Origin of the sequence: Limosilactobacillus viscerum, assembly GCF_947387525.1 — a bacterium.
In the GTDB taxonomy this organism is placed as follows: domain Bacteria; phylum Bacillota; class Bacilli; order Lactobacillales; family Lactobacillaceae; genus Limosilactobacillus; species Limosilactobacillus viscerum.
Genome location: NZ_CANDNW010000002.1, coordinates 1 through 57,671 on the forward strand (window position 1 = coordinate 1; position 57,671 = coordinate 57,671).

The 57,671-nt window shown below is 44.6% G+C and carries 43 protein-coding genes and 1 pseudogene; 32 read left to right on the plus strand and 12 right to left on the minus strand.

The annotated features are described in order from the left end of the window. The first annotated feature begins 252 nt into the window (after positions 1-252). The 5 genes from guaA (at position 253) to QOS07_RS00820 (ending at position 5,179) form a co-directional block, all read left to right on the plus strand. Positions 253-1,806, plus strand: a complete 1,554-nt coding sequence (gene guaA / locus QOS07_RS00800) for a glutamine-hydrolyzing GMP synthase (protein ID WP_283587126.1) — start codon at positions 253-255, stop codon at positions 1,804-1,806. A 744-nt stretch (positions 1,807-2,550) separates the two neighbouring features. After that, on the plus strand, positions 2,551-3,138 hold the full coding sequence (gene mobC / locus QOS07_RS00805; RefSeq protein ID WP_098045429.1) for a plasmid mobilization relaxosome protein MobC: 588 nt from the start codon (positions 2,551-2,553) through the stop codon (positions 3,136-3,138). A 148-nt stretch (positions 3,139-3,286) separates the two neighbouring features. Beyond that, positions 3,287-4,294: a relaxase/mobilization nuclease domain-containing protein gene (locus QOS07_RS00810; RefSeq protein WP_390893934.1), complete on the plus strand. Its 1,008-nt coding sequence runs from the start codon at positions 3,287-3,289 to the stop codon at positions 4,292-4,294. A 1-nt stretch (position 4,295) separates the two neighbouring features. Continuing rightward, positions 4,296-4,889: a hypothetical protein gene (locus QOS07_RS00815; RefSeq protein ID WP_283587127.1), complete on the plus strand. Its 594-nt coding sequence runs from the start codon at positions 4,296-4,298 to the stop codon at positions 4,887-4,889. Between the two features lie 32 nt (positions 4,890-4,921). Further along, the gene (locus tag QOS07_RS00820; RefSeq protein WP_098045426.1) at positions 4,922-5,179 is read left to right on the plus strand and encodes a hypothetical protein; all 258 of its coding nucleotides are present in this window, start codon (positions 4,922-4,924) and stop codon (positions 5,177-5,179) included. A gap of 801 nt (positions 5,180-5,980) precedes the next feature. Here QOS07_RS00820 and QOS07_RS00825 read toward each other — a convergent pair. Continuing rightward, positions 5,981-7,012, minus strand: a complete 1,032-nt coding sequence (locus tag QOS07_RS00825; RefSeq protein ID WP_035160040.1) for a YeiH family protein — start codon at positions 7,010-7,012, stop codon at positions 5,981-5,983. A gap of 127 nt (positions 7,013-7,139) precedes the next feature. On the opposite strand from QOS07_RS00825, the gene QOS07_RS00830 reads away from it, so the two are divergent. The 11 genes and pseudogenes from QOS07_RS00830 (at position 7,140) to QOS07_RS00875 (ending at position 20,938) form a co-directional block, all read left to right on the plus strand. Beyond that, positions 7,140-8,015, plus strand: coding sequence for a LysR family transcriptional regulator (locus tag QOS07_RS00830; RefSeq protein ID WP_283587128.1), 876 nt, complete (start codon positions 7,140-7,142; stop codon positions 8,013-8,015). A 74-nt stretch (positions 8,016-8,089) separates the two neighbouring features. Next, positions 8,090-8,539: pseudogene (locus tag QOS07_RS00835) on the plus strand (IS30 family transposase); the annotation flags it as partial. Positions 8,540-9,011: 472 nt separating this feature from the next. Further along, positions 9,012-9,878 carry a TrmH family RNA methyltransferase gene (locus QOS07_RS00840; RefSeq protein WP_283587129.1) on the plus strand — a complete coding sequence of 289 codons (867 nt, stop codon included), beginning with the start codon at positions 9,012-9,014 and terminating at the stop codon, positions 9,876-9,878. Between the two features lie 110 nt (positions 9,879-9,988). Next, a complete protein-coding gene (locus QOS07_RS00845) occupies positions 9,989-11,002 on the plus strand; it encodes a LacI family DNA-binding transcriptional regulator (RefSeq protein WP_283587130.1) in 1,014 nt (337 codons plus the stop codon). Positions 11,003-11,167: 165 nt separating this feature from the next. Beyond that, positions 11,168-13,093, plus strand: a complete 1,926-nt coding sequence (locus QOS07_RS00850) for a PTS sugar transporter subunit IIA (RefSeq protein ID WP_283587131.1) — start codon at positions 11,168-11,170, stop codon at positions 13,091-13,093. Positions 13,094-13,109: 16 nt separating this feature from the next. Further along, positions 13,110-15,119 (plus strand): beta-galactosidase, encoded by a 2,010-nt coding sequence (locus QOS07_RS00855; RefSeq protein WP_283587132.1) that lies wholly within the window; start codon positions 13,110-13,112, stop codon positions 15,117-15,119. Positions 15,120-15,560: 441 nt separating this feature from the next. Next, entirely contained in the window at positions 15,561-15,932 is a 372-nt protein-coding gene (locus QOS07_RS00860; RefSeq protein ID WP_283587133.1) for a hypothetical protein, read from the plus strand. Positions 15,933-16,059: 127 nt separating this feature from the next. Further along, a complete protein-coding gene (locus QOS07_RS00865) occupies positions 16,060-16,548 on the plus strand; it encodes a hypothetical protein (protein ID WP_283587134.1) in 489 nt (162 codons plus the stop codon). A gap of 433 nt (positions 16,549-16,981) precedes the next feature. Then, a complete protein-coding gene (locus tag QOS07_RS09585; RefSeq protein WP_408613242.1) occupies positions 16,982-17,029 on the plus strand; it encodes a KxYKxGKxW signal peptide domain-containing protein in 48 nt (15 codons plus the stop codon). Beyond that, on the plus strand, positions 17,030-18,100 hold the full coding sequence (locus tag QOS07_RS00870; protein WP_283587135.1) for a hypothetical protein: 1,071 nt from the start codon (positions 17,030-17,032) through the stop codon (positions 18,098-18,100). 21 nt (positions 18,101-18,121) lie between these two features. Beyond that, positions 18,122-20,938: a mucin-binding protein gene (locus QOS07_RS00875; RefSeq protein WP_283587136.1), complete on the plus strand. Its 2,817-nt coding sequence runs from the start codon at positions 18,122-18,124 to the stop codon at positions 20,936-20,938. 110 nt (positions 20,939-21,048) lie between these two features. On the opposite strand, the gene QOS07_RS00880 is transcribed toward QOS07_RS00875, so the two are convergent. Then, on the minus strand, positions 21,049-22,908 hold the full coding sequence (locus tag QOS07_RS00880; protein WP_283587137.1) for a collagen binding domain-containing protein: 1,860 nt from the start codon (positions 22,906-22,908) through the stop codon (positions 21,049-21,051). Positions 22,909-23,612: 704 nt separating this feature from the next. On the opposite strand from QOS07_RS00880, the gene QOS07_RS00885 reads away from it, so the two are divergent. The 4 genes from QOS07_RS00885 (at position 23,613) to QOS07_RS00900 (ending at position 27,730) form a co-directional block, all read left to right on the plus strand. Next, positions 23,613-25,022, plus strand: a complete 1,410-nt coding sequence (locus QOS07_RS00885) for a glycoside hydrolase family 32 protein (protein WP_283587138.1) — start codon at positions 23,613-23,615, stop codon at positions 25,020-25,022. A 16-nt stretch (positions 25,023-25,038) separates the two neighbouring features. After that, positions 25,039-26,313, plus strand: coding sequence for an oligosaccharide MFS transporter (locus tag QOS07_RS00890; RefSeq protein WP_283587139.1), 1,275 nt, complete (start codon positions 25,039-25,041; stop codon positions 26,311-26,313). A 112-nt stretch (positions 26,314-26,425) separates the two neighbouring features. Further along, on the plus strand, positions 26,426-26,611 hold the full coding sequence (locus QOS07_RS00895) for a hypothetical protein (RefSeq protein WP_283587140.1): 186 nt from the start codon (positions 26,426-26,428) through the stop codon (positions 26,609-26,611). A gap of 120 nt (positions 26,612-26,731) precedes the next feature. After that, positions 26,732-27,730: a LacI family DNA-binding transcriptional regulator gene (locus QOS07_RS00900; RefSeq protein ID WP_283587141.1), complete on the plus strand. Its 999-nt coding sequence runs from the start codon at positions 26,732-26,734 to the stop codon at positions 27,728-27,730. A gap of 78 nt (positions 27,731-27,808) precedes the next feature. Here the strand turns inward: QOS07_RS00900 and QOS07_RS00905 are convergent, their stop codons facing one another. The 3 genes from QOS07_RS00905 to QOS07_RS00915 form a co-directional block, all read right to left on the minus strand. Beyond that, a complete protein-coding gene (locus QOS07_RS00905) occupies positions 27,809-29,200 on the minus strand; it encodes a DHA2 family efflux MFS transporter permease subunit (RefSeq protein WP_283587142.1) in 1,392 nt (463 codons plus the stop codon). A gap of 190 nt (positions 29,201-29,390) precedes the next feature. Continuing rightward, entirely contained in the window at positions 29,391-30,920 is a 1,530-nt protein-coding gene (locus QOS07_RS00910) for an FGGY-family carbohydrate kinase (protein ID WP_283587143.1), read from the minus strand. A 34-nt stretch (positions 30,921-30,954) separates the two neighbouring features. After that, the gene (locus QOS07_RS00915) at positions 30,955-31,731 is read right to left on the minus strand and encodes an SDR family oxidoreductase (RefSeq protein ID WP_283587144.1); all 777 of its coding nucleotides are present in this window, start codon (positions 31,729-31,731) and stop codon (positions 30,955-30,957) included. Positions 31,732-31,964: 233 nt separating this feature from the next. On the opposite strand from QOS07_RS00915, the gene QOS07_RS00920 reads away from it, so the two are divergent. Continuing rightward, complete coding sequence (locus QOS07_RS00920) at positions 31,965-33,083, plus strand: ROK family transcriptional regulator (protein WP_283587145.1); 1,119 nt, start codon at positions 31,965-31,967, stop codon at positions 33,081-33,083. A 110-nt stretch (positions 33,084-33,193) separates the two neighbouring features. Here QOS07_RS00920 and QOS07_RS00925 read toward each other — a convergent pair whose 3' ends face one another. Next, entirely contained in the window at positions 33,194-34,609 is a 1,416-nt protein-coding gene (locus QOS07_RS00925) for a glycoside-pentoside-hexuronide (GPH):cation symporter (RefSeq protein ID WP_283587146.1), read from the minus strand. Between the two features lie 475 nt (positions 34,610-35,084). Here QOS07_RS00925 and QOS07_RS00930 point away from each other — a divergent pair, with 475 nt between their 5' ends. From QOS07_RS00930 to efp, 3 genes are all read left to right on the plus strand, one after another. Beyond that, positions 35,085-36,170 carry an Ldh family oxidoreductase gene (locus QOS07_RS00930; protein WP_283587147.1) on the plus strand — a complete coding sequence of 362 codons (1,086 nt, stop codon included), beginning with the start codon at positions 35,085-35,087 and terminating at the stop codon, positions 36,168-36,170. Between the two features lie 97 nt (positions 36,171-36,267). Beyond that, a complete protein-coding gene (locus QOS07_RS00935) occupies positions 36,268-37,308 on the plus strand; it encodes a zinc-dependent alcohol dehydrogenase family protein (protein WP_283587148.1) in 1,041 nt (346 codons plus the stop codon). Between the two features lie 220 nt (positions 37,309-37,528). Beyond that, positions 37,529-38,086, plus strand: a complete 558-nt coding sequence (efp, locus tag QOS07_RS00940; RefSeq protein ID WP_283587149.1) for an elongation factor P — start codon at positions 37,529-37,531, stop codon at positions 38,084-38,086. 185 nt (positions 38,087-38,271) lie between these two features. Here the strand turns inward: efp and QOS07_RS00945 are convergent, their stop codons facing one another. Then, positions 38,272-39,609: a gluconate:H+ symporter gene (locus tag QOS07_RS00945; protein ID WP_078009079.1), complete on the minus strand. Its 1,338-nt coding sequence runs from the start codon at positions 39,607-39,609 to the stop codon at positions 38,272-38,274. Between the two features lie 259 nt (positions 39,610-39,868). On the opposite strand from QOS07_RS00945, the gene QOS07_RS00950 reads away from it, so the two are divergent. From QOS07_RS00950 to QOS07_RS00960, 3 genes are all read left to right on the plus strand, one after another. Beyond that, positions 39,869-41,395, plus strand: a complete 1,527-nt coding sequence (locus QOS07_RS00950; protein WP_078009078.1) for a UxaA family hydrolase — start codon at positions 39,869-39,871, stop codon at positions 41,393-41,395. Positions 41,396-41,633: 238 nt separating this feature from the next. Then, positions 41,634-42,857: a mandelate racemase/muconate lactonizing enzyme family protein gene (locus tag QOS07_RS00955; protein WP_283587150.1), complete on the plus strand. Its 1,224-nt coding sequence runs from the start codon at positions 41,634-41,636 to the stop codon at positions 42,855-42,857. A gap of 23 nt (positions 42,858-42,880) precedes the next feature. Beyond that, positions 42,881-44,029: a lactonase family protein gene (locus tag QOS07_RS00960; protein WP_180374486.1), complete on the plus strand. Its 1,149-nt coding sequence runs from the start codon at positions 42,881-42,883 to the stop codon at positions 44,027-44,029. Between the two features lie 83 nt (positions 44,030-44,112). Here QOS07_RS00960 and QOS07_RS00965 read toward each other — a convergent pair whose 3' ends face one another. Both QOS07_RS00965 and QOS07_RS00970 read right to left on the minus strand, forming a co-directional pair. Further along, positions 44,113-45,141, minus strand: coding sequence for an AEC family transporter (locus tag QOS07_RS00965; protein WP_283587151.1), 1,029 nt, complete (start codon positions 45,139-45,141; stop codon positions 44,113-44,115). 249 nt (positions 45,142-45,390) lie between these two features. Further along, positions 45,391-46,719, minus strand: a complete 1,329-nt coding sequence (locus tag QOS07_RS00970) for an enolase C-terminal domain-like protein (RefSeq protein ID WP_283587152.1) — start codon at positions 46,717-46,719, stop codon at positions 45,391-45,393. Positions 46,720-46,894: 175 nt separating this feature from the next. Here QOS07_RS00970 and QOS07_RS00975 point away from each other — a divergent pair, with 175 nt between their 5' ends. The 3 genes from QOS07_RS00975 (at position 46,895) to QOS07_RS00985 (ending at position 50,443) form a co-directional block, all read left to right on the plus strand. Beyond that, positions 46,895-47,800, plus strand: a complete 906-nt coding sequence (locus QOS07_RS00975) for a LysR family transcriptional regulator (protein WP_283587153.1) — start codon at positions 46,895-46,897, stop codon at positions 47,798-47,800. Positions 47,801-48,049: 249 nt separating this feature from the next. Continuing rightward, a complete protein-coding gene (locus QOS07_RS00980) occupies positions 48,050-49,030 on the plus strand; it encodes a hydroxyacid dehydrogenase (RefSeq protein WP_078009072.1) in 981 nt (326 codons plus the stop codon). Positions 49,031-49,045: 15 nt separating this feature from the next. Next, the gene (locus tag QOS07_RS00985; RefSeq protein WP_078009071.1) at positions 49,046-50,443 is read left to right on the plus strand and encodes an SLC13 family permease; all 1,398 of its coding nucleotides are present in this window, start codon (positions 49,046-49,048) and stop codon (positions 50,441-50,443) included. 44 nt (positions 50,444-50,487) lie between these two features. Here the strand turns inward: QOS07_RS00985 and QOS07_RS00990 are convergent, their stop codons facing one another. Then, complete coding sequence (locus tag QOS07_RS00990; protein WP_283587154.1) at positions 50,488-52,572, minus strand: hypothetical protein; 2,085 nt, start codon at positions 52,570-52,572, stop codon at positions 50,488-50,490. A 130-nt stretch (positions 52,573-52,702) separates the two neighbouring features. Here QOS07_RS00990 and QOS07_RS00995 point away from each other — a divergent pair, with 130 nt between their 5' ends. Beyond that, on the plus strand, positions 52,703-53,755 hold the full coding sequence (locus QOS07_RS00995; protein ID WP_283587155.1) for a hypothetical protein: 1,053 nt from the start codon (positions 52,703-52,705) through the stop codon (positions 53,753-53,755). 87 nt (positions 53,756-53,842) lie between these two features. Here QOS07_RS00995 and QOS07_RS01000 read toward each other — a convergent pair whose 3' ends face one another. Both QOS07_RS01000 and QOS07_RS01005 read right to left on the minus strand, forming a co-directional pair. Next, entirely contained in the window at positions 53,843-55,360 is a 1,518-nt protein-coding gene (locus tag QOS07_RS01000; RefSeq protein WP_283587156.1) for an ABC transporter substrate-binding protein/permease, read from the minus strand. 166 nt (positions 55,361-55,526) lie between these two features. After that, positions 55,527-56,057, minus strand: coding sequence for a GNAT family N-acetyltransferase (locus tag QOS07_RS01005; RefSeq protein ID WP_078009067.1), 531 nt, complete (start codon positions 56,055-56,057; stop codon positions 55,527-55,529). A 123-nt stretch (positions 56,058-56,180) separates the two neighbouring features. Between QOS07_RS01005 and QOS07_RS01010 the strand changes: the two genes are divergently transcribed. Continuing rightward, positions 56,181-57,344: an ATP-binding protein gene (locus QOS07_RS01010; RefSeq protein WP_408613240.1), complete on the plus strand. Its 1,164-nt coding sequence runs from the start codon at positions 56,181-56,183 to the stop codon at positions 57,342-57,344. Positions 57,345-57,671 lie beyond the last annotated feature (327 nt).

Sequence of the window (57,671 nt, forward strand, 5' to 3'; positions counted from 1 at the left end):
ATTGGCGAACACCAATTGAGATCTTTTTGCGTAATCTGCGTTACTAAATTTGTTCAAGTTATTTCTTGCAATCTGCCATTCTAATAAATATTCCATCTGAAGAGGGTGGGCAGTGAAGTTTATTCGTTGATTCACTGCCCACCCTTTATGGTAAAAAAGAAACAATTAATCATCAGCAGTGGTTGACCGTCCGTCTTTTAGCCTGTAAACTTAGGCTAATAAATGAATAAAATCAATGAAGGAAGTGGCAACGTGGCAAACGTCAATTTAGATGCATTTGACAAGATTATTGTTCTTGATTTTGGTAGTCAGTACAACCAGCTGATTACCCGCCGCCTTCGTGACTTCGGGGTTTACTCTGAACTCCTTTCTCACAAAATTACGGCGGACGAAATCAAGAAGATTAACCCAAAGGGAATTGTGTTCTCTGGTGGCCCGAACAGTGTTTATGATGAGGGCGCTTTTAAGGTTGACCCCGCAATTTTTAAGTTAGGGATTCCAATTTTGGGGATCTGTTATGGGATGCAGTTAATGTCATATGACCTTGGCGGTAAGGTTGAAAAAGCTGATAATTCCGAATATGGTCGTGCCGACATTGAAGTATTAGACGAGGATGCCAAGCTCTTTAAGGGATTACCAAAGAAGCAATATGTCTGGATGAGCCATGGTGACTTAGTAACGAAGGCACCAGCGGGCTTTAAGGTCGTAGCTACAAGTAAGAACTGCCCAATTTCGGCAATTGCGGATGATGAGCGGAAATTCTACGGAATTCAATTCCACGCTGAAGTTCGGAATTCAGAATATGGGTTAGATATTTTACGGCGCTTTGCCTTTGATGTTTGTGGCGCAAAGGACAACTGGACGATGGACGACTTTATCGACTTGCAAGTTGACCATATTCGAAAAGAAGTTGGCGATAAGAAGGTAATTCTTGGTTTGTCTGGTGGTGTAGACTCAAGTGTTACTGCTGTGCTGATCCACAAGGCGATTGGTGACCAATTGACATGTATCTTTGTTGACCACGGTCTGTTACGGAAAAATGAAGCCGACCAGGTAATGAATGCGCTGAACCGTGACCTTGGTGTTAACATCGTTAAGGTCGATGCTTCAGAACGCTTCCTGGGCAAGCTAAAGGGCGTTACGGACCCTGAAAAAAAGCGGAAGATCATTGGTAAGGAATTTATCGAAGTCTTCAATGAAGAAGCAAAGAAGATTCCGGATGCCGACTTCCTAGCTCAAGGGACGTTGTACACGGACGTAATTGAATCTGGGACCGATACAGCCCAGACGATTAAGTCGCACCATAATGTTGGTGGCCTGCCAAAGAAGCTCGGCTTTAAGCTGATTGAACCGCTACGGAAGCTCTTCAAGGATGAAACCCGTGAACTAGGTGAAAAACTGGGGATTCCGCATGAATTAGTATGGCGGCAACCATTCCCTGGCCCTGGTCTAGGGATCCGGGTGATTGGCGAAATCACACCGGAAAAGCTGGAAATTGTCCGGGAAAGTGACGCCATTCTCCGGGATGAAATCAAGAAGGCTGGTCTGGACGAAAAGATTTGGCAATACTTCACTGTCCTGCCAGGAATTCGTTCTGTAGGGGTCATGGGTGATGGCCGGACTTATGACTACGCAGTCTGCATCCGGGCGGTTACCTCAATTGATGGGATGACCGCAGACTTTGCTAAGATCCCATGGGATGTCTTACAAAAGATTTCCGTCCGGATCGTAAATGAAGTCGACCACGTTAACCGGATCCTTTATGATGTCACGAGTAAGCCGCCTTCGACCATCGAATACGAATAATTCAGCTTTTGCGCTAGGATAAGGAATCCCGGTATAACGGCTTTTAGCGGGACTGCACCAATTCAAAAATAAGCAAAAACTGGGTTGTTCCCTACCAAAAACCCTACCAAAAATTAGCGATTGTAATCATTAAATTGGCAGGTCTATTTAAGATAAACATTGGGATTAGATAGGATAACTTGAACGATAGTTATTCTATTTTTTTATGCCGTTACCTACCAAATTTATTATTTTTGTAATATTTGCTTGTTTTGGTCAAAGTAAGCAACTGTTGGCTACCTTATCGTTGATTGATAAGGTAGTCATTTTTGTTTCTTTTTGATGATGCAAAAAGAAATTGCTGGTCCAGCTGGCAAGTTCAGCTGGTCGGTGTTGTTACTTATGTCGAACACATAAGTAAATCAGATATAGAATCTCGAAATGACCTTGAATGCAATCTCAAGGTACTCATTTTCGAATGTAATATCTGATTGCTCGACAGGGTGAAGGGGAGCTAGCAAGGCGCCCCTCCAAGCATTAGTTATGTATTACAAACTCGTTTGGTATTACTAACTTAATTGCTTGCGAGTCGTATATGATCAGAGATATAATATATTTGAAGAATTTGGTACCTACCAATTAATTATTGGTGGGTACCAAAATATACGACCCGACGATTACGGAAATTTAGTCAGTCGTTGTCGCGAGCACGCGAAGACTGAAAATTTCTTTTGCTGTTAGGCAAAACTAAGGAGGTTATTGAGAATGAAGCCATTAAAGAATAAGTTAATTCAGGCTCGTTTAAGTGAGGATGAGTTGGCGGATTTTGATGAAGTGAAGCATGAATTGGGGCTTACTGGTAACTCAAAGGCAATGCGCCAAATGATTCGTGATGAGAAATTATTAATGCAAGCAACTGATGAGTGTCACAATGACAACTATGATGCAGTTACAATTTTAGTTCAGCAATTAAATAATCAGGGTAGGTTGCCGTTAGTTGAAGCATTGTGTGGGTTAACAAATTCCAAGTCATTAAGCGAGTTAAAGATAGTTCGGGACCAGTACGCTGATATTCAGCAGCAACTTGAAGGTATTATGTACGTGGCGACCAAATCAGGAACCAATTTAAATCAAATCGCTCATGTTTTGAATACCGCAAAAGGGCAAGCAGAACAAGAGAACGCTGATTTAACCGATAGTGATTTATGGAATTGGGTAGCTAACCAACTTGTTCAGAATAATCGGATTTTAGCAGAGTTACACTCTAAAATTGACGAGTTTCAAATTAAGGTAGGACTTCTCAAGAAAGCGAATGATAGATATGACAGTTCTCGAAACGCACTCGTGTCGTAGTAGTTACGGACGGTTGCAATATCTATTTCAGGAACCACCCCATAGCTATCAAAAGACATCGCGGCGAGTATTAGCGTGTAGCGGGTTCAATATTAAGCTACTGCATGACCAACATGGACATATCGCAAACACACAAAATGGTGCGTATTTGGAAAAGCAATTTAAAGCTAATCTGCAGAAGGCCCATAATCCTAAACGTAAATACCAAGCACAAACATTAATTATCTCTTTTTCACCCGATGAATTTGATACTACTGACCTGAGTGAACAGGCAAACCAAGCTTTAATGCTTGTCAAACATTATGTTCATCAACATTTTGCCGATGCACAATCAGTAATCGCCATTCAGGCTGATGGGGACGGCGGTAAGCTACATGCTCATATTGTATTTAATACCGTAAGACCTAATGGCCGTACAGTACCAACTAACCGCTTTAACATATATAAATTAAGAACCAACTTTGATCATGAAATGATAGCTAACTATCAGCGAGTAACTGGCAATAGTTGGACTAACCCTATATCTAAACAACAGAAACGACAAGATATAGATAATATAGTGACGCGTTCGCAGTGGCAGAAGAGCCTAAAGAAGATAATCAACCAAGTTAAGAATGAGGTTGATTCCCTAAGAGAATTTGTCCACCTATTAGGCACCCAAGGAATTACGATTACTGAGCGCAAGAAAGGGACTGCTTGGACATATCATCAAACCATTAATGGAAAAGAATATAAAGTTCGGGATTTTTATCAACGGGTGAAAAAACAAACCGGTGAGGTGATATCAACACGCGGACTAGGACAGAGCTTTACTAAAAGTAACTTAGAACAATGTTTTGCACAGAAACAGGAGGAGCGAACAAATAATGAACAAAACGAACAACTTGCAAAAATCAAAACCATGGCCGCAGATGCCCGAGCACGATCTCAGCGTCAACAGCAACAATTCAAATTCAATCAACATCAACTCCAAGCCACCAAAATTGAAGAACAGGAACAAAGAGATGGACTTAAAACTCGACAAACTCATAGAAGACAAAGCCAGTCACGACGACTTGAAGAGCTTAGCCGACAAAAAAGACGTGCAAAAATTGCACGACGACTTGCTACAGCAAAAGCAAAGTCTCACAAAACAGCTTCAGGACCAGACCTCTAAGGTGACACAGACTGTCACAGATGCGCACGATATTGGTTATGGTGATGGCTTGGGCAAGCGCGTTGATGCTCTTAGTCAAAAATATGATGGACTAGAAACTAACATTAATCTTAGGGAAAATCGTTTAGATCAAAAGACTCAGCAGTATATCGCTAAACTGGCTGACCTGAATCAGATTGGTCGATATTTACAAACTTATACCAAGACAATTAATCAGCAACAAGTACCAGTAATGCGTCAACTAATTTTAGCGATGCAACAAGGTATCACGATTGATACTTCTAATGTGACTAAATCGGTGTACCAAGAGTTCCAAGCCTTAACCGGCCATACTATCCAGGAGGTTATCAAAACGGCAGTTAGTGATGGTTTTAAAAAGGACCGTCATATCGCACAAAAGGCCAGCGAGTCGGCGCAATTATCGGCAGATGTGGCCGAAAATGCGGTTACCAAACTCGAACAAAGTATTCATAAACTTAAGTGGCTATCATACTTTTTAATCGTGGAAGCCATGCTCGCAATCTTATTAGTGACAGTAGTACCAGGTGGCTGGGCAAAATTTTTTGTCATGTGCTTCGTAATCTTACTAATGTAAGGTTTAGATCGGAAATTAATTAGGGAGGAAAAATGAGTTTCAACGTGGACAGTTTCTCTGATGCAAAATTAGATGAACTCTTAACCAGAGTTACTAAAATTCCTGAATGGGAACTTAAAAATACACAATCAGAACGTGAAAATAAACGGATACGTCAAATACAGATACATCTGAAAATGATTAGGCAAGTGGAAAAGCAAGAACAACGTCAAAAATTAAGGCAACGAACTAAAAATACGAATTCTTCTTCAAGTAAAAATCGTAATAATGATAATGACCTAGGACTATAAAAAGGCCCAACAAAGTGTTGAGCCATTATTATGAAATTACTTTAAAGAATAACTCAACAGAAAAAACCGCCCAGCTCGAAAGCTGAACGGTTCGTCAAGGTTGCTAATCCATGCTATAATATAACCAGCTAAAGTTTGAATATTATATTCAACAATTGGGCTGATAGATTAGCGGATAAAGCGCCCTTGTTCTAGTGTACTGCAATACACCACCAGCGAGGCGCAACCAAGAAATTCCGTAATAATCTCACGGCCTTTCATAAAGGTTTGCGTGCATTGGTGGTTACCAGTGCACTTTTTATTATAGCAATTTTTGAAGTGCAAGGTCAATCGCTTCAGGGAGTAAGTAACAGCGAATCAAAACATCGCAAGCTTCCGGACCAGCAGTCAGTGGGTCGAAATCTGTGCTAAGCGCAGATTTCGCTTCTCGTAAAAGTTCCCAATTAGAAACCAAGTTTTGCTCAGCTTTGATTTGGTCGAAGGTGTACGAGCCAGAACCGTTGCCCGTGACAGAGTCCTCAGTAAAGAGTTTGTTCTCAAGGTGGGCACAGAATGTGTCCCTATTTTCCTTTATCCTAACTGATAAGGATTTTCGTGAATAATGCTCTTCTAAGTAATTAATCACATCCCTAAATTTATGTGGGAATCAGTAGCCAAACGGATCGAAACGTTACGCGCTCAAATTATTGCTAAATTAGATGCTCAATTTACGGAGTTGAAGTCAGATAATGACGAATGATTTAAACAAAACCGCCGCCTTCCGGGAGTTGGAAGACGGCGGTTTTAGCGTTTAATTACGGATTAAAAGAAGGTCTTGGACAAAGTTGCGACCAGGATCAAGAGCAACACCGAAGAAATTCCGGCGGCCACGAGGGCGTTCTTGCCGCGGGTGAAGAGCACGGAGAAGTTCACGTTCATCCCCAAGGCAGCCATTGCCATCCCTAGGAGCAGGTAGGCTAATTTGACCAGACTTGGTACCAACGCGGCCAGGCCCGGGATAAAGGTGCCGGCCACGCTGGCCAGGATAAAGCCGAGCATGAACCACGGAATCGGCACCGGCTGCTTTTCACCGGTCGGGTTGGCTTGCCGGGTCGCCTTTTGGTACCAGATCCCGACTAAGATCGCGACTGGGGCCAAGAGCAGGACCCGCGAAAGCTTGGTGATGATCGCCGTATCAAGGCTGACCGGGCCCCCGGCGCTCCCAGCGGCGACGGCGTGGGCGATTTCGTGCAGGCTGCCCCCGGTCATCACCCCAAATTGCAGGGCGGTCATGTGCAAGAGTGGCTTTAGCCCGATTTCGATCAGGGTAAAGAGTGTCCCGAGGATCGCCACGATCGCTACGGCAACCACCTCATTTTCCTGGTGGCGCAACTTGGTGGCTGGATCGTCATCGCTGGTTAATTGCGATGAAATCCCCATCACAGCGGCGGCCCCGCAGATCCCGGTCCCGCTGGCGGTCAGGATCGCTAAGTGGCGGTCGACCCCGAAGCGGCGGGCGAGCTGGTAGGTGACTAAAATCGTGAAGGTCACGACCACGACGGCCAGGGCAATCGTCTTGATCCCGGCTTGGGCCAGGGCAATCAAATTGAGCTTAAAGCCCAGCAGGATGATTCCGAGACGCAGGAACTTGTTGGCAATCAGGCCAATTCCCGGCCGGCTGTAATCCAGGACCGGGCGACCAACTTGCATCACCATCCCTAACAAGAGGGCGATCACTAAGGCACCAATCACCTTGAGGTAGGGGAGGGTGGCCAGGTAGCTGCCGGCCAGCGAACAAATTAAGGTTAAGAGCGCGGCGCAAGCAAAGGGCCAGCTAAATATCTTCTTGAGCATTTCACTTTCTCCTTTCCGAATTGACATCCGGATTTTTTTACATTCTTAATGTACCATGCTAGACTGATAAATAAAAATTATGATTTCTTTCTTGTAAGTTAGTTTTCCTTATGAAAGGGGCAGGGCGATGGAAAATTTACTGGACCACCGGTTGACGACCTTAATGGTGGTGGCGCAGACCGGCTCGTTGACCGCCGCCGCTCAGCAGCTCTTTATCACCCAGCCGGCCGTCTCCCAGCAGCTGGCCAGCCTGGAGGCCGATCTAGATGTCCCGCTGTTGGTCCACCACGGGCGCCGGGTCAAGCTAACGCCGGCGGCCACGGAACTAGTGGCCTACGCTAAACGGCTCGGGCAGGACAATCAGGCGGTCTTAAAGCGGCTCCGCTTGGCCCAGACCCCGCCGTTGCGCTTGGGGGCGACCCGCTCGCTGGGGGCCTTTTTACTGCCGCAGCTGCTGGCCAAGGTGATCGCGGCCGGCTACCAGCTGGAAGTGACGATTGAAAATACCGCTGTCCTGTCCCAGCAGCTGCTCGCCGGTCAATTAGATGCGGCCTTGATCGAGGGTAATTATTCGCGGCAGGACTTTGCCGCCGCCCCGTTGGGCAGTGCGCCCTTTATCGGCGTGACCGCCCAGGCCGAGGCGCCAGCGACATTGCCAGCCTTGTTTGACCAGCTTTTGATCGTCCGCGAAGCCGGCTCGGGGACCCGCGAGATTTTGACGACCTGGCTGGCGGCGCACAACGCCCAGCTGAGTGATTTTCGCCAGACCTTAGCCTTAAGCAGCCCGACGGCGATCATTGAATTACTTAAGCAGGGGGTCGGGATCAGCTTTATGTACCGGGCCCTGGTGGCCAACGAATTGGCCCGGGGCGATTTGTTTGAATTGCCGCTGGCCGGCTTTCCGCTCGAGCATCCCTTGAATTTGATCTACTTAAAGGAAAGCTCCTTTGCCGCCGAATTTGGTCCCATGGTGGCGACCGCACGGGAAATGCTGAGAAATTAAGTTCTGGTTAAGCTTGGGGACCAACGGTGGTCAGGTCCGGTTGCGTTCGGTAAGCTAGAACTATTTATAGAAGGGGGCAATTTGATGTTGCAGACACGGTGGTTGACGTTTGGGGTGGCTTGGCTGATTTTGTGGAGCGTAAGAGTCGCCTGACAATTGTTAAACGGCTCCATGGCCGCGGCAGTCAGTCCATGACTCAAGCCGTACTTGAACTAGCTAATCAACTTCAAGACAAGCTCAAGACGCTTACCGTGGATCATGGTAAAGAGTTCGCTAACTATCAGACAATTGAACGGCAAACTGGTACTCCGGTTTATTTTGCCCATGCTTATTCACCACATGAACGCGGTAGTAATGAGAACCGTAACCGAGTTTTGCGACGATTTATTCCCAAGGGACAAGCTATTGAAGAGCTGAGCGATCGCCAGCTGGTTCAAATCAATTGGTATCTGAATTCCCGGCCACTTAAATGTCTTAACTGGCGCACACCAATCGAGATCTTCCTGCTTAATTTACGTCATTAAATTCGTTCAAGTTATTTCTTGCAATCTGCCATAAATATAACGTAGATATTTTAGCGGTTTCGCAACGACTTGGTCATGCCAAACCTACTACGACACTGAAATACTATTCTCAATTATGGCGTGGACGTAATCGGACCGTCGCTGACCAGCTGAATGGAGCAATAGGGAAAATTGAACATCCTGATCACTCTTTAGTTGATTTCAATGGTAATCAATTTGTGGCATTGTAATACGAGTTGTCTACCGGTTTTCTACCGTATAAGCTAAATCACGGTTAAAGTACTGATATATCAAGGCCCTCTACAAAAGAGTATGAGTGATACCAGTTTTAAATTGGCACAATAGTGTTTGATAATAAAAGTAGGTACTATGTAAAATGAAATTACGTAGTGCCTACTTTTAATTATTATAGATTCTAGGGCGACAAGTTCTAAAATAAAGACAGATTATTTTTAATAAGGTAGATTTAGTAATGCATAACTTAATTTTTTTAACAGACCTAGAGGGGGCCAATATGGATCCCTACGTGCGGCTGAATGAGGCCCAGCTTTTTCACGCAATGGAACCCAACCAAGGTCTCTTTATCGCAGAGAGCCCCAAGGTTATCGAACGCGCCTTGCGTGCAGGTTACCGGCCGGCCTCACTCTTAGTGGAGGAGAAGGCTCTCGACCATGACCTAGCTGACCTGGACCATGAAATGGCCGCTAATCAAACAACGGGGCTTGGCCAAACACCAATCTATGTCGTTAATAGCAGCCTGCTCAAGCAGTTATCCGGCTATAATCTTTTACGTGGTGCACTTGCTGCGATGCACCGCGTAAAGCGTCCGGACTTAGCCAGCTTTTTGGCCACGATGCCAACTGACCATCCGCGGATCGCAGTTCTCGAAAGTGTTGTTAATCCCGCTAATATCGGGGCAATCTTTCGGTCCGCCGCGGCCCTAGGCATCGATGGCGTAATTGTGACGAGTGACTCTGCCGACCCGCTTTACCGTCGTGCTTCCCGTGTGTCAATGGGGACTGTCTTCCAAGTGCCATGGACCTATGTCGATGCTAAAATTTGGCAGTCGGAAGGGATTAACTTCCTTCACCAGTTAGGCTACCAAACCGCGGCAATGGCACTCCGTCACAATACCGTTAATATCGATGATCCCCAATTGGAGCAGGTGGATAAACTGGCAATTATCCTTGGCTCTGAAGGCCCGGGACTAAGGGAAAAGACGATTGAACAGAGTGATTTTACGATTAAGATTCCGATGGCACCAGAAGTCGATTCATTAAATGTCGCCGCCGCTTCAGCCCTGGCTTTTTGGGAATTGGGCAACCGAAAGAGTAAATAATGGTGGAACTTTTCATTCTAAAACATGAGTGACTAATTGCATTGCTGTTAGTCACCCTATTTTTTTGTATAATGATATTAATAACCATTTTAACAGGAAGGAGATGCACAATGGCAACGATTAAAGAAATCGCGGCTAAGTCTGGCTATTCACCGGCAACGGTATCGCGGTTGCTAAACAATGACCCCAACTTGTCAATCGCGCCGGCCACCAGGAACAAAATTATGACCATTGCTACTAAGCTCGGCTATTGGGATAACCACCAGCGACCAGGAAGTACGGAAGTTCGGCCAACAATCGCCCTTCTTTACCGGGTAAGCAACGATGACGAACAACTGCAGGATGAGTACTTTGCCTACCTCAAGGATGCAGTCATGAAGGCAATCGACGAGGCGGGGATGCAGGTCAGCGTTTTTGAACAAATTGATGACCTAGTCAAACATGCATCATCATACCAAGGCTTCATCGGTCTCGGTGCCCATCAACTAACGATGAGCAAGTTAAACCAGCTCCACGATGCGTTGCCCAACGGTGTTTTTGTCGATATTAATCCCGCTCCCGAACTCTTTGACTCGGTCCGCCCTAACTTGGAATTAACCGTTTATGATGGGCTCAAACGATTGTGCCAGGCCGGCTATCAGCGGATCGGCTTCATTGGTGGAGTTGGCCTTAAAGTTGATGGTGTCCAGCAACCCGATGCCCGGGAGACCGCCTTTCGCGAATTTTCTGGAATGTATCATTTGAAAGAGGCACCAGTTTTTGCGGAGGGGCCATTTGGGGTTAAGAATGGTTACCGCCTTGGGAAACTCGTCCTTGATAATTGTCGTGACAATATGCCCGAAGCCTTCATCGTTGCGTCAGATACGCTTAGTGTTGGCGTCCTTCAAGCCTTTAACGAGGAGGGCGTAATTGTTCCCCGTGACGTTGCGATTATTAGCATTAACAACAGTGAAGTTGCCCACTATGTTTCACCACCACTTTCGTCATATAACATTAACCAGGCAACGCTTAGTCGGATGGCAATTAAGTTATTGCAAGATTTGATTCTTCATCCACAGCGCCCGCATGTCCACCTAACAGTCAATACCGACTTAGTAATTCGGAAAAGTTTTACCGATAAATAATTGCCAAGGGAATCCTTACGCGCGTGGGGATTCTTTTTAATTTGGCCATTTAGTAAATAGTTTATTTTAAAAATAAATTATTTACTAAAGAGCAGTAAACGTATATACTAACTATTGAAAGCGATTGCAATAACGTTTGGATTGTATTTTAGGAGGTCTTATTTTATGGCACAGGGTCATAAAGTAACAGCCAATCAGTGGATCTCAAGAGCATCTTTCTGCTTTGGTAATGTTGGTCACTCGGCATTTTACGGGGTAATGAGTACTTACTTCATTATCTTCGTCACCGGGGGCATGTTTAACGGTTTGGAAAAATCAGTTGCTAACAAACTGATTGCACTAATTACTGGTTTAATTGTTGCCGTTCGGATTATTGAATTGATTATCGATCCGCTATTGGGGAATATCGTTGATAACACCAAGACGCGGTGGGGAAAGTTTAAGCCGTGGATCATGATTGGGAACATCGTCAGTGTTGCTTTGCTCCTGATCCTCTTTACGGGAATCTTTGGCTTGGCTAAGCACAACTGGGTCCTCTTCGCAGTTCTCTTTGTAATTATTTTTATTTCATTTGATATCTTCTATTCCTTATCCGATGTTTCCTACTGGGGGATGGTCCCAGCACTGAGTGAAGATTCCGAAGAACGTGGTGTTTACACCTCACTTGGTGCCTTTGCCGGAACAATCGGTTGGAATGGTTTGACCATTGTCGTTGTCCCAATTGTCACTTACTTTACTTACCTTGCAACGGGACAGCACAAGGAAGGACCAGTCGGCTGGTTTGCCTTTGCCGCAATTATCTCGATTGTGGCCCTCTTGAGTGCCCTGGTTGTTTGCCTGGGAACTAAGGAAAAGCACAATATTATCCGGAACGCGGCCCAAGATAAAACCACGATCCGGGAAGTATTCTCTGCCATCTTCCATAACGACCAAATTTTATGGCCAAGTTTAGCCTACCTGCTGTACTCATGTGCCTACGTTATCACTAACGGGGTATTGTTCTACCTCTACAAGTTTGTTATTGGCAAACCTGGTGAATTCTGGATCGTTGGTGTCATTGCCACTATTATTGGTTTCTGCACGAGTCCACTATTCCCAGTTCTGAACAAGTTTATCCCGCGGAAATGGCTATTTTCTGCTGGTCAAGTCTCAATGGCACTGGCCTACATTATCTTTATCTTCTTCCGTTCCAACATCTTTATGATGGATCTCGGGTTAGTTCTCTTTAACATCAATTTTGCCCAACTGGTTACTGTCTTGACCTTAACCGACGCGATTGAATATGGTCAATTGAAGAACGGGCAACGGAACGAAGCGGTGGTCTTAGCGGTTCGGCCAATGATTGATAAGCTGACCGGAGCTATCTCAAACGGGTTAGTTGGTTACATTGCTATTGCCGCCGGGATGACTGGTTCTGCTACGGCAGCTGACATGACTGCTCATGACATTCATACTTTCGATAGCATGGCCTTCTACATTCCATTGGTATTCGCACTTTTGTCAATTCTGGTCTTCTTGACCAAGGTTACACTGAGTGAAAAGAAGCACGCTGAAGTGGTCGAAGAATTGAAGGACCAATTAGCTAATGGCGAAGACAACCTGGAGCCAGCCGCTGCAACTGATAACGGCACGAAGGCGGAAAAGATTTTCGCACCAGTTAATGGTAAGTTAGTACCAATGGAGTCAGTGGTTGACCAGGATGGAAAGGTCTTCCCTGGTACCGGGTTTGCAATCGAACCAACGGATGATCACATTTACGCTCCATTTGATGGTAAGATTTGCTTCACTTTTGGGACAAAGCATGCTTTCGGAATTGTTTCTGATAATGGCCTAGAATTACTGGTTCACATTGGAGTTGGCACTGTTAATATGCGGGGCGAAGGTTTCGTTACCCACTATGATGATGGGCAAACAGTGAAGAAAGGGCAATTGCTCTTTGACTTTGACCGTGACGAGATCAAACAGGCTGGCTATAAGGCAACCGTGGTTAACTTCTTTACCCAGCCACAACGGGTCAAAGAGGTTGCTAAAATTAATTACGGTAGTGAAGTTACTCATGGGGATGAAGTAACTACCGTCAAAATTAAGTAGGAGAAAGCGATCAATTATGAAGAAAAAAGAATTGCCACGATTCTTATACGGTGGCGACTATAACCCTGAACAATGGCCAGAAGATACCTGGTCCCAGGACATTAAAGTCTTCAAGCAGGCGGATATAAATTCGGCAACCATTAATGTCTTTTCCTGGGCATTACTTGAACCACGAGAAGGTAAGTATGACTTTAGTAAGCTTGACCGGATTGTGAAGAACTTATCTGCAGCTGACTTTGACATCGTAATGGCCACTTCGACCGCGGCAATGCCTGCGTGGATGTTTAAGAAGTATCCCGATGTTGCCCGGGTCGATTACCAGGGCCGGCGCCACGTCTTTGGCCAGCGGCACAATTTCTGCCCTAATAGTGCCAACTATCAGCGCTTGGCCAGTGACCTCGTTGAAAAACTAGCTGCCCGTTACGGTGACAACCCACATATCGTTGCCTGGCATATTAATAATGAATATGGCGGCAATTGTTACTGTGACAACTGCGCGGCAGCGTTTCGTCAATGGCTGAAGGACCGCTACCAGACCCTCGATAATTTGAACCGGGCCTGGAATATGAACGTTTGGAGCCACACTATTTATGATTGGGATGAAATCACGGTGCCAAATGAATTAGGCGATGCTTGGGGCCCAGAAGGCAGCGAGACAATCGTTGCGGGGTTGTCCATCGACTACCTTCGTTTCCAGTCAGAAAGTATGCAGAAGTTGTTCAAGATGGAAAAGGCGATTATTGAAAAGCACGCGCCAAGCATTCCGGTTACGACGAACTTTCATAGCCTGCCTAACAAGATGGTTGACTACCAAGCGTGGGCAAAGGACCAGGACATCATTTCGTATGATAGTTACCCGGCTTACGATATGCCGACATACCACCCGGCCTTCCTGTATGACTTGATGCGGACGTTGAAACACCAGCCATTCATGCTGATGGAATCAACCCCGGCCCAGGTTAACTGGCAGCCGTACAGTCCACTGAAGCGGCCAGGACAAATGCGGGCGACTGAGCTACAGGCCGTTGCCCATGGTGCCGATACGGTCCAATTCTTCCAGTTAAAACAAGCAACTGGCGGGTCAGAGAAATTCCACGGAGCGGTGATTGCCCATTCTGGTCGGACCGATACCCGGGCTTTCAAGGAAGTTGCCCGGTTAGGTCAGGACCTGCAAAAGGTAGGTCCAACGATCAAGGGCTCCAATAGTCAAGCGCGGGTTGCAATTATCTTTGACTGGAGTAACTTCTGGTCATTTGAATACGTTGATGGAATTACCAAGGACCTGCAATACGTGCCGATCATCCTTGACTACTACCGCCAATTCTACGAACGCAATATTCCAACCGATGTTATCAGCGTTGATGATGACTTTAGCCAGTATGACCTGGTAGTTGCACCGGTGCTCTACATGGTTAAGCCCGGGCTGGGAACGAAGATTAGCCGGTACGTAAAGGATGGCGGCCACTTCATGACCAGCTTTATGTCGGGAATGGTTGATTCCTCTGACAACATTTACACTGGTGGCTATCCAGGACCACTGAAGGATGTTACTGGTGTGTGGGTTGAAGAAAGCGATGCAATTGTGCCGGGAAAGAGTACGAAGGTAGCATTTGGCGACCATGAATACGATGCCCACCTTATGTGTGACATTATCCATCCTGAAGGAGCAACCCCGCTTGCGAAGTACACAAGTGAATTCTATGCCGGTACGCCAGCTGTGACGGAAAACCAGTATGGCAAGGGGATGGCTTGGTATGTTGGTAGCCGCCTGGACCATGATGGCTTATCGCGGGTAATTGACCATGCAGTAGACCAGTGTGACTTGCACGGCCTTGCTGGTGAAGATAGTGACCTTGAAGTGACAAAGCGGGTCACAAAGGATGGTCAAGAACTGTACTTCATTTTGAACATGCGAAATGAAGCACGGTCGCTACCAGCCAAGTTTAAGGATTACCATGACCTGCTGACTGGGGAAACTGCCCAGCCAACGTTGCAGGCGTGGAATGTTGAGATTTTAACGAAGTAATGAAATAAGAAGTGAGCACAAATAGGGGGTCCAGAGTTCGGCACGGTTACCGGGATCTGGACCTTATTTGCGTTAAATGCTTTTGCTCAATTATTATCCGCAACTTTATTTTTAAGTTTTCCTAAATACAATCATACAGTTAAACGCTTTTTGGTATAATTTTAACTACAAAATCGATAGTTAATAATTGTAAACCAAAGCGAAATGAGGTTGATGGATACGAGAACTAATCATTTCTCTCCCGGCGTTATGTGCACAAACGCCAGGGAGAGTTTTTATTTTAACTGATGAACCAGTTTACCCTTAATGACATTTGATGGGACACATGCCGCTGAATGTCCGAACTAATAGACGTATCGTTTAACTTTTGTCCGGTAAAAGTGTTGCAGTAAGGGTGTAGCAATTGTTCTATTGATTATTTTATGAGAGGAAGTCTTTAGAATGGAAAATAGCTTGCATAAGACTAATTGGATTTTGTTCTGGTGCAATCTGGTTGGAATTTTTCTTTTCGGTGGTGGTGCCTCAATGGTTTCATACCTGGAAAATAATTCTAGTCAAGGGACGCCTGGTGCCTGGAAGTTCTTATTTGCAGTCGTTGGTCTGTGCCTGTTCGGCTACGGCTTAATTGCTGCTCACCAGGCAAAGGACGTTAGCGATAGCCGTAACCTCTTCATGGCAGTTGCATGGTTAAGTGTTATTGCCGGTGTGCTCGGCTTCATCTTCACTTTTGCAACGATTAACTGGTTGGGCATTGTTACGGCTGTTATTTCATTGGTTGCTTTCTTGTGCGCCATCGCAACCGTACGGAAGTAACTTTCATTAGATTTTTTCGATGAAATTTGTTATACTCTCGTTATTAAGTTTTTGCGTATAATGGTTCAGCAAGACTAAATACTAGTCTCGCTGGACCATTTTTATTTGCAAAAAGGAGAATTGGTTCATGGAAGAAGTCTATATGAAATTACCTCGTGATGGTGTCGAAACAGTATTATTTATGGGAATTGTCTCAATCATTTCCGTTAACCTAATCGCACCAATGATTACGATGCTAGAAATTGGCTTTAGCTGGGCACATTATTTGCGGACTTTACGGATTATCCCGTTCATGTGGCTAGCAGTAATTGTGATTGTCGCTTTGGCACAGGAGCCAGCAACGAAACTAAAGAATAAGATCGTTAATCCGCATGATAGCTTCAATTCTCAGATCCTCATCGATATTCTTTGTCACGTTGTCATGATTTCCGCCTTAATGACAATTGTGGGGACGTGGATTGGGCAGTTACATATTTCAATGGCGCCCTTTTACTCCTACATTAATAATTGGCCGCGTAATTTTGCAATTGCATTTGCGGTGGAAGGACTCATCGCCCAGCCAATTGCACGACGGGTCCTGCTTTTTAAGCACACCCACCAGCAAAAATGGCGTTAATTCAGTTAAATGATTAATCAGCTGAAACCGGGAAAATCAACTTCAGGCTCGAGGAATTTGAGACCGGCATTGGTATTGGATAGGCCGGTGCTTATCCTTGCGGGGGCCGCTTTTTCACGGTTACAGCATTCAAAATAAAAATTGAGGTTGGAGAGATTCCTTTCCAGCCTCAATTTTTTAATTTATTATCGAAAATAAAATTGAGAGTTCAAATAAGTTAACGTTATTGTTTACCCTAAAGATTATTAAATTTATTTTTAAAATAAAAATTTCTAGTTAGGTCTTAAAAATAGGGTGTTTCCATTGTTATCCACTGAAAAACAGATTCAGCTAATTATTCGATTCATAATAAATGAATAATTAGTGTATTACATTTGAAGTATAATTAACAAGAATACACTAAAAGTTATTTTATATTAAGGGAGTATTACGAATGGAAAGTAAAAGCCACTATAAGATGTTTAAAGCAGGGAAACTGTGAATGACTGCCATGGTTTCTGCCGCTGTTTTGGGGGTCGCTAGTGTTGCTCACGCTGATGAGCAGCAGCAACCATCGACAACTGATTCTGCTAGCCAAGAGTCGGTTGACCAGAATGCTGGTTCATTAACTAGTACCAACACCGTTTCGTTATCAAGCACGAACCAGGATCAGGGACAGCAAACCCAGCCAAGCAATAATCAAACTGCCACGCCGGTAACCAGGGCGGCGCAAGCTAGTGCCACCTCAACTGCTAATACTAATGAAGCAACGAGTGCAACACCGCGTGAAGCTTCTCAAATTGCGGTCACAAACCCTAATGATTACCCAACTAAGGCGGCTTCACTGGTTGGTCGGAACGCTGCTGGACAGCCTTACTACGTTTACCAAATTGTTAACTTGACTAATACAACCATTAACGGTCAGCAGGCACGGCTGATCCTTTCCGTGGACCCCGTTAACCCACAGGGGACCAACTACCTTTACGTAACAACCGACCAGTATGATAAGGCCTACCAGGCAATTGTGGTTCCATCTGGTTCGTACGTCGATGTTTCCGCAGGTAATACAGGTGCACCCATCACGAACCCAACGCGGAACAATAGTTACCGGGTTTCAAACACGGCGCCGTTTAGCTTAAGCTTCAATGGTAAGCAGATTAGTGTGCCAGCCTCCTTATCAATTAAGAGTACCCGTGGTGTAACGCCAGTTTACGGACTGGGAAACCAGCACTACACCAACTATTCTGACAAGGTTGACATCACACCAGACAATAATGCGCCCGCAATTGAATACATCTACAAGGACAAGAATGGTAATTACACTACTAACAGTAGCTTCCCAGTTAACGTTCCGGTTAATGGGATTACGGGGCAAAAGTTTACCATCACTAATGTTAATAACTACTTGCAAGTACTACCGGGCTACTACCTGACGAACCAACCAAACGGCCTGGCTAACACGGCGAATGGTAAGGACTACGCCGGGACGATTGCCCAATTCCAAATCGGCAAGTACTACGAAAAGACCTTGTACAACTGGGACCGGTCTGTATCCCAAACCTTGATTTATTAACTCCTTGACCCACAAGGTACGATGAACATTTCATTGTTGCGGCCAAACCAAAAGACTGAAACGCTGACTGTTCCGGAAGGACAAGTCAAGCAATTTAGCAACGGTACCTTAGCTCGGAACCCGTATGTCCCCGGGACCAACAGTGTTCAGTTGATTTATGCTGACCTTGGCCACATCATTCCAGTTGACGAAAACGGGAACGTTATTTCTGGCGCATCACAACCGATTTATAACAATGATGCAAATGATGCTCACAAGGCTGCTGCAACTGATTCACCAGACTTGACCTCCCAAGGATGGGTATTAGCAGATCCTAGTCAGGCAACGATTAACCCTGAGAACCCGGGTGCTGATACCCTTGTTCAATACCGGCGGGTTGTTGTTAATACTGAAGATGTTAAAGTTACTCAAACGGTTCAATATAAGTACGCCGATGGGGTTACCGCGGGCCGGCCAACATTGCCAAGCGACAACGTTCAGAGTGTAACCTTTACCCACACCGTTATTACTAACCCGGTTACGGGGAAGGTGCTTTCTGATACCTGGACGCCTGACCAACCACAACAATTTACCGTGGTTACGACGCCAGAAATTCCGGGCTTCTTCGCTGACCAAGCTCAAGCTGGTGGGGATAATAATGTTACCCAAACAACCCCAAGTAAGACCTATGTCGTCCTTTATTCTGCACCAAATGAAACAACGGAAGAAAAGACGATCACCCAAACCATCCGCTACGAATACAAAGATGGTGTGACGGCTGATCGTCCAGCACTGCCAGAAAATAACATTCAAAGCCTGAAGTTTACCCGGACGATTCATCGGAACCCACAAACTGGGGAGATCATTTCTACCACGGACTGGGCACCAGCTCAAGACCACTTTACGATGATAACCACTCCAGGAATTGAAGGTTACTATTATGACAAGGCAGAAGCCGGTAGCACTGCGCCGGTTACTGCGGCAAGTGCTAATACTGAGTACGTGGTTTACTACGCTGCTCCAGAGATCACAACTGAAAAAAAGGTCATCACCCAGACGGTTCACTACCAATACCAAGATGGTGAAACTCAAAACCGCCCAGCATTGCCAGAAGATAATATTCAGTATTTGACCTTTACGGAAACATTGGGAACTAACCCATTTACGGGTCATGTGGTTTCATTTGGTTGGACACCAGATCATAGCAACTTCCAACTTGTCCAAACGCCAACTATTAATGGTTACTATGCTGATAAGGCACAAGCCGGTAGCGACCAGACCGTGGTGCCAAATGATATGGATACGTACTACGTAGTTAACTATGCTGCGCCAACTAGTACCATTGTGGAGAGCAAGACGGTTAAGCAAACGGTACGTTATGAATATGCTGACGGGGTTACGGAAGGCCGGCCAGCTTTGCCAAACACTGATGAACAGGCATTGCTCTTCAACCGGACCGTGGTTGAAAATCCATACACCCATGAAGTGATTTCAGACACGTGGAGCCCAGCCCAAAACTTCACGATCGTTAATACGCCTGAAATTGCTGGCTTCTACTACGATGAAGCCCAGGCCGGTAGTGATGCTCCAGTCACCCACGAAAGCGGTGATAGTGATTACGTTGTTAAGTACGCTCCTGCTAAGAAGACAACGGAGGAAAAGAAGGTTACCCAGACCATTCGTTACCACTATGCCGACGGGGTTAATGGTGACCCTGCATTGTTGCCAGCAAACAACGTACAGACGTTGACGTTTACGCGGACAACGTTGCTCAACCCATGGAATGGCGAAGTGCTGAGTGACGAATGGAGTCCGGCACAACACTTTACAATCGTGGACACACCACGGATTGACGGCTACTTCTTTGACCAAGCCCAAGCGGGTAGTGAAGGGGAAGTTACGCAGGAAAGTCCTGACACCTTCTATGACGTTTACTACCTTGACGCTGAAACGACTGAGACGCAAAAGACAATCACCCAGACGGTTCGCTACGAATACGCGGACGGGATCACGGAAGGTCGGCCAGCGCTGCCAGAAACCAACGTCCAAACGCTGACCTTCACGCAAACGATTAAGCGGGACCCAGTTTCAGGTGCAATTATTTCTGATGGATGGAGTGAACCACAACGCTTCAGCATCGTGACAACGCCAACGGTTAACGGTTACTTCTACGACCTGGCCCAAGCCGGGAGCGATGAATTGGTAACTCATGATGACGCCAACACTGAATACGTGGTTAAGTACGCCCCAGCTAAGACGACGGTCACTGAACAAAAGACGGTCACGCAGACCATTCGCTACGAATATGCTGATGGAATTACGGCGGGCCGGCCAGCCTTGCCTGCAACTAATATTCAGAAATTGACCTTCAACCGGACGACCGTGACGAACCCATTCACGGATGAAGTGCTTTCTGACAGCTGGAGTCCAGCACAGAAGTTTACGGTTATTACGACGCCAACGATTGCGGGCTTCGATGCCGACCAAGCTGAAGCGGGATCAACTGCTGACATTACTTACATGAGTCCTGACCTGAACTTTGTTGTTAAGTACACCGCACAGAATACGCCTGAAGAGCCAGACGAACCTACTGTGCCGGACGAGCCAACGGTACCAGATGAACCTGAAGAACCAACCGAACCAGAAACACCGGTTGAACCAGGTGAACCAACGCCAGGACCGGAGACACCGGCTGAACCAGAAATCCCGGCAGTTCCTGAAAAGCCAGCAGAAAAGCCGGCTGACAATAACAATAAGCTGCCACAAACGGGTGCTAATGATGCAACCGCGATTGCTGGTTTAGGTCTCTTAACTGCAATGATGAGTCTTCTCGGATTAGGGAAGCGGAAGAGACAGTAATAGAGTTAAAAAATGACTTACGATAAATATTTCGTAAGCCATTTTTTATATCTGCGTATAGAAAGGGCGCGCAAACAATTAGATGATTTGCGCGCCTTTTAACGTATTATTTATTTAGTGAACTTTTTCTTAAACAGTAGTCCGAAAGTGAGTGGCAGTGTTAAGAGTAATGACAGCAAGGCATGATTGTTGTTACCTGTTTGTGGTAATGCCTGCTGATCATTTTTGGTACTTACTGCTGCAACAACACCTGCTGATTTTTGGGGAGTGGTTACTTTAACGTTAGTTGTTACAGGTGCTTGTGGTGTTGCTTCAATTACTGCTGATTCATCTTCTGCTACTGGTACGTCATCCTTCTTAACCTGGGTTGGTGCTTCAGTAGTTTCGTGTGGTTCTTCTTGGGCAGGTGAAAGTGGCGCCCAAGGAGTGGTCTTCTTAGCCGGAGAAAGTGGTGTCCAAGGGATAGTCTTCTTAGCTGGTGTAAGTGACGTCCAAGGGATGGTCTTCTTAGCTGGCGTAAGTGGTTTCCACGGAATGCTTTCGTCAGGCTTTGACTTTGGCTTTCCTGCCGGTTGTTTTGGAATAATAACCTCGATCTTTGAATCATCGTGAGGAATAATCGGGGTCGGCTTCTTACTAGGCTTCAAGTCGGTCCAAGGAGTAGTCTTCTTAGCCGGAGAAAGTGGTGTCCAAGGGATAGTCTTCTTAGCTGGCGTAAGTGATGTCCAAGGGATGGTCTTCTTAGCTGGTGAAAGTGCTGTCCAAGGAATACTTTCCTTAGGTTTTGACTTATCGGTTGTGTCCGTTGGCTTTTTCTTATCCTTATCACCAGAGACACCACCATCCACTAAAATGTTGTGAACCGAATAATTCGTATCTCTGCTAGAGAAGTCATTTACCGGATTCTTACCATGTTCGTGGTAGGAAATGGTACTGAAGTTGGAAAAACTTTCTTGACTTTCATTAGTAATCTTCGTCAGGTAGTGGATGACAAAATAATTGCAGGAAACCCACTTCCCGGGGATGTTTACCAAAATAGTGTTGTTATTGGTTTCAATGGTTGCCCCATCGTACGCTTTTTGGAAGTCTTGGATAGCGTCTTTGCCATAATAGTGGCTCTGATTGTTAACCGTAATATCAAAACTATCTGTATCGAGCTCTTGTCCTGCCTGGATTTGATCCTTAACAAAAACGGGACCATCAGCGTACCGGCTATGTATATTGATGTTTAAAAACCACCGAACACGGTCAGTCATGCTTGGTAAAATGTCACCGGTTTTGTAGTAGAAGCGGTCATCTTCTTGTGGCGCCGATGGAGTACGATCAATCGGTTTAAAGTTGATATCGGCAGAACTGTTACCACCATTAACGTGGAATGTACCACCATTGCCATCGTTGCGGACCTGAACTTCAAAGCTGGCCCACCCCTTAACATTCTTTAAGGTATCCAAAGCTGGGTGGGTGAAAGTAATTACAGCCTGGTTATTCTCAACGTTGAGAACGGCACCATTTTCAAAAGTAACGTCCTGGCCATCTACATTTTGGCCGTTGATAGTGAGGTTGAGATTCTTTTGGGCGCCCATCCCATATACGTTACCGGTAGTTGGCCAGTTAACCGTAATTTGGTCGTTGTTATGAATTTTATGCTGGTGTTCATCGAATTCCACTCGAATATTCATGTAAGAACCATCACGTGGTTCACTACCGGCACTAGATGAGGTTGAGATGCCAGTGATGTTGTCACTAACATCTTGACCATGATTGGTTGCTGGTGTCGTTTCTGAACTGGCATTTGCTGAAAGCGTAGAAACTGCTACTGCATTATCAGAAGCTGGAATAATGGATTTGTTATTACTAATGCTTTCAGTAGTTGCTGTTGTATCAGCATGGATATCTCCCTGGCTGACTGCAATTGTCCCTAATGCAATTGCACATACGAATAAGGTACAGGTGTTTAGCCTCTTACCCATTGTTGAAATCCCCCTAAATAATAGAATTTAATTGAAAAAGCTAAAATTAAAATGCGTGAATGATCATATCATTTTAGTTAAAGGTTTTACTAGTTGTAAGGAAGCCATTTCTACTTAAGCCAAGCAAAAATTATAGTGAAACTTTATGCAAACCGGTACTTGAAATCTAATATAAAAATGTTAAATAAATTTCTTTATATGAAAATTTTGTGCAGTATCCGGTTGACAGAAAAAGGATATTAGTTAATTATTAAAAACCGCCAATTCATTTCTAAAGAAACGTGTTATAGTATAGTTAATTTAAGAAAGCGAGGGATAAGGGTTATGGCTAAGTACATCGTTGAATTAAGTGAAGAAGACATCCAAATGATTAAGGATTGTCACTCAAAGAATCCTTCAATCATGAAGGCAATGGAAAACGCTAAAAAGGAAAACTAATTTTCCATTATTTATTGGTCGCTGTCCGGGAAACCGGATGGCGATTTTTTTGTTTAAAGCTGTTTTCAATTGTGAAAAAAGAATGCGCTAACAAAAAAATCTAAAAAATTTTTTAATTACCACTTTCCTAGAGCGCCAAGCGATTATATGTCAAACGTATGACACAATGTGCCATAAAAATATGTCATACGTTTGACATAAACAGTCACAAAGTGTAGTATCTCAACATGAAAGCGTTAATACATCAAAAGAAAGGTATATCAACTATGACGCAGGAAATTGATAAGACAAAATTAATTCATATTACTAATGACCGCTACCGTCCCGCATACCATATTGCGACGAATGGTGGCTGGCTTAATGACCCTAATGGGCTCTGCTTCTACAAGGGTTACTACCATGTCTTTTACCAGTATCACCCGTATTCCGCTGAATGGGGGCCAATGCACTGGGGACATGTCCGTAGCAAGGACCTTATTCACTGGGAACAACTTCCCGTGGCCTTAGTGCCTGGTGATCCGGAAGATTCAGGTGGTTGCTTCTCTGGCTCAGCTATTGTTAAGGATGACCGACTTTACCTGATTTATACTGGTCACCACTATTATGGCGATGGCGACCTCGACCACTTCTGGGAAAACCAAAACGTGGCTTACAGCGATGATGGTATCCACTTTACAAAGTACGAGGGCAACCCAGTAATCAGTGCCCCAGATGATAACGCGCAAGACTTCCGTGATCCTAAGGTATGGCAACATGATGGCAAGTATTACTTGGTATTAGGGAGTCGTGAAAAGAAGACTAACCATGGTCGAATCTTACTGTACCAGTCAACAGACTTGCTTCACTGGGAACAAGTTGGAACAATGTTTGACACGAAAACCGTTAAGAATACTGGTAAGATGCTCGAATGTCCAGACTTCTTCCACCTCAATGGTCAAGACGTTCTACTGTGTTCACCGATGGGCCTAGAATCAACTGGGAAGAACTTCATGAACCTCTCTCAGGTATGTTACTCAATTGGTCAATTAGATTATGCCAACTGCCAGTTCAACGGTTCCGACCTTCAAGAGCTTGATAAGGGGCATAACTTCTACGCTACCCAGACTTTTGAAACACCAGATAAACGGCGGGTTATGATTGCCTGGACGAGTCCATTTAATGAAGAGATGCCAGAAAAGGCTGACGGCTGGGCTGGAATCTTAACCATCCCACGGGAATTGTCGATTGTCGATGGCCACTTGTATAACAAGCCGGTACGGGAAATGAAAAAGCTACGTGCTCACCCCGATCTTGATGGTGAACTGACTATCGACGGAACAACAAAACTGGAGATGTCAGATCCACAGCACAGTGAATTTAACTTTGCCTTCCCTGAAGCAACTGATGGTCAATTAAGCTGGCAGCTTAATGATAGTCAAGGAGCATTGTTAAGTATTACTTACCGTGATGGTGAAGTGGTACTTAACCGGCGTGGCCAAGATGGTAAACGTTATGCATCTGTACCTGCTGGTATTATGAATCTGCGGATTTTCGTCGATACCAGTTCCGTGGAAGTCTTTATCAATAATGGCTGGGTATCATTTACTGACCGTTACTACGCTGATGGCCCAGTTAGTTACCAACTGACGAGTGATCATCAAATTTCATTGATGGCAGAAAATTATGCTTTGAAGTAGAAAACGAGGTAGCATCATGAAAAAGAGTAAATTATCTGCATTTAAGAATTCATTTTATATTGAAAGTTCGTTAAGCCTATTACTATTCTTTACTGCTTGGGGGATTTGGTGGTCCTTCTTCCAAATCTGGCTGACCAATGATCTTGGCTTTTCCGGTGCTAAAGTAGGTTTGATTTACACCTTTGACTCCGCTATTACCTTGGTATTAATGTTTGTCTATGGTTCAATTCAAGATAAGCTGGGGATTAAGCGGCGGTTACTGATCGGGGTTACTATCCTCGAAATGCTGCTCGGCCCATTCTTCACTTGGGTTTACTCACCATTGCTTCACTCCAACTTCATCCTCGGTGCCTTTCTTGGGTCACTGTACCTGTCATTTGCCTTCCTGGCTGCTTCACCAACCTTTGAAGCCTTGGCAGAACGGATGAGCCGGCGGTACAGCTTTGAATATGGTCGGGCCCGTGCTTGGGGGTCATTCGGTTATGCTGTTTCTGCCCTCTGTGCTGGTTATCTCTTTACGATTAGTCCATACATTGTCTTTTGGTTAAGTAGTGGGGTCAGTTTTATTACCTTCTTGTTAATGTGCTTCGGTCGGACGAAGAGTGAGAAGCAAATTAAAGCTTACGAAAATAAGTCCGAAGAGCAACACGATGCTGACAAGCCAAGCTTTAAGGAAATCCTTGGCGTCTTCAAGATGAAGCAGTTGTGGGAATTAGTAATCTTCATTATCTTTAGTGGTTCATTCTACACGGTCTTTGACCAGCAGATGTTCCCACAATTCTTCACCCAGTTCTTTAAGACAGCGGCACAAGGGAACACGGCTTACGGGATTTTGAATTCCATCGAAGTCTTCTTGGAAGCCATCATGATGGCGATTGTTCCATGGATCATGAAGAAGATTGGTGTTCGTCGGACCTTGATGGTTGGGGTAACAATCATGTTCTTGCGGATCGGACTTTGTGGTCTGGTTGTCAGTCCGGTTGGAATTTCAATCGTTAAGTTGTTCCACGCACCAGAAACGGCTATCTTTGCTCTGGCAATGTTCCGTTACCTGACACTTCACTTTGATACTCGGCTTTCAGCTACCATGTACATGGTTGTTGGTCAAATCGCTGGTCAGATTGGACAAATTGTCTTCTCCACACCATTGGGGATGCTTCATGACCACATTGGCTACCGTGCAACCTTCCTGGTAATTTCCGCAATTGTCATCTGCGCTGCAATTTATGCCTTCATTATTCTGCGGAAGGATACCCAAGAAGTTAACGGTCAACCACTTGAACGTGAATAGTTAAAAAGTATTTTAATTAACCCTCTAAGTTGGCTTTTTGGCTGGCTTAGGGGGCTTTTGAGTATTTTCTCTGGAACAGAGAATTAATATAATGTACTTACGAGGTGGTCAGATGAAAGACGCGAGAGAGACATCAAAGTTCCGCAATTTAACTAGGAATGATAAAGAAAAAAAGATTTTACCAGAGAAGAAAACAATCCGTCCTGAAAAAGAAGAGGTTAGCCCAAAAACGATAGCGCTAATTAATTACTTATTCAACGAAAATCAAAAGTTAATGGAAAGATTGAAGGATCAATGAATTATTTAGCTGTAGTATGATGATTGCTCTTTAATCAAAAACAATGCGTATTGGTCATCTTTTGCTGGTTAAGGTTATAATGGAAAATGATGAAACTGATTGAAAATGAGGGAATTTGTTATGAACCAACCCAAAATGACGGATGTGGCGGAACTAGCCGGTGTTTCACCGACGACCGTTTCACGGGTAATTAACCGCCGCGGCTACCTAAGCGAGAAGACAATTAATAAGGTTGAAGAAGCTATGCGAAAGCTCAACTACCGGCCAAACACAGTTGCTCGTCAGCTGCAGTCCCAGCGGACGATGACGATTGGTATCTTGGTGCCTACCGTGGCTAACCCATTCTTTGGGGAATTGACGTTTAAGCTGGAGCGCTACTTCTTTAATGCCGGCTTCAAGGTGCTGATTGGCAATGCCGAAAATGATATTAAAAAGGAGCGGCTATACCTCCAACAGTTGCTGGCTCGACAAGTCGATGGCCTGGTGATTGCCACCCACAACCACCAGCAGCAAATTCCGGAATACCAAAATGCTAACCTGCCAATTGTTTCCGTTGACCGTTATCTCCGGTCGACGATTCCAAATGTCAGTTCCGATAACTACGCGGGTGGACGCCTGGCAACGGAAGAACTGATTAAGCGTGGTGCCACCCATATTATTCACACGGATAGTGTTGAGCGGTTTAATAAGCGGGACTACCTCCGTCAGCAAGCCTACCAGGATGTAATGAAAGAGTATGGCCTGGAGCCGATCACGTATAAGATTGACTTTGATAGTAAACCGGCGTTAATGCACCAGTTCTTTAACCGGATCTTTGATGAACACCCTGAAGCGGATGGCTTCTTCACTAGTAACGACATGGATGCCATCCAGCTGCTCCAGGTTGCGCGACAACGGGGCGTGGCGGTGCCGGATGACATTCAGGTAATTGGCTATGATGGGGTGCCAACAACGACTCGGATTGTTCCGGAACTATCAACAATTGTCCAGCCGCTGGACGCAATGGCGAAGACAGCGGTCAGCATACTGCAAAAAGAAATTAATGGTGAGACCGTCACCGGTAGTCATAATTTACCGGTAAAGTTGCGGGTTAGTTCTTCATTGAAAGATAAACTGTAATATCTGGTGAAAAAATAAGAAGGAGCAAGGCAGAAGTCAGTTACGATTTCTGCCTTGCTCCTTCTTATTTATAAGGCTTTATTTGGCTAATCTCTTTGGAATGAACTTCAACACACTTAAAAGAATAATGACAGCAAATACCAACATCAACAAGAAGGCATGAGCGGTTCCCGTCGCCGTGGCAGCAGGAGTCTTACCAACGCCAACCTGGCTCTTGGCAACAATCATGGCAACTAGGGAAGTTCCCATAGAACCGGCAAATTGCTGGAGGGTGTTCAAAATGGCGTTCCCTTGCGGTGATTGTTCCTTTGGAAGGCTAGCAAGGGCGGAGGTCATGACGGTTCCCATCAGCATTCCCATGCCGACCATGTAGAAGACATAGACAATCGTAATGAAGAGGTTGCTGAGGTGGTGGGCCATCAGTGCAAAACACAGAATCGCAAGAAGCATCAGGCAGGAACCAGTTACGATTGGCTTCCGGGGACCAAATTTATCGAGCAGGCGCCCGCCAATTGGGGCACAGACAGCGCCACCAATACCAGCAGGCATGACGATTAACCCCGCGATTAGCGCTGAATTATGGTTAACCAGCTGGATGTAGTTTGGCAAGAGGAAAGCGAAACCGAGTGAACACATCTGTGTTAAGAAGAAAATCAAGATATGCCCAGCAAAACGGTGGTTGGCAAAAAGGCGGAACTCTAAAACCGGCTGGCTAATGGAAAGCGACCGCCAGGAGAGCAATGCCATTGCAACCAAACCAATTAACAGCATTCCACCGCTCATGAGGCTGATGAGTGGGGTGCTGGAAAGGTTGCTAAAACCGACTACCAGGCCCGTAAACATGATGGCGATCAGTAGGCAGCTGACGAGGTCAAAGCGTTGCCGTTCGATGGCTGACTTTTGCTGGATTCCCCAGATACCGGCAAGAAGGGAAATGACCAGGAAGGGCAGGAGAATAATAAAAATCCACCGCCAACCAAGGCTGGCAATCACAATCCCGCCAAAAGTTGGCCCAACTGCGGGAGCAATCTCGGTAATGAGGTTACCAAAGCCCATCATCAGCCCAATCTTTTCCCGGGGGACCTGTTCCATGATGATGTTAAACATCAGTGGAAGGGCAATTCCAGTTCCAACCCCCTGGATGGCCCGGCCAAGCAACAGTAATGGGAAGTTTTGTGCCAACCCGTCAATCACGACCCCGCTGATGAAGAGAAGGTTAGCAACGAGGAAGATCTTCTTTGTTGGAAAACTCTTTTTCAGTAGGGCGGAGAGGGGAACGATGATGGCAACGATTAATAAGTAAATGGATGTCATCCACTGGACAACGTTGGTCGTGACGTTGAATTCGGCCATTAGTTTAGGAAATGAAATGTTCATCGCTGTTTCAACGATGACTCCGCAAAATGACATTAAGCCGGTTGCCACAACAGCCGCGATGACCTTACGGGGAATTTTTACTGATTTATGCATGCTAACCCTCCATTTTAAGTGATTAATAACATGAATTATTATATGGAGCAATTCTAAGGGAGTCAAAGGGGGAGAAAATAAAAAGTCCATGACAATTATGGCACTTGTCATGGACTTCACTCTGTGAAAAAGTAAGGAGTTACATATTTGGATCTTGAAAGCGATTATTTACTGTCTGAATTGTAGTTAGTTACTTAGTTAGCGTGGATAATGTATGCATGTCCTTGCCGAGGTCTTTGTATAAGTCCCGGTAGAGTTGGTAATAGTGATTGTAAACTTCATGTTGGGCTCTCCGTGGTTCGACCTTATCACCGAGAACTTGCCACTTCTGAACTTCATCAACGGTTAAGGTTCCTGTTGCTAATCCAGCAAGCATTACATCACCAAGGTTTGCTTCGGCATCATCAATTGGTGTCCGCACAGCGTATCCTGTGACATCAGCAAACATTTGAACCCAGTCCGGCGAATTGGTAACCCCACCAGCGATGACGATGTAATCACCGAGGTCTTTACCAGTACTCTCGATACTGTTACGTAAAGCATAGCAAACAGCTTCCTGGAATGCGTGGAAAATGTCAGCCTTGGTGTGAACTAGTGACAGGCCAAAAATTAGCCCCTTAGCATCGGAGTTCCAAATTGGTGCCCGTTCACCCATGAAGTATGGAAGAACAACCAGGCCATGACTACCAGCCGGGATATCATGCGCTTCCTTACCAAGCGTGACATAAGCATTGTCGCCGCCGCTTTCTTGAACTCCCTTTTCAAGGAGGCCAAGATTATCACGGAACCACTTGGTAATAGCACCAGCAGTGGCGGAACCACTGAAGTTGTAGACCAGGTGCCGTGACTTGTAAGGGTATGGCCAAACAATGAGGCCCTTACCCTTAATTGGCTCTTCACTCACTAATGCGGCATTCATGGAAGAACCAATTGCGGCAACGTACCGACCGGGCTTAAAGACACCCATTCCAATGTTGGCCGCACCGACATCGACACCACCGGCAATTACTGGAGTGCCCACAGCGACGCCAAGTTCCTTGGCAGCTTCTTCAGTAATTAAACCAGCAATTTCAGTTGCGTCAACAAATTTTTCGGGCATCTTATCAACTGGAACACCCATTGCTGACATCATTTCCTTCGACCAGGTACCCTTGTTGATGTCATAGAAACCACCGATATTTCCGGCAGCGGAATAGTCGATTGATACCTTACCGGTTAGTTTGTAGATAACATAGTTGTTTGGTGGAAGGAATAGTTTCGTCTTCTTCCAATTTTCCGGTTCATGATTTTTAATCCACAGTACCTTAGTGTAACCGTAATAAGGGTCAACGACGTCGTTACCGGTGATTTCAGCTAGACGCTTGGTATCAATGTGTTCTTTAACCCATTTAGTCTCTTCGGAAGCCCGCCGGTCCATCCAGATTAATGCTGGGCGGACAGGTTCCATATTTTCATCAACGGGGATTCCAGAACCACCGTACAGACCGCTAATTCCGATTCCCTTAATGTCCTTTGGGTCAACCTTGCTTTCTTCTACCGTTTTCCGGATGGAAGCTTTAACAGCATTTAGCCATACGTCTGGCCATTGTTCGGCCCACAGGGGATGGGGTGTTAAAACGTCATATTCTTCAAGGTCTTGGGCAATCAAGTTTCCCTTGGTGTCCATTAAAATACTTTTGGTTCCTGATGTCCCAATGTCTGTTCCAATTAAATAGTCCATGCTTACTCATACTCCTTTTTCTTAAAGGTAGCTTTTACCAAGCAGTAAAGGCACCATCGATCAGGTAGTCTTCACCGGTGGAGAAGCTACTGGTATCACTTGCCAAGTAAACGGCCATTCCTTGTAATTCTTCTGGCTTACCAAGACGGCCAAGTGGTGCCCAGTCGTTCCAGGTCTTAATCAGTGGCTTCAGGTCTGGTGAACTAAGAGTTAAGTCAGTGCCCATGTAACCAGGACTGATGGTGTTAACCCGGACGCCCCGCTTAGCCCACTCGATGGCTAATGACTTAGAAAGTTGAATAACACCATTCTTAGTTGCGTTGTAAGAACATTGTGGTTGTGGCCGGTTAACGATGTGTGCTGACATAGATGCGGTATTAATAATTGAACCGTGTCCTTGCTTTAACATGTACCGACCAGCAGCGGTTGAACAAAGGAAGACTGAGTTCAAGTTCAGGTTAACAACCTTGAGCCAATCTTCATATGACATTTCTTCGGCAGGAACGTTCAAGCACATTCCTGCGTTGTTGAAGGCTGCGTCCAAGCTACCAAGTTGGTCAGCAACAGTCTTAACCATTGCTTCAACTTCGTCTGGCTTAGTGACATCGGTCTTGACGGCGATGACTTTTTGACCAGTCTTGTCAGCAATTTCCTTAGCAGTTGCTTCTGCCTTTTCCTTGTTGATGTCGACAATTGCAACACTAGCACCAGCTTCGGCAAGACCAGTGGCCATTGCTTTACCTAAACCTTGTGCACCACCGGTAACGTAGATACCCTTACCGTCTAGACGCATACGATCTAAAATTCCCATAAGAGATTCCTCCTCGTAAGATGATTTGATTAAGGGGCCATTTTAATTAACTAATTTAATTTTATAAAATGACTTTGATTAATTCACTTTTTAGGTTACAACCGCTTACAGGAAATGTCAACACTTTTTTTGAAATCGGTTCCAAAATTATAGTTGAAAAATAGTGACTAATCGCTTCATGGCGCTAGTTATGCTAAACTAGAAAGAAGTAAAAAAGATATGGGAGGGGCATAATGCGAACGAAAACGATGCAATCAATCCAGCGTTCGAACTATTCTAATATTTACCACTTGCTGATGGATAGCGAGAAGCTGTCAAAACAAATGATTGCTGAGGAACTCGGCTTGAGTTTGCCGACGGTTACGAGCAACCTCAATAAGCTGCTGGACCAAGGATTAATTTCAAAGGATGGTCAATTAGAGTCCAAGATTGGGCGGCGTGCAACGGCGTATTCTGTTAACCCCAACGCCTTCCTCAGTGTCGGAATTGAAGTATTTAAAAACTACGCGACAATTGCAGTAATTAATTTAAAAAACGAAGTGCTGACAATTCGTACGGTCAACTTGCCATTTGCCAATGATGATCACTATGCGTCAGCACTTTGTAACAATGTTTTGCGGGTGCTACAAAATAATGGCTACCAGGAAGACCGGGTACTTGGTGCTGGAATTGGGATCCAGGGCTTGATTGATAGTACCGGTAGTACCGTTTTATGGGGGAAAATTCTCGACTGTTCGGGGATGAAGACCAGCTTGTTTAGTCAATACCTGCCATTTCCAATTCGTTTCTACCATGATGCGGACTGTGTTGCCACTGCCGAGTACGCGGCTAATTCTACGGACGGAATAGTCCTGTCGATTGGTGAGCATATTGGAACTGCGGTTATCATTGACGGCCAGATCTTGAAGAGCACGATGGGCCGTGATGGGACAATGGAGCATATCAGCATTAATCCCCGTAACGGTCGGCAATGTTACTGTGGCCGTCGAGGTTGTATTGAAACCTATTGCTCGCTTTCATCGTTGTTAGCCCAGACGGAAACACTGGATAGCTTTTTTGTTAGTCTTAAGCAAGGAGACGAGAAGGTTGTTAAGCGTTTTGCGGAATACCTAGACTACTTGGCGGACGCAATTTATAATTTGCACATGTTTATTGATATTCCGATCGTGATTGGTGGCCGGCTGAGTAAGTATATCGACCAGCAGATCCTTCAAGAACTGCGTAACCGGCTTAACAAGATTTCGGTTTTCCCAGAAGATGAGGACTACCTTCGGGTTGGGACAGTTGCGGATAATGCGGTTGCCATCGGCGCGGCGATTCCGTTTATTGATGACAAGCTGAAGGAAATTTAAAAAATAGAGAAATCGTGACACAAAATAAGGCCCAGAGCCCGTCAAATGACGAACTCTGGGCCTATTTATACTCGAGGATGTGCACCCCGTGCTTTTTTAGACTTCAAAATTTATGCATTTTTAGCGCTTTGCTTAGACTTTTCAAGCCGCTTTTCTAGTTCCTTAACGATTTCGGCGTGCTTTTCTTCAGTGAGTGTAACCTTAAAGAAGAATAGGAGTGCCGCAATGATCAACAAGACGATTGGAATGTAGAACATGAACATATTGAATTCCATAATACCATGGGCACTAATATCACTTGGCTTAGCATTCCCAGTCATTCCGGCGGCAACGGCAACAAGGCCGACAATCCCATTAGAAGCGGCACCGGCTAACTTATCGATTAGTGGCCGAACGGAAAGCGTAACGGATTCGTTCCGGGTACCATTGACTAGTTGACCGTATTCCACACTATCAGTAATAGTCATAAGAGTGGCCAAGAAAATTAGTGGGTAAGGGACAAAGTAGAATGCCACGGCGGTCAAAACCCAGTGCAGACTTTGACCGGCAAAGAGGAAAATAACGTAGCCGATCAGCATAAAGGCAATCCCGCCAACGTAAATTGCCTTCCGTTTGATTATTCTTTCAAGGAATGGGTACAGTGAAACGGAGAATACACCTAAAATACAAGTGATCACACCTACCCAGGTATAAGCCGCAGCGTTCCCCAACCGGTAAGTGAAGTAATACATTAATAATGAGTTAGTGACAACGTAACTAAAGGCAAATAGGAAGTATGAAGCAGCAATCCACAACAGCTGGTGGTTATTACCAATTGCACGGAAGATATCCTTTAAGCGGGTATGCTTAGTATTAGAACGGATAAGGTTCTTTTGTTCCTTAATATTCAAGCAGGTAATAATTGCCCCACCAGTACAGAGAACGGCAACGATTAGGACGTAACCCATCCAACCGGCACGCGTTTCCTGGCCCATTGTAACCCCAGAAAAGAGGTGTGAAAATAGCATAATGGCAGGAGTGATAATTACAATAACAATTTGGGCCCCTAAAGTAGAACCAATCCGTGAGGCTGTTCCAAAGTTAGTCCGCACCTTATTGTCGATGCTGACAGCAGGGAGCATTGACCAAATAGCAATATCACTAAATGAGTAGAAGACGTCAATGATTAAAAAGCTAACAGCAAGCAGGATTAAATACACGATTGGGTTGCTCCAGGCGAGGCCAAAGTAATCGGAGAAGAGAAATACTAACCCAATTGAGGCCACAAGTGAACCGGTAAAGATCCATGGCCGGAACTTTCCCCAGCGGGTATTCGTATTATCAACGATCCCACCAATCATTGGGTCAAACATGATTTCACCGACCCGGATAATAACGATGATTGAAGTAACAATACCGACCATCTTACTATCAGTTGAATTGGTGAAAAGCTGGCTAGTGATGAACATCATGAAATAAATGCTGAGAGTATTATAAAACGCATCGTGGCCAAAGGTCCCTAACGCGTATGCAAAGTACTTTTTCAATATTAACCGACCTTTTCCAATATACATTTAATAAAACGATTTTATAAAACTGTTTACAGTTGTATTGTAAATGATACCGTTTTCAATTACAAGCAATTTTTGGTAATTAATTAGTAAACAACATCCGGAAAGGGCATGAAGTAAGGCATTGATGGGTGGAGCAGAAAAAATTAAAAAGATGCTTCTTGACTTTTACCTCAATCAGATTAAAATACAGTTTAAATAATTAAAAATAGATGAGAATAGTAGTGAGAATGTACCGACTAAAGAGAGCACTGGGAGCTGGAAAGGTGTATTGGTAGTTCCCATGAAATGAACTCATTGGACTGGAATGGGTGCAAGCTACATTCCCGGGCGATGACCGTTACCCCATCATTAGAGGCTATTAATAATAGTGAAAATAGGTGGTACCACGGTCGTCGTCCTTGTGCAGTTTGCACGGGGACGTTTTTTATTTAGAAAGGTGTGGAAGAGCATGCGTGTAAAAGCAGAAGACGAACGGAAGTATTTGGAGACGGTGTTTGATAAGCTGGGCTTTTCTCAACAGGATGGTCAATTATTGGCCGATACCCTGGTTGATGCGGACTTACGGGGGATTTCCTCTCACGGGATCCAACGGTTAGCGTGGTACCGGCGGATGATTAAGGACGGAACGATTGTCCCAACCAAGCAACCAAAAGTAGTTCGTGAATTACCGGGCTCCGTTCTTGTCGATGCTAACCAAAACATGGGACAAATTGCTGCCAACCTTGCCATGGATAAGGTAATTGAAAAGGCAAAGAAGGTCGGCGTTGGGATTGCCGTCGTACGGAATTCTAACCACTTCGGGATTGCTGGTTACTATGCCCGGAAGGCACTTGCTGCTGGCTTAGTCGGGATTGCTTTGACAAATACCCGGCCATTGGTAGTGCCAACTAATGCCACCCAAGCTTTCTTGGGGTCAAACGCCTTTGCCTTTGGCTTCCCCGCTAGTCCACACCCGTTCATGTTTGATGGTGCAACGGCGGCCGTTGCCGGTGGTAAGATCCAAGTGGCTGACAAGAAGGGCCAAGAATTGCCTGGTGAATGGGTTATAGACAAGGACCGGAAAGTGGTTAAGGACCCGAAAGAGGCTGAAGACATTCTGGCAACAGCTGCCTTTAGCGAGGGCGAACAACGGGGCGGTGGCCTGGTCACCCTTGGTGGTAATAAGGAAGTCAATGCTAACTACAAGGGGATGGGTAACTCCATTGTGGTTGAATTATTGACCGGGATCTTGGCCCAGGGTTCTATTTCGGCCGATACGGTCAGCGGGAAGCACGACTTTAGCCAGTTCCTCTTTGCCTTTGACCCTGCCTTCTTCGGTGACCCAGAAACTTTGAAGGCCGATGCAACAGCAATGCTTAACCGGATTCGGGGCCTTGAGCACATTCCTGGCAAGAAGACCTGGGTTCCTGGTGACCGTGAATACCGCTACCTGAAGGAAAATAAGCAGGGCGGCGTTTCAATTGATGACAAGACCTACGAGGAAATTTCAACTATCGGGAAAGAACTTGGTGTGGCGGTTCCTCAAGAAATTTAAGTATGCATTTAAGGTATGACTAGCGATCAAATCAAAGTATTATCCTTTTCTCCCGTAATTAGTTACAATTCAGACAAATAGAAGGGAGACTTGAACGATGAAAAAAGCTTTTTTCGCTAGTAAAGGACAAATGGAACTAAAGGACGTTGATAAGCCAACCATCCAAAAACCAGATGACGTGATTATTAAGGTCCTTCGTGCCTGTGTCTGTGGTTCTGACCTCTGGAACTTCCGGGGTATCAACCCAGTTGAAGCACATTCCGAAAACTCCGGTCACGAAGCAATTGGAATTGTTGAAGAAGTGGGGGACGACATTACCACGGTTAAGCCTGGTGACTTTGTCATTGCACCATTTACCCACGGTTGCGGTCACTGTGCTGCCTGCCGGGCCGGCTTTGATGGTTCATGCCAAGACCACACTGACAACTTCTCCAGTGGTGTGCAAGCTGAATACATTCGTTTCCAACATGGTCAATGGGCATTGGTTAAGATTCCTGGCCAACCTGATGACTACAGTGAAGGGATGAAGAAGTCACTGCTGACCTTGGCTGATGTAATGGCAACTGGTTACCACGCTGCCCGGGTTGCTAATGTTGGTGCCGGTGATACAGTGGTAGTCATGGGTGACGGTGCTGTTGGTCTTTGTGCAATTATCGCTGCCAAGATGCGTGGTGCTAAGAAGATTATCTCCACTAGTCGTCACGAAGATCGGCAAGCCCTTGCTAAGGAATTTGGTGCAACCGACAACGTCGCTGTTCGTGGTGACGAAGCGGTTAAGGCAATCATGGATTTGACTAATGGTGCTGGTGCGGATGCCGTACTTGAATGTGTTGGGACTGAACAATCCACTGACACTGCAATGAAGGTTGGCCGTCCGGGCGCAATTGTTGGTCGGGTTGGCCTGCCACACACGCCAAAGCAAGACATGACGACGCCATTTTATAAGAACACCATTGTTGCTGGTGGACCTGCTTCAGTTACCACCTATGACAAGGAAGTGCTTTTGAAGGCTGTTCTTGATGGTGAAATTAATCCTGGTAAGGTCTTCACTAAGACTTTTGCCCTGGATGATATTCAAGCGGCTTACGAGGCAATGGACCAACGGCAAGCTATTAAGTCCTACGTTAAGATGGATTAATTCTTAAAAATAAAAATCCGTTACTTCATCAGATGATGGAGGTAACGGATTTTTTATGTGATTGACAGCATTAAGCGTATAGCAAAAGGGCTGAATGTGATACAATGGATAATGTGCTATGGCCTGGTAGCCTGATCAGGCCGTAAAAAGCGTTCCGGTAACTGCATGGACGGCAAGCAGACCGGACAAAGAAAAAATATATAATGAAGGTGTTTTTACAATGATTCAAACAATCGATTTGAAAAAAGGTATGGTATTTGAACGTGGCGGCAAGCTGTTAAAGGTTTTGCAAATCAACCACCACAAGCCAGGTAAGGGTAACACTTTGATGCAAATGGACATCCAAGATGTACGGACTGGTTCAATTGTTCACACGACTATGCGTCCATCAGAAAAGGTTGAACAAGTTAACGTTGACAAGCGTAATGCGCAATACCTTTACGACGAAGGTGACTCTGCCGTATTCATGGACCTGGAAAACTACGAACAATACACCCTGTCACATGACCAACTGGGGGATGACCGTAACTACCTGGTAGAAAACATGAACATCACTTTGAACTTTGTCAACGGTGACATCATCGGTGTTGAATTACCAACTACTGTTGAAATGACTGTTGCTCAAACTGAACCAATGATCAAGGGTGCCACTATCGATGGCGGTGGTAAGCCTGCTACGATGAACACTGGCTTAGTTGTTAACGTCCCAGCCTTCATCAAGACTGGTGACAAGCTGATCATCAACACTACTGATGGCAGCTACAAGTCACGTGCTTAATTTATTAGTCTTATAAAATAGAAATCTCCGTTACTATTTTGGTAACGGGGATTTTTTTATATTCCTAATTCAAGCTGGTCAGTAGCACCACGGAGAAAAAATACCCCTGTTAGGTAACCTAGAACATTACCTAACAGGGGTGAGAATATTTTTAACCACTTTCTGAATTTTCATGCTTACTATTTTCAAATAAAGAGTGATAGGAACAGGACAACTAATAGCCCAATGATTGAAGTTACACAGGTTAAGACACTCCAAGTTGCCAGTGCTTCTTTAAGACTCAAGCCAAAGTATTCCTTAACCATCCAGAATCCGGCACCGTTAACGTGATCACCGAATGTTGAACCAGCGCCGACAGCAAGAACCATTAGTACCGGACTGATACCAGTACCGGCAACAAGTGGAGCAACCAATCCGGCACCAGTTAAGGCAGCTACCGTAGTTGAACCGAGGCAGAAGTGAAGAAGTGCGGGAATAAGCCAAGCAGCGATTAGTGGTGAAATGTTGGAGTGAATGAACAATGATGAAATATCATTTGCCACACCACCTGTTACAAGCACCTGCTTAAATGCACCAGCACCACCAATGATTAAGAGCATCATAGCAATTTGCTTAATGGCATTTTCCATTGACTGGCCAATCTTTTTCATCTTGGTACCACGTTTAATGCCAAGCGTAAAGATCGCCAAAATTAGTGAGAGAATCATTGCCATGTCAGGACTACCGATAAATTGCAGGAAAATACTAATGAAATTACTGTCCGGTAGGATGTACTTAATGACGGTTGCAAGAATAATTAGAATTAATGGCATCGTTGCCGTTAAAATACTGGTACCAAAGCTTGGCAGGTTGTCATCATTATGTGGTTGACGGATGTTGCCTAGTACTTGGATCTTAACGTTCTTCCGGTAGACTTGAGGGTAAACCTTCATCAGAATGTGGTTATAAACAGGTCCGGCAAGGATAACCACCGGAATAGCGCAGAGTAGACCAATCAGCAGAACAGAACCAAGCGGAGCATGTAAGATTCCAGCGACCGCAACCGGTGATGGGTGCGGCGGAAGAAATGCATGGGCGACGTTTAAAGCAACGGCCATTGGCAGTGCTAAGTAAAGGAAGGCAACGTCAAGTTCAACTGCAATCGCATAAATAATTGGCAGTAGGATTACTAGGCCAACTTCAAAGAACATTGCTAAACCAATAATAAATGAGGTAAGTACAACTGCCAATTCGATATACTTACGGCCAAATTTTTCAGTAAAGGTATTGGCAATCTGGAAACCAGCACCAGAATCAGAAATTAATTGTCCCAGCATTGCGCCAAGACCAAAAATAATTGCTAAGTGGCCAACCTGGTCACCAATCCCCTTTTCAACAACGGTCGGTAACTTCATCCATGGAATTCCGAGGCATAACCCAACCGCTAAGGAAACAATTAGGAGTGAAACAAATGTATTCATCCGAAATTTAATAATTAGCAGGAATAGTAGTGCTACCCCGATTAGCATTATTAGAATAGACATAATTAAAACCCCAATCGTCTTTGTGCAGCAGTTAACAATTTACACTTTTAGTATAGTGAACAAAAACACATGAACACAGTTACAGCTAGTTCACCAGGTGAACCGAAGTGGTCAATTACAGCAATGGCGTGCTATTAGAGGCCTCTTAGTAAGTTCATCACGTGAACTAAACGTACCAATCATTTGTGAACCGACGAACTATAATATAAATGTAAACGCTTCATAGTTTGAACATTTTGTTCGTTAGGAGAGACAGACAATGGAAGTTAATGTCGTAAAAATGCGTCCTGAAGACAACGTTGCCATTGCACTACATGAGCTGCAACCGGGTGAAGTTGCTTTAGGAAAGGTAACTGCTAATACAAAGATTCCACAAGCACATAAGGTGGCCTTAGCCGATATTCCTAAGGGTCAACCAGTAATGCGGTATGGTGTTGTTCTTGGTTATGCTAAGGATGACATTAAGGCCGGTGACTGGGTAAATGAAAATTCCTTGATTTTACCGCCGTCCCCAGACCTGAAAGAACTAAAGAAGGAATATGGTAAAAATATTAAGAGCCTAGATGAATTGCCTAAACCAGCCCGGACAACATGGATGGGGTATGATGTTCCCGGCTGCCAATATGCTGGTACAAGAAATATTCTCGGAATTATGACAACAGTCCAATGCGTCGCCGGCATTTGCCAACGGGCTGTTGATCGGTTAAAGCAAGAGGTGCTGCCAAAATATCCGAACGTTGACGATATTGTGTTAATCCGTCATGGCTACGGTTGTGGGGTTGCAATCAATGCCAAGGAAGCACGGGTGCCGATTCGCGAATTGCGCAATATTATGAAGAATCCTAACTTTGGTGGCCAAATTATGATGGTTGGGCTTGGTTGTGAGAAGCTACAACCGGAAATGCTGGTAGATAAAGACCAGGTTAACGATGATAACTTCATGCTTCTCCAAAATTACAGTGGCTTTCCAAACATGATTGACGCCATTATGAAGATGGCGGAAAAGAAACTGAAAGTGTTGAACCAGCGGAAGCGGACCGAGCAGCCACTATCCAAGCTTAATGTTGGGTTCCAGTGTGGTGGTTCTGATGCCTTCTCTGGTGTTACCGGGAATACAAGTGCTGGTTATGCCTCCGACTTAATTGTCGCTGGTGGTGGTACTACTATGTTCTCTGAAGTCAGCGAAGTCCGTGATGGTGTTCAGTTCATTGCCCGGCGGATTCCAGACCAACCAAACTGCAATAAGTTAATCAAGGAGATGTCGTGGTATGACAACTACCTTGCCGCCGGTGGGGTTGACCGGTCTGCTAATCCAACACCTGGTAACCGGAAAGGTGGATTATCAACAATTGTTGAAAAGTCCATGGGCTCGATTGCTAAGTCCGGTTCTGCACCAATTGCTGAAGTTATTTCTGCAGGTGAAATTCCTTCTAAGCGTGGCTTGATCTTTAATGCCACCCCAGCAGGAGACTTTGTGGTTGGTCCGATGCAACTGGCATCCGGGATGGGACTAGAAGTATTTGTAACAGGCCGGGGAACACCTTACAACCTTGAGGCCGCACCAGTAATTAAGGTATGTACCCGGACAGATCTCAAGAAGTTCTGGGAAGACTTAATCGATATTAACGCCGGGACAATTGCAACGGGAGAAAAGACCGTTGAAGAGGTAGGAACTGAGCTGTTTAATTATATTCTTGATGTTGCGAGTGGCAAGAAGAAGAGTGTTGCCGAATCACTTAAGCTATACAACGATATGGTTCTGTTTAATCCAGCTCCTATGTCATAATTCATGAAATGAGTCGTAGAAAAGAAGCCGTTGACACCTTCTTTTCTACGCTCTTTTTGTTTGTTCCCTCACAAAATTTTTATTTTCTAATGGTAATTTTATGGGTGATTTCTGTTCTCGTGATGAATTGATTGTACCTGTTCAATCGTGAAGAATATCACTATGATAAAGACAGTAAGAAAAAGCTTTCTCTACTAAATAATTAAATTGCGATGTGCAAAATATAGGGAGGATAATCATGAAGATTACAAGTGTTGATGTAATGAAGATTCCTTCTCCAGACGTTAGTTTTAGTGGAAACGGTGGAGGATCAACCGAAGACTGGTCACCAATTATCGTCCGGATTAACACCGATGAAGGTATTTCCGGCTTTGGTGAAGCAGGTTTGGCTTACGGTAAAGGCTGGCGTGCCGGTTACGGAATGGTTCAGGACTTTGCCCACACCATTATCGGTGATGATCCAATGAATATTGAAGGTATTTGGGATAAGCTGCAACGGACAACTTACTGGGGAATTGCCGGTGGTGTTGTTCCTAACGCCGCAATTAGTGCGATTGATATTGCCTTATGGGATATCAAGGGTAAGTACTACAAGACGCCAGTTTACCAATTGTTAGGCGGCAAGACGAATGACAACCTTCGTGCTTATGCTAGCCAACTGCAATATAACTGGGGAGAGGCACCAGATCCAAAGTTACCAAAGTTATCAACTCCTGAAGAATATGCAGATGTTGCACGGCGGGTGAAGGCTGAAGGCTTTACAGCATTGAAATTTGATCCAATCATGTGGGGGGATGACCCACAGAAGCCGTGGAATACACGGGGACCATTAAATCACCGTGAAATTAAGATCGCGTATGACCGGGTTAAGGCAATTCGTGATGCGGTTGGCCCAGACTTTGACATCATTATTGATATGCATGCAAATACTGATACAACCGCAGCAATTGAATACGCTCATGCATTCGAACCATTAAACATCTTGTATTACGAAGAACCGGTTGACCCAATGAATCCTAACTTCTACAAGATTGTTCGTGACAACATGCCTGAAGATATGGCAATTGCTGGTGGTGAGCGGACATTTACCCGGTGGGGCTTCCGGCAAATGCTTGAAGACCGGTCAATTGATATCGTTCAACCAGACTTGACTCTTGCTGGTGGAATTACTGAAACAAAGAAGATCTGTGACATGGCATATACGTACGATATTAATGCACAGGTTCACGTTTGTGGTTCACCAATCGCTATTGCTGCTGCACTACAAGTTGAAGCAGTTATTCCAAACTTCTACATTCATGAAGTTTACCAGCGGGCAATGTACACTAAGGATCGTGCCGCTGCTGTTTATGACGACCTGATTCCGGTAAATGGTCAGGTAAAGGTTCCTGACCGGCCAGGTATTGGTCAAGAATTAAAGCCAGAAATTATTAAGCAAAGTCTCGTTCAAACAATTGATTAATTATGTCAATAGGAGGAAAAATCATGGAAGATAAGTTCTTACTTGGTGGTTACACCGCAGATAGTTACACTGGTGGCAAGCACAATAATTCAGAAGGTATTTACTCTGCTACGCTTGATACTGATAAGGGTGAAATTACGGATATTAGCTTAGTAACGAAGCTTGAAAACCCTGCATTCTTTAACTACTCCATCAAGGACCACAAGATTGCAGTAGTAATGACTAAAAACGACGAGACCGGTGGTGTGGGAATTATCGACTTTGACCCACAAACTGGCAAGGGTAAATTAATTTCAGAATCGATGCTGGACCAATCTGTAAAGGGTAGCTACGAAGCATATAACTACTTTGACCACCTGTACTACTGGAATGAATTAAAGTACACCGTTCCTTCATATGTTTACCTTGATGATAAGCGCAAGATGGTCTTTGCTGCTAACTACAACACGAATGCCATTCTGACTTGGAAGCTTGACGACAATTACCAATTTGTTGAATCACACCGTTATCCAATCGAAGGCCGGGGACCAAAGGCTGTTCAGGATGCAGCGCATATTCACTTTACCCGGCTCCTTCCTGATGGTCGCCTGATCGTTTGCTCCTTGGGTGCTGACAAGCTGTTGGTTTACGATGTAAATGATGACGCTAGCTTAAGTAAAGTCTTTGAATACAAGACTGAAGCTGGATTTGGTCCTCGTCAGTTGGCCTTTAACGAAAATACCAATAACTACATCTATGTCTTAAATGAAGTTGGTAGTCGGACCGCCGTTGTTAAATATGATCCAGAGACTGGTTCATTGAGTCGGATTGCAAGTTACTCTAATATTCCAGAAGGCTTTGCTGGTCATAACCAATCAGCTGGTATTCGGGTATCTGCTGATGGTAAGTTCGTTTACTCATCTAACCGTGGTCACAATTCACTGGCAGTTTACCGGGTAATTGACGGTGGTGCACACCTTGAAAAAATTCAGACGATTAAGACTAACGGTGTTTCACCACGTGACTTTGACTTGAGCAAGAATGGTGACTTTATGTTGGTTGCCAACCAAATGTCACATGAATTAGTACTTTTCAAGCGGGACCCTGAAACTGGCTATCTGTCAATTGCACAAGAAGGCATTAAGCATGATGCATGTGTACGGGTACTTGAAGCTACTGACTTCTTTGCATAAACACTTGAAACTTCCCTTATAAAAACAAATAACAGCGCAAAAAAGTCGCGACAGAACTGAATTGAGTTTTGTCACGACCTTTTTTAATGGAGGAGACTTAGAGCGCCAACCCAAAATGGGAGGGAGATGATCGAAGAAATATTAGAAATCATAGAGCACTTTGCTGTTATTTCTGGGAAGCAGTTATAACTAATTGAGTAGGCAACGGGGATGGTAGAGGTAGGAGAAATCATTAATAAAACAGCAGTTGCAATTGCAACGTTGCTGATTGCAAAAACTTGATAATGCTGGCTTAATAAAAGAATAAGCAGACAAATTAAGGGGACAACGAGTGACTTAAGCACTGCATAATACCAAGCTAGTTTGTCAAAAATGATTTGCTTAAGTGGGAGCTGACCAAGTGTGCAGCCGATAATAAGCCATGATAAAGGAGCGGTTAGGTCGGCAAGGTATTTAAGTGACTGGTATAGCCAACTGGCCGTCTGATCAATTCTAAAGAAAGCAACGCTCTGGTGGTTGATGATTATCTGTGGTGCCCAATCTTGACATAACCAACAGAACAGGCCAAGCAGTGTTGCAATTACAATTGGGTTTAAAATTATTTGCCGAAGAGTGCCACGTTGCAACCTCTGGTGGGCCATAACAATATTCACGTAGGTATAGAGCAGAAGTCGGTAGGCAATATTAAACAGTGAGGCATAGATTATCCCCTTAGCCCCATAAATAGCTCCCGCAATGGGTAAACCAAAAATGGTTGTTGAACCAAAAACAGTAATTATTCCCAGAACTTTTCTTTTGAAGTGATCACTGAGAAAGAAGTACGCTAGTGGAGCAATAACAAGGAGAGCAACATAAAGAAAAAATCCCCAACAAATAATGGTAATTCCTTCGCTGAGGAGTTGCCGATTTAGTGGTTGCATAAATGAAATAAAGGAAAGAGCGGGTACCGATAAGGTTAATATTAACTTGGTTATTTGTTCTTCGAAGGCTTTAGAAAATACCTTCTGGAGGGTTAGAAAATAGCCGGCCAGTGTAATTAAGATAACTGCAGCAATTGTTCCAGTAACCTGGTGATTGCTAATAATAGTTGTGATTGTATTGTTAATACTCATAATGTTTGCTCCTAATTGGTAGGATATGTACAAGTGGAACGCTATAAGTAAGTGACTTGTGACAACGTAGATCAAAAAAATAAATGACGCGGTACATAAATGGGATCTAAAGTCCGGAAAGCCGAACTCTAGATCCCTATTTGTATTTACGGGGACTCACAGTGACTAGCTTCGCCTCGAAAAACGAAGTTGTAACCGACTTCTGTCTCGTTCCCCCTTAAACAGATACGAAATTATTCAAAAGTTAAATTAACGAACCATTGCTGGACGCTTTGGATCAAACTTCCAACCAGGAATAAGGTATTGCATTGCCTTGGCATCGTTACGGGCACCGAGGTGGTTATCAACATAAAGTTGGTGTGCCTTTAAAATAGCGTCCATGTCGATTTCCACTCCTAAACCTTCGTTGGTACGTGGAACAGTGATCTGACCATCAACAATCTTGTAAGGGTTCTTAGTGAGATTTTGGCCATCTTGCCAAATCCAGTGGGTATCAACATCGTAAACAGTTCCTGGAGCAGCAGCTGCTGCATTGGCAACCATTGCTAGGGAAATGTCAAAGTGGTTGTTGGAGTGAACACCCCAGTTAAGGTCGAATTCATTACATAATTGAGCAACCCGGACGGCCCCTTCCATTGTCCAGAAGTGTGGGTCAGCAAGTGGAATTGAAACCGCGTTGAGGGCAATTGCTGCTGACATTTGCCGCCAATCAGTATCTACCATGTTTGTAGCTACTGGCATGTGGGTAAGCTTTTGGAACTCAGATAAAATTTCACGACCGGAGAAGCCATCTTCAGCACCAGCTGGGTCTTCAATGTAGTGAAGCACACCCTTTAATTCATTAGCATAGTGAAGTGCTTGTTTCAAGCTCCAACCACCATTAGGATCAAGGTCAAGCTTGGCATCAGGGAATGCTTCGTGAAGTGCCTTCATTGCAGCAACTTCCTTTTCGCCATCAAAGACACCACCCTTTAGCTTGAAGGTCTTGAAACCATAGCGCTTGTAAGCAGCCTTAGCTAGTTTTACTAATGAGTCGATATCAGTAGCTGGTTTACGGCGAAGCTTACCCCAGTCATCTGAATTGTCATCGTCTTGAAGGTATGGAAGGTCAGTCTTGGAACTATCACCAACCCAGAAGAGGTAACCGAGGACACCAACTTTTTCACGTTGTTGACCATCGCCAAGAAGGGCGGCAACGGGAACGTGAAGGTGTTTTCCTAATAAGTCGAGGTAGGCAGTTTCAATTGCAGTTTCAGCGTGGACCATGATTCGTTGGTCAAAGGTTTGATTACCACGACCACCCTTATCAAGGTAGGCAAATTGTTTCCGGACCTTTTGGAGGACTTCCTTGTATTGACCGATAGTTGTGCCAACGACTAAGTCCTTTGATTCTTCAAGAGTCTTGGTGATCTTCTCGCCACCTGGTACTTCACCAACTCCCTGTTGCCCTTCGTCAGTAGTTAGGATAACAATATTTCTGGTAAAGAAGGGGCCGTGTGCACCACTTAAATTAAGTAGCATGCTATCGTAACCAGCAACGGGATAAACTTCCATCTTTGTAATTTTAGGAATGGACATAAAAAAGACTCCTTTTGTGATTTTGTTAACAAATTTTACAATTTTATTATATGTAAGATTGAACTGAAAAAACAGTAACTCTTAGTCTGTAAGGTGAACTGCTAGTTCATCTACAATGAAGTATGTTAAAATGACTACAAGATAAGAGAGAAAACCTAATATAAGGTGGATCGTAATGGAAATCAATCGACTGAAAACTTTTTTAATTATTGTCAAAACAGGTAGTTTTAAATCAGCTGCTGAGCGATTGTTCTTATCACCACGGGCGGTTTCTAAACAGATGGACCAACTGGAAAATGAGTTAAAGGTCAAACTCTTTGTTCGTCAACGTAATAATACGGAACTTACTGAACAAGGTAAGAGTTTTATTATTGCTGCACAGGATATTGTGAATATTTATGATGACGAACTGATGCGGATTCAAAGTGAACGCGAAAGTCGGGAAGAAAAATTAAAAATCGGCTTTTCTTCTGCTGACCAGGAAATTATTTTGCAACGAGTGTTGAGACCATTTATTCAGCTACACCCGCATATCAAGTTAGAATTTCAGGAAGAGAGTGGTCGCCACTTTCACAGTCTTTTGGAAAAGGGGGCTCTCGATTTTGCAATTGCCCCTTACTACGCGCTCGATGATTTTCCAAATGAAAAGTTTAGAGCGTTAAAGCAAATTGAACTTGAGCGTGGCTCGTTATTAGTGGGGATAAGCATTCTTAACCCGCTGTCAAAGAAGAATGCTATTACCCTGGAAGATATTGCCGACTATCCAATTTACTACTATTCACCGTATGAATCCGATTTTCTTAAAAAGGTCTTCTTGGATAAGTTTGGCAAGGGAATCCGGAAAGACACAATTATGCGGGCAAGTTCGCTGGAGCAGCGGAATATTCGTGTCGCTGCAAACCAAGGAATTGGCTTTTATCCGAGTCCATTTATTACGATTGAGGAACAGCGGAACCCAATGTTAAAATTCTTGAAGCTTGAAGGGGATGTTAATGATTTCTATTCATCAACTTTCTACTACAATCCAAGTAATGATAATCCTTATCTTCAAGAACTAGTGAAATTAATTAAGGATAATTAACCGTTTAAAAGAGCGGCTCCATTATTCAGCTTTGCTGGATTTTGGAGCCGCTCTCATTTCACTTCTTGGTAAAGAATTCACAATCCTTACATTAAATAGTAATAGTAGAAATACTCGTTGGCGATAGTGATTTGAGAGCGAAAGTTTGAACTAGTTCACGTGGTGTCCAATTAGTAACTGTTAAAAGGTGAAATCTTTCACTAGAATAAAAACTGTAGATGAGTTCCAGAAACTTGAGGAGGAAAAATTATGAAAAAGGTGTTATTGAGTGAAAAAATTGATGATGCTGGTATTCAACTGCTAAAGGACAACGGGTTCGAAGTTAAAGTTTCCGCGGGAACTGATGTTGAAACGATGAAGAAAGAGATTGCCGATGCTTATGCGGTTATTATGCGTTCTTCTGAATTACCGGCAGAAGTAATTGATGCTGGGAAAGAATTAAAGATTATTTCTCGTAATGGTACGGGGATTAACAACGTTGATGTTGATGCTGCAACTAAGGATAACGTTTTGGTTGCTAAGGTTAATGGTGCCAATGCATTTTCAGTTGCAGAATACGCAATTACGACTATGCTGATGCTATCGCAAAAAATCAAGGAAGATGACCAACTCCTTCACGATAAGAAGGATGAACTTGCTGATGATGGCTCACTGCCAAACTTCTCCCGTAAGTATGGGATTATTGGCCACCAATTAAAGGGTAAAACGTTAGCAATTGTTGGCCTTGGTAAGATTGGTCAAGAATTGGTTAAGTTAGCCGAGGCCTTTGGGATGAAGGTAATTGGCTATGATCCATTTGCTAAGAATGCACCGGTTAAGTTGTATGAAAACATGGATGATATTTACCCAATTGCTGACTTTATTTCACTCCATGTTCCTTTGACACCACAAACTGAAAACATGGTTGCCAAGGAGCAATTAGCCAAAATGAAGAAGACGGCCTTTATCATTAATTCTGCTCGTGGTGGAATTGTAAATGAGCATGACCTCGCAGAAGCCTTAAATAGTGGCGAAATTGCCGGTGCTGCACTTGATTCATTCAACCCTGAACCGCCAGCTCCAGATAACCCATTATTTACCGCAAAGCACCTGATTATGACAAGCCATATTGCTGGTACAACCAAGGAAGCTAACGAAGCGTTAGGTCGTGGTGCTGCCCAAGCAATTATTGACTTTAGTAATGGTAAGATGCCTGAATTTCCAGTAAACCCTGATGTGTTTAAAAAATAAAGAGGATTGAGTTTTATGAAACACCTGAAATTAATTTCCGGGATTGTTGGAATAGTCCTGGGTGTAATAATTGCATTTGTTATTCCGACGCCAGCGGGGTTAAGTCACGCTGGAATGGTTGTGTTGGCATCGCTAGTTACAGCTAACATTTTCTGGATTTTTAATGTTATTCCTAATTATGCAACTGGTTTGCTGATGGCTTCTTCATGGGTTATCTTAGGGGCAACTGATTTTAAGCTTGCTTTTAATATTTTTAACACTGATACCATGTGGATCATTGTTGCAGGCTTGGCTTTAGGTGCTGCTGCCGTTAAGACTGGCCTAGTTAAGCGGATTGCATATAAGGTTATGTCCTTGTTTCCCGCCAACTTTGCTGGGCAGACCGCCGCTTTGCTTGTAGCTGGGACGATCATTTCACCATTGATTCCTAGTGCTCACCCAAAGTCCGCAATGAGTACACCAATTGCTCAAGGGATGAGTAATGCCTTGGGGTACAAGCCAAAGAGCAAGGCTAGTTCCGGTTTATTTATGGCTGCTATCTGGGGCTTCTTGGTAATGGAAGCCAGTTTCTTGTCAGCTACTGCTCAAAACTACGCCTTCCGTGGATTATTACCAGTACATATCCAAAAGACGCTAAGCTGGGGTAATTGGTTCATTATGCTATTACCATGGACCTTGATCATTTTGATCTTAGGTTACTTCATGCTCCAAATCCTTTTCCGGCCAAAAGACGACAAAAAGGTTTCAAAGGAATTCATTAATAAGCAGCTACAAAAGCTCGGACCAATGAAGAAGGAAGAAAAGATTACCGCGGCAGTTATCTTTATTTGCATTATCTTCTGGATCCTTGAAACGGTAATTAATATTCCAGCTGCAGTTAGTGCCTTAGTTGCTGTTTCAGTATTGACCGCATGCAAAGTCTTCACACCTGACGACTTCCGTAACCGGATTGCCTGGAACATCTTGGTATTCATCGGAACAGTTATGTCACTGGGAAATGTAATGAAGACGGTCGGATTAACTGATTGGCTCCGTGTTCTTCTTAAGCCAGTAATTGGACCAATGCTTGGTAACGTTTGGGTAACGGTAATTGTTCTTTCAATTGTTATCTACCTATTCAAGTTTGTTGTTGTATCATTGATTTCTACTGGTACTTTAATTATTCTTGCTTTGCTGCCATTCTTTGGTACTTTAAGTTTCAGCCCAGCAATTATTGTTTTAATTGTTACTACCAGTACGATGATTTGGTTAATGCCTTACATGGATCCACCATTCTTAACCGGGATTGCCGCTGTTAATGATAGTATGGCGACGCGGTTGGCATATGCAAAGTCATCATGTGGGTACATGATCTTAAACATTATTGGTTTGCTTTGCTGTGTCCCAGTATGGAAACTTCTCGGATTAGCATAAATTAGACAAAAACGACTACCAACATTTTTGCTAGTGGCCGTTTTTTATATTCCTAATTCAAGCTGGTCAACAGAAGGCACAGAAGGATGGGGAAGCCAGGTGTTGAGCATTGTAATAACGATCTGTTGGTAGGCCGTAAGATCAATTTTTTTTATTAGCTGTTGCGGGTTAATATCTTGTGGGTCAAAAAAGAGACAGAGGTGCCGGCTGTTATAAATCTGCCGTTGTTCAACCTTCAAATAGCGCTTGCTAAGCCGGTACTTATCGTCCAATCCCACCTTTCCAGCTAGCTGTTCTGCCAACGAGTCGCTGCTTGGCCCGTTGTTGCTGCTAAAGACGCGGGTAACCGTGTAGTCGGTCGGATCGGTAGTAAAAAAGCCAGTTAGGACCGGGTCAGCTACTAATGCCTGCTTACCATTATCAGCAATCGCAAAGATTTGCTTTAGTTTTGAAGAGAGGATTGGTTGAAACCACTCTTGCGGGCGAAAATGTCTTAAATGCTGCTGGAGTAGGACAGTAATTGCCTGCCTGTTAACTGGCCGCCGGTATCCCTGCTTCATTAAATATTCGACCAGGACCTTTTCAGTGATTGTTGGCCGCTGCTGGTCGGTCCAGTTATTAGGGCCGGCATAGTGATTGACGTTATCGCCAGCCACCTGGTAGCCGTTGTTACCGCTTAGGTAGAGGTGGTCATTGGGGCTCTTCCCAAACCAATCCTTACCCCGGTCGGTAACATGAAAGCCGTCTGGCAGGTGGTTCAATAAACTAAGCGGGGCATTGGCCGCAGGAGCCACATAAATAATTGTCGAATTGACGGAGAGAAGGGTAAAGTGGTGGGCTACCAATAGTTCACAGAGTCGAATTAACTTTAATTGAATATTTAACCGCATCTGTAAAATCGTGTTTGGCTGCTTAAGATGGTTATCAAATGCGGTATCCGAACTTCCCTTCATTGCGTGGAGTAGTTTCTGCTCCAACTTGCTCATCAGTGAAGGTGCTAATTCATGTCCGTTGACATCATCAACCATCTCCTGAACGATCTTTTGCGCGTGGGGATCGAAGCACCCCATTTGCAGGAGCAGTTCCTGGTTAATCAGCGGACGCTCAATTTTAAGAACGTTCGCAGCGTGGTTAGGTTGGTTAAAGTTATTACTCTGCTGGTAGTCGTTACTAGCTAGGAAGTCATTTTTTCGGACGGTAAACCCGTGGAGACCGCCTTCCGATGGGAGTAAGGCAAACCACGACTGATCCTCGTTCAAAATTAGTGGTGGCCGGTAGTCCTTATTGGTCAAATGAACCCGCCGCAAAGCATATGGATCGTGGCGGTCAATACCATCATAGGCCCGGTAAAACGTCAGTAACTTTCGTCCCCATGGACTTATAATTCCCGGATCTTCAACCGTAATTCGTGGTCGGTCATGGATATGGTGGTCACGGTAAAGAATTGCCTCAATCGTTTCGGCATCGGTAGTGGTCGGCATAATCGTCATCATTCCCTGCCACTTTTCCCGAGGGTCCTTAGTGATTTCAGAACGAAACTTTTTCATAATTTGCCCATGCTGCTCCCAGCATTCTTGGAAGAGGGGAGTATTAAAAAGCCGTTGGAGGTTAGGCAGGTTAATCGCTAGCCGCTTAGTTAGTGGGGATCCCGGCGCTGGTTGCGGATAAGAAAGCTGGCTGAGATAGCGTTTGTAACGGCTGAGCTCCCCATGGTCAATTCGGCCGTCAAAGGTTCTGGTATCCAAGAAGTGCGCATTGTGCTGCCAGTCAGCGAGCTGGCTTACTTCTTGCTGGTTCCACAACTTGGGGTAGTGATTGATGACTTTAAATGGTGAGTCAAGGCTGGTGAGAACCTGCTGCCTGCCAGTTACCAGTTGGATTATTTCTTCTGCCGTTTCCCGCTTGGCAAAGACGAGCAATGGCATTTCCCAGAAACGACTAGCAAATGAAAGGTAGGTAAACCGTTGGCTACCACGTAGTTTTTCTAGTGATTGAAGGAAGTGTGATACTTGTTGTTGTCCAGCACCGATTTGCAGGGTCATCTTATTAATCTTTTGACCACCTGCAGGCATAAAGGCAACGGTTAACTGGGTAGGGTCACTGTCTACTAGCCAAAATTGCTTGGTCACGATTCCACCTCCTCTTTCTTCTTATTGTACGGGTAAAAGTTTAAAAGTCAGCTAATTAATCTTCGGGCAATTGGCGGGGGGATAAAAAGAGTGTATATTGAAGCTATAGTTGATTTAGGAGGAGAACAAATTGAATAGTAAAAAGATTAGCGCAGTGCTGGTGGCCGGGATGGCATTGCTGCTTGCTGGCTGTGGTGCACACTCTACCAGTACCAGTCAAAGCAGTTCATCATCTTCTAGCATGATCGCACCGAAAACTAATGATAAGATCAGTGCAGACAACCTTTCACCACAACAAACGGTGGCGGTGATTACTGCCTATGCTGGCAATAAGTATGGTGACCAGTGGGCATCTACCGCTAAGACAGCACAACAGGATGGCCTAAAGGTTAACTTATACCGAACTAGCAAGTACCAGTTAAGCGACAATGGCCAGGGGGTTGCTTACAATGTTACTGCTAACGGTAAGTCAACTGGCTTGGTCTACACCGTTAAGGGTAATGATGTCACAATTTATGAAAATGCCGATAATGGCCAAGCAAAGAAATTGACCACGGTTAGTCGTGCTGACATGGTTGATTACTTGAACAGCAATGGTCAGGGGCAATTAGTTAATAACCTGTCCAAGGGAGCCCAGGTAGTTGACAAGACAAATGGCGGTCTGAACGCGCCAAGTACTTCTAGTGCTGGTTCCTCAACTACTGCTGGTCAATATGGCAATGAAGGGACTGTGAATGTGCCAAGCGACATGCAGGGAACATGGTACACGGCTGATAATGACACCAACGGAACCCTTACCTTTGGCCAACACACCTACAAGTACGACGGTCCCGATGGCGGTGGTGACCAAATGACCCTGTATAAGCAGAACAGCTCCTTCCTTGAAGATGAAGATAATGCTACCGATGATGGGGTTATCAAGGCTACTAAGAATTGGATGAGTGCAGTCTTTACTAATGCACAGGGGATGCACTGGCTGTCTACTCGCGGTTGGACACAAGCTGCCGGTGCAGGAACTTACTTTGCGGTTCATAATGAAACAATTGATGGCAAGCAGGTAAAGGTCTTAATTGAAGCCGGTGGTGCTGACATGCATGTTGATGCTGTTTACTACCAGTCACAGAGCATGGCAAAGCAACAAGCCGATACTAAGTATGATGACCTGCATTACATGGATGATTAAAAACTAGTCTTTAAATAGGGAAACCACTAACGGTTGTGAAGAGACAAAACGTTGGTGGTTTTTTGTGTACCGTGTTGCTTGCTTTTGCTAGTGAGCGTGTTTCATCTTCTTTTCGAAGTGGTTCAAAATCCGGGTTAGGGTAAAGGTGAGGACAAAGTAAATTAGCATCGTGATAAAGAGGGGCAAGACACCCTTGTAAGTATCAGATTGAACCAACTGAGTTTCATACATTAATTCCGCAACCCCGATGGTGGAAACCAGTGAACTATCCTTCAAAAGGGTAATAAATTCGTTGCCAAGGGCGGGCCAGATATTCTTCAGGGCCTGGGGCATAATAACGTAATGGAAGGTCTGCTTTTTCGTCATTCCAAGGCTCCGTGCAGCTTCTGTTTGCCCGATTGGCAGGGATTGAATTCCGGACCGGATGATTTCGGCCACGTAAGCCCCCAAATTAATTGAAACGGCAATAATCCCAGCGACTAGGGCGGGCATTGACTGAATAATGGCCCCAATCCCAAAGTAGACAAACATAATCTGGACCAGCATTGGTGTTCCCCGGATGAATTCAATATAGCAAATCGCAATTGAATGGAGAATCTTGCTGCCCGATAACCGCATCAGGGCAAACAGAATGCCGAGGAGGAAACCAAAGATAACTGAAATAATCGTAATAAGGAGGGTGTAACCGACCCCCTTAGCGAAGAAACTCCAATAGCTGGCGATGGTGTTCTGCTTATTTGATGACTTCATCAGTTTAGCAGCTTGCGGCAACCACTTCTTTTGGATTAGCTTTTCCCGGTTAACCTTATCAACGGTCTTGTTGGCAGCAGCCTCTAATGAAGTAGCCCCCTTAGGAAAGGCGATAGCGACCCCGGCTGTCTTAAATTTAATATGCGAGTTAAATGCGTAGAGGTCAGGGTTAGCCTGCGCAAAGGCCTGGGCGGTGGCCGAATCCATCAGGACCCCATCCAACTTATGTGACTGCAGAGCAATTACCAGTGATGACCACTTGGATAGCCCCTTTTCTTTAACGTTAGGGATGTACTTTTTAATTAGGGAATATTCCATCGCACCATTTTCGGTACCAACTGTCTTTCCTTTAAAGTCTTGGTAGGTCTTGTACTTGCTCTTATCGGACTTGTTGATCAGGAAGTACTTGGTCCCCTTGTAATAGGTCTTTGAAAAATCAACGCTCTTTTTACGCTCGGGAGTGATGTTAATTCCGGCAATCGCAACGTCAACTTTGTGGGATTCGAGTGCCACCAAGAGGGAGTCAAAGTCCATGTTCTTAATTTGCACTTTTACACCGAGGTCCTTGGCGAGCTGACGGGCTAATGACATTTCAAAACCAACGTACTGTGTTTTGCCGTTCTTCTTGGTTGTGAATTCATAGGGTGGGTAACCGGCACTGGTACCAACGACCAGGGTCCCCTTCTGCTTAATCTTTTGCAACGAGTCGTCGCTTGTCGTAGTAGTCGAGCTACTAGTGCTAGAGCTGGCGGAACTGCTAGAAGAACTATTAGCAGCAGCGAAAGCGTTCAACGGTGCGACGACTAACGAAGCGAGAATAATTAACATCATTATTAATTGCTTAATGTGCTTCATAGTCGAAATCTCCTTTGCGTAATTGATGTTGCTGACTAATATACGTTTAAACGTTTAAATATGCAATAACGTTTTAAAATATTTGATAAATATACAATAACAAGAATATTTTAAAAGAAAGAAAGCCCCGCTGGCGACTTGCTAGCGGGACTAGACTTAATAATTTTTACTGGATAAACCAACCGAGGGGCCACGAGAACCATTCGAAAACACGATCGACCTTGTGCTGGTTGATGTGCTTCTTGGTAGCGAGGACACGGTAAGTCATTTGATCTTCTTCTAATTTCTTGGGCGTTAAATAGAAGCCGTTTCGCTTATAAAAAGCAAGGCGGCGCAACCGTTGGCGGTTATTTTTTGCACTTGGGTCCGGCTGTTCGATGTCAAGGACAAGTGAATCACTCGGATAAAGCGTCCGTAGCTGGGCAATGATCCGGCTACCGTAACCTTGTGAACGCAATTGGTCATTAACGGCTAAGAAAAGAATATAGTGGAAACCATGACTGTGGATGACGTAGGAGAAACCGACGAATTGGTTTTGGTCATAAAAAGCCATAAAATCGGCCTGCTTAAACTTGCTTTTGAGCATCATCCAGGACCATGGCTCACGCTCATACTTCGGAAACGCGCGCTGGTAAAGCTGCTTAACGTCGCGATAATTACTTAAACTCAACCTCACGGGCTGTATGTCTAAATCCAAAAATAAATCACTCCTTAATATAGGTGGTATTTTAGCAGAAAAGTACTGACGATGCCATCTTTAGGGCGGTGGCTTAATAAAAAATGATGATATAATGCAGTTAAATTTGGCGAAAGGTAGTGAATGAGCTTGCAGGCAGCCCTAAAAGATGCCCGTAGTGGTAAAAAGATAACGGAACCGTTTTTTAACCAGCACTTATTGATCGTTGGTCAAACCGGTAGCGGAAAGACGACTAGTGCGCTCTCGATCCTGGACCAACTTCAACATGAGAATCAGACAGCAATCGTCCTCGACCCAACTGGTGAGTATGCGCAACTCCCCAATGCGGTAACCTATAAGTTAGGTGAGAATGCATACTTAGAAGCAGGAAAATTAAGTGAGGTTGCGCTCCAGGAGGTAATGGGGATTAAGCTCCCACTGGCAATGGAGCGTCAGTTAGCGCGGGCAATCACTTCGTTGAAGGTACAGCGAAATATTGCCCACGGTCATGGGCCACTTAAGAAGATTAATTATCCAGCTGACCGTTATCAGCGGCTGCTTGAACAGTTGAGTGACTGGGCAAGTGAATACCAGGTAACTGATTTGCCCCAACAACTAGTTGAAGAAATGGTTGTGCCGTTTGACAATGAACATGCTGACTACTGTTTGCTGGGGCAGCAATATGACCGGCAGGGGATTAACAGACAGTGGGGCCTGCTGACCGACTTTCGGGAACGCCTTGCTAGTCAAGCGTTCCGTGAATTGTTTGATACGGTCGCCCACCCGGGAACCTCAAAGACGGAACTAGGTTTTGTCTTGAAGATGTTTTTGAACCAGCGAGCAAGTCACCGAACGCTGGTGGTTGACTTGTCAATTCTTAAACGGTACGAGCAACAACAGGGGGCAATTATTTCTTACCTGTTAAAGCTGATCCTAAATGACCGGCTAGCGACGAATAATGGTACCTTTATGCCGGTAAAATTGGTGCTGGATGAAGCCCACCGCTATTTGCCAACGGGGGATGCACAACTAGCAAAGAATGGGATCTTTCAGGTCCTGCGGGAGGGACGAAAGGTGAACCTGCAAATGGCATTAACGACCCAGTCTCCACTTGATTTGCCTGCTAGGTTGCGGTCACAGTTTGGGATAAGCCTCATTCACCGCTTATTGGACCAGGATGAGCTGGCTAGTGTAGCACCTGACCTGGCATTTGAGGACGTAGCAAAATTAGAAACTGGTCAGGCATTTCTTAAACAACGCTCAATTCCGGCCAAAAAGGTACTAGTCCAAGCACCACAGTGGTGGTAATAATGTTGAGTAAATCACAAAGCCAAACAGTCCTATTTGCTTGTTGCTATGGGATGCAAATATTGCTAAACGTTAACAATTTTAAAATAGTGCTTTAATTCACAAAAACTTTTGTTATAATATTGACAACAGAGATAGTTTCTGTTTAAACCATCAAATTAATATTGCCAACCGTTAAGACGAAAATATTCTTTCATTCATCTAACATCCAAACATCACATATGAGTAGTGTTAACGGGCAATAATATTGAACTTCGGGCAACTGGTAAATAGCTAGTTGCCCGATTTTTATTAAAATTTTCCAAAGAAATTTTAAAAAGATGATTG

Bases quoted from the DNA above. Each gene is read 5' to 3' on its own strand.
- QOS07_RS00865 (WP_283587134.1), top strand. From the start codon at position 16,060: ATGGAAGAAGTCTATATGAAATTACCTCGTGATGGTGTCGAAACAGTA.
- QOS07_RS00970 (WP_283587152.1), bottom strand. From the start codon at position 46,719: ATGTCCATTCCTAAAATTACAAAGATGGAAGTTTATCCCGTTGCTGGT.
- QOS07_RS00975 (WP_283587153.1), top strand. From the start codon at position 46,895: ATGGAAATCAATCGACTGAAAACTTTTTTAATTATTGTCAAAACAGGT.
- QOS07_RS00880 (WP_283587137.1), bottom strand. From the start codon at position 22,908: ATGGGTAAGAGGCTAAACACCTGTACCTTATTCGTATGTGCAATTGCA.
- QOS07_RS00930 (WP_283587147.1), top strand. From the start codon at position 35,085: ATGCGTGTAAAAGCAGAAGACGAACGGAAGTATTTGGAGACGGTGTTT.
- QOS07_RS00905 (WP_283587142.1), bottom strand. From the start codon at position 29,200: ATGCATAAATCAGTAAAAATTCCCCGTAAGGTCATCGCGGCTGTTGTG.
- QOS07_RS01000 (WP_283587156.1), bottom strand. From the start codon at position 55,360: ATGAAGCACATTAAGCAATTAATAATGATGTTAATTATTCTCGCTTCG.
- QOS07_RS01010 (WP_408613240.1), top strand. From the start codon at position 56,181: ATGAGCTTGCAGGCAGCCCTAAAAGATGCCCGTAGTGGTAAAAAGATA.
- QOS07_RS00920 (WP_283587145.1), top strand. From the start codon at position 31,965: ATGCGAACGAAAACGATGCAATCAATCCAGCGTTCGAACTATTCTAAT.
- QOS07_RS00825 (WP_035160040.1), bottom strand. From the start codon at position 7,012: ATGCTCAAGAAGATATTTAGCTGGCCCTTTGCTTGCGCCGCGCTCTTA.
- QOS07_RS00980 (WP_078009072.1), top strand. From the start codon at position 48,050: ATGAAAAAGGTGTTATTGAGTGAAAAAATTGATGATGCTGGTATTCAA.
- QOS07_RS00875 (WP_283587136.1), top strand. From the start codon at position 18,122: ATGAACATTTCATTGTTGCGGCCAAACCAAAAGACTGAAACGCTGACT.
- QOS07_RS00855 (WP_283587132.1), top strand. From the start codon at position 13,110: ATGAAGAAAAAAGAATTGCCACGATTCTTATACGGTGGCGACTATAAC.
- QOS07_RS00960 (WP_180374486.1), top strand. From the start codon at position 42,881: ATGGAAGATAAGTTCTTACTTGGTGGTTACACCGCAGATAGTTACACT.
- mobC (WP_098045429.1), top strand. From the start codon at position 2,551: ATGAAGCCATTAAAGAATAAGTTAATTCAGGCTCGTTTAAGTGAGGAT.
- QOS07_RS00945 (WP_078009079.1), bottom strand. From the start codon at position 39,609: ATGTCTATTCTAATAATGCTAATCGGGGTAGCACTACTATTCCTGCTA.
- QOS07_RS00820 (WP_098045426.1), top strand. From the start codon at position 4,922: ATGAGTTTCAACGTGGACAGTTTCTCTGATGCAAAATTAGATGAACTC.
- QOS07_RS00860 (WP_283587133.1), top strand. From the start codon at position 15,561: ATGGAAAATAGCTTGCATAAGACTAATTGGATTTTGTTCTGGTGCAAT.
- QOS07_RS00910 (WP_283587143.1), bottom strand. From the start codon at position 30,920: ATGGACTATTTAATTGGAACAGACATTGGGACATCAGGAACCAAAAGT.
- QOS07_RS00935 (WP_283587148.1), top strand. From the start codon at position 36,268: ATGAAAAAAGCTTTTTTCGCTAGTAAAGGACAAATGGAACTAAAGGAC.
- QOS07_RS00840 (WP_283587129.1), top strand. From the start codon at position 9,012: ATGCATAACTTAATTTTTTTAACAGACCTAGAGGGGGCCAATATGGAT.
- QOS07_RS00845 (WP_283587130.1), top strand. From the start codon at position 9,989: ATGGCAACGATTAAAGAAATCGCGGCTAAGTCTGGCTATTCACCGGCA.
- QOS07_RS00900 (WP_283587141.1), top strand. From the start codon at position 26,732: ATGAACCAACCCAAAATGACGGATGTGGCGGAACTAGCCGGTGTTTCA.
- QOS07_RS00890 (WP_283587139.1), top strand. From the start codon at position 25,039: ATGAAAAAGAGTAAATTATCTGCATTTAAGAATTCATTTTATATTGAA.
- QOS07_RS00985 (WP_078009071.1), top strand. From the start codon at position 49,046: ATGAAACACCTGAAATTAATTTCCGGGATTGTTGGAATAGTCCTGGGT.
- QOS07_RS00870 (WP_283587135.1), top strand. From the start codon at position 17,030: ATGACTGCCATGGTTTCTGCCGCTGTTTTGGGGGTCGCTAGTGTTGCT.
- QOS07_RS00885 (WP_283587138.1), top strand. From the start codon at position 23,613: ATGACGCAGGAAATTGATAAGACAAAATTAATTCATATTACTAATGAC.
- QOS07_RS00955 (WP_283587150.1), top strand. From the start codon at position 41,634: ATGAAGATTACAAGTGTTGATGTAATGAAGATTCCTTCTCCAGACGTT.
- QOS07_RS00965 (WP_283587151.1), bottom strand. From the start codon at position 45,141: ATGAGTATTAACAATACAATCACAACTATTATTAGCAATCACCAGGTT.
- efp (WP_283587149.1), top strand. From the start codon at position 37,529: ATGATTCAAACAATCGATTTGAAAAAAGGTATGGTATTTGAACGTGGC.
- QOS07_RS00830 (WP_283587128.1), top strand. From the start codon at position 7,140: ATGGAAAATTTACTGGACCACCGGTTGACGACCTTAATGGTGGTGGCG.
- QOS07_RS00950 (WP_078009078.1), top strand. From the start codon at position 39,869: ATGGAAGTTAATGTCGTAAAAATGCGTCCTGAAGACAACGTTGCCATT.
- QOS07_RS00895 (WP_283587140.1), top strand. From the start codon at position 26,426: ATGAAAGACGCGAGAGAGACATCAAAGTTCCGCAATTTAACTAGGAAT.
- QOS07_RS00915 (WP_283587144.1), bottom strand. From the start codon at position 31,731: ATGGGAATTTTAGATCGTATGCGTCTAGACGGTAAGGGTATCTACGTT.
- QOS07_RS00850 (WP_283587131.1), top strand. From the start codon at position 11,168: ATGGCACAGGGTCATAAAGTAACAGCCAATCAGTGGATCTCAAGAGCA.